Here is a 57155-nt window from a genome sequence, read left to right as displayed (position 1 = left end):
GTGAAAACCCATTCTTATGCGTTGGATAGTCTCGACCTTTCCAGGCCCGGATACGATGGCTTCTTCGAGCGACGCCAAGAAGGTTATGCTGGTCTGGCGGCTGAAGCGATGGACATTATTGAGCGTATGCTTGAAGAGTTTGACCTCACCCTGCCTGCCAAGCCAGAATATTATCGCCGGCGGGAAGGTCTCGTTTCAGCTATCCAAAAGGCTGGAGAAAACAACTCGCGGCACCCAAAGGCTCGCACTCTCGCGCACCCGAGTGGGTCAAATGTGCTGCAACTGTTCCCAAAGGCGAACGATGACGCCGAGTAAAATCAAGCGAAACCTCTGACACGGACTACTTTCGGCCGGATGATCCGCCATCGCATAGCTGCATTGCACAAAAAATGTTTTCCAACTGGTCAAAAAAGGAGCATAGTGTTCACAGCTGATGCAACACGACGGCTTTCCTCCCAGTTCCGTCGTTTCAGCTGTTCCCCTCTGGAGGTTTATACCTTCACAATTAATGGGCCACGGTTCTCCGTCGGCCCTCTTTTTTTTGTCTACGGACGGCCATCCGATGAAAATGTCGATTACGGATCAATACTGGCCAGCCGAATTCTTAGCTACCTGAAATCTTAAATGGGCCATGGTGATAGCTTTAGGGTGTCGACAATCGTCAGCAAGCCTGTCGCATCGTATCCGAGTGATATCTGGACTTTTACGGCACTGGGCCGAAATAGCTAAATATGTTGATTGAGAGCAGTGGGATCCTATCAAAAACTGTAGATCATGCATCTCGCATCCGGGTCGTTGACCTCGAAACAGCCGGGAATGGCCCGAATGATGTTTGCGAGATCGGCTGGCAGGACGTCGTGCTGGGCCATGACGGGGGATGGCGGGTTGATGATGAGCGCGGATCATTGCTTATAAATCCAGGGCGACCGATCTCTCCTGAGACGATGGCAATACATCACATCGTGGACGCGGAGGTCGCGACAGCACCTTTTTGGAAAGAAATCGCCTCCAGCGTCTTACGGCCGGAAGGTGGAGTGATCGCACTGGCTGCACATAGGGCAAGTTTCGAGCAGCGCTACTGCACCCCCAGATTTGCCGGCGGAGCGGCCTGGATATGTACTTGGAAATGCGCACTTCGGCTGTGGCCTGAACTGCCGAGGTTCTCCAACCAGATGCTCCGGTATCTGCGTATGCCCGAGGGACTGGTGCACACGATTGGCCTTCCCGCCCACCGCGCGATGCCCGATGCGTACGTAACCGCACACCATTTGCGGGACATGTTGAATGAATCCACCTTCGAGCAACTGGTGAAATGGAGCAGCGAGCCGGGCCTTTTGCCACGAGTACCTTCAGGCCCCGCGCGTGGCAAAAGCTGGGATCGGCTGGATATTGCGGCATTGCAGGCGTTCGCCTGCGATCGGGATGCCGACGTCCGCTTCAGCGCGGAGACGGAACTTCGCCGTCGTGGCGACGCGGACGTAAAAGTGGCTGACGAAGCTGAGCAGGGAACACTGCTTTAGGAGTTCTTCGGCTCCGGCAGGGGAAGGGACACAGCGGTGAGGGTTTGATGGCAGAACGAATGTCTGAACGCGCCAAGGGTGACATCGACGCCATTTTGGAACGGCTCTATCGGGTTTCCCCGGAGCTGGATAGAATTGCCGCCGATTGCGAGAGAGCTTTGCGGCTCAATGCTGAAGCGAGAGGCGATTACATTTCGCCACGAACCATGCAGGCGTTTGCCGAAATGCGCGATGCCGTAAGCGCGCTGTACGGCTCGGCGCAGAATGCGATGAAGGAAGCCGATAGGTTCTTTAAGCCGAAATAGTAGGTTAGATTTCGCTACGAATGCGCGATAGGGCCATGGAGCTCGACACGGCTGATGATTTCAAGCCATTCGCCAAGTTAACCGTTCATCTACAGGAGCTTAATTGATTCTCTTTAGAGCGGTTTCGTCAACCCTGGTTTTCACGTCGACGTTGGCCGCCTGGCAAAGGGCACTGAGAGCAGGGCGCAGCCGGTCAGCATGGCAATCACCATCCAGGCCTCGTTGATTGCCTGGACGCTTGCCGCGGTCTGGACCAGCGGATCGAGCAGCGCCGTGGTATCCGCATCGAAGCTGCCGCTATGCCCCGATATGGTCTGAAGCGGTGCGCCGACGAATGTCGCAGCCTCGACGTCTCCCGCTTGAAGACGGGTCCAGAGGACTTGTCCCAGCGGTTCCGAGCGCGTGTAGATGATGGTGTCGATCAGCGCGATGCCGATGGCCCCGCCGAGATTGCGCATCAGGTTGAAAAGACCGCTCGCGTCGGGAATGCGGTCTGGCGGCAGAGTGCCGAGCGCCAGCCGCGTCGGCGGCAGCAGGCAAAACATGATGGCGACGCCGCGCACGATCTGTGGCCAGAACATCGCATCGTAATCCGACCGAGGATCCTGAAAGGCGCTCATTCCGACCCCGATCGCAAACAGCGCGAAACCGGCGGCCGACAGCAGGCGCGCATCCATGCGCTTCTCCAGCGCGACCGCGATCGGTGCCGTGACCAGCTGCGCTATGCCGGTGACCAGCATCGTCACGCCGATATCAAGGGCATCGTGTCCCCTGATGAAAGCGAGGAAGACCGGCATGAGATAGACCGAACCGAAGAGGCCGATGCCGAGCACGAAGCTTAGAACCGAGCCGACGAGAAAGTTTCGATCGCCGACATTGCCGAGATCGACGATCGGCCTGTCTCGGCTAAGCGTTCGCCAGACGAAGACGCCGCCCGATGCAAGGCAGACGGTTAGCAGGCTGAGCACATAGGCCGAGATCCAGCCGCTCGTCGGCGCCTCTTTCAGGCTGAGTTCCAGGCTCGTCAGCGCGGTTGCCATCAGCAGGAGCGACAGACCGTCGAGATGCCTGAGTTCGGACGGATCAGTCGCCTGCCGCGGCAAGGACCGTGCCGCCAGGATTGCCGAGACGATACCGGGGATGATGTTGATCAGAAACAGCCAGTGCCAAGAATAGGTCTGCGTCAGCCATCCGCCGACGATCGGCCCGACGGTGGGTGCCAGCACCGCAAGCACGCCGGCGATCGTCGTCGCCAGCGCCTGCCGCTCGTTCGGAAAGAGAATGAACACGGCTGAAAATACCGAGGGGATCAGCGTTCCGCCGGAAAAACCCTGAAGCACCCGCCAGGCCACCAACTCGCCGAAGCTGCCGCTGGCCGCACAGCCGGCGGAGGCTGCGACGAACAGGCTGATGGCGGTAACGAACAGCCATCGCATCGTCAGCAGCCGGGTCAAGAAGCCGGTGAGCGGGATCGCCACCACTTCGGCGATGAGATAGGCCGTCTGTATCCAGCTCATCTGATCCGGATCGATACCGAGCGCCGACTGGATGGTCGGCAGAGATGTTGCCACCACCTGGACGTCGAGGATCGCCATGAACATGCCGACGCACATCGCCATGAAGCCGAGCCAGACGATGGCGGGCGTTTCATCAGGGCGGGCAGATTCAAGTCGTTCCGACATGCGATGATCCCGCGCGCTGCGTTCTCCGCCTCGGGTGCGAAGACTAAGGCCGATCGTGGTTGCGATCGAGACGACGGACAGCATGGCTCGGAAGTGAACCGCGATTTCGCCGATCGCGACACCATAGTTCGGATGAGGACAGGAGGGATAGGGACCCGCCGGCACAAATTTGCACGAGTGAGTTGAACGCGATCGAGCCTGACCGGGTGGGCCAGGCTCGATAGTATCATCAACGGATTTGCTCCGAGCGTCCTATATATCCGGCGCTTAGCTGCGGAAGAGCGACAGGATATTCTGCGACGACGAATTCGCAATCGATAGCGACTGGATCGCAAGCTGCTGTTGTGTTTGCAAGGCAGACAGTTTGCTCGACTCCTCCTCCATATCAGCGTCGACCAGCCGGCCCACACCCGAGTCGATCGAATCGGAAAGCGCACTGACGAAGTCTTCCTGCAGATCGATGCGCGTCGAGATCGAACCTAGTTGCGCACCGGCAGAGGTCATTGCCGACAGTGCGGATTCGATGGTCGACAGCGCCGACTGGATCTGACCGGTGGTGAAGTCGGTGATATCAAGCGAATAGACGGAATCGCCGTTTGCGTCCACGGTTCCGAGGATGCCGGACGCGGTATCGATCGTCCCGCTGCTCATGCCGAACAACACATTGCCCGTGGAGCTGGTATCCAGAGCGTATTCCGTCATTTTAACGGAAACGGCGCCGGAGCCGTCGCGAACGAAGGACGACACGACACTTTTTGTGCCATCCGCGCCCGCGACCCAGTTCTCACCCGAGAACGACGCCGACTGGGCAATGCTCAGCAGTTGTTCCTGAAGCTGACTGATTTCTTCCTGGACCTTGGACTTGTCGACCCCGTCCTCGGTCGCTGCGACAAGCTTGGATTTGATCTCGTCGACAACGTCGATCGCATTGTCCATGGCCGTATAGGCAGTATCGACTTTTGCTGCGCCGAGGCCGAGCGCGTCGGACACGGCGGAGAGCGCCTTGTTGTCGGACCGCATCGTGGTTGCGATCGACCAGTAAGCGGCATTGTCGGATGCAGTGTCGACCCGATAGCCGGTGGAAACACTATTCTGTGTCGTTTCGAGACTGGAGTTGATGTTGCGCAGCGTCTGAAGGGCAGACATCGCTGAATTGTTCGTATTGATGCTCGTCATGGGAAATTCGACCCGTTCATGAAGTGGATGTGTTGCATCCCGGGTGAATCCGGGCCGTGGCGAGCAGCCTCATGCTTATCGACCCGTGTTGCGGAAGATCAATTCGCCATCGTTGGGTTAATTATCGTACTTAAAAGTACCTTAATTGTTAACGCGAAGGGGCGAGGCGATATTTTTTACAGAAATACGATGCGAAGGCTCGGCTGCTTGATTTGCTGGCCATTTTTTCGGTGAAGGCCATGCCCAGTTAATGTGTGATGAGAGCCGACCCGGAGGGCGCTGCAGAAATTTCCTATCGGCAATTGACGTGCCGGCGGGAAACTGACTATCAATCTTAAATCAATTTGATTGACATCAAAAACACAGGGATCGCGGGATGAGGTTGAGCAAGAATGCACCCCGCGCCATATCCATCCGAGCCGGCTTTGCCGCAGCAACCGCTCCGACCAGGCTGGCCTACGCGATCTTCGGCAACGTCACACCCTCGGGCTTCTGCGAAAAGGCCGCTGGCGCCATGCCTACCCCCAATTCCGCTCCCGGTAGTACGCCGGAATACTCATGATCCGATCTTCAAGAGGAAAGAGTGACCATGTCCACACCGCGACCGAAAACCCTGCGGCTTGAAACCCTTTGGAACCCGCCTACAGACGGCAAGGAATTTTCCTACGTCCTGCGCCTCAAGAACCTCGGCGCCGAACCGCTTTCGAATTTCTCCCTCTGCGTGAGCGGCCCGGGCCGTGTCGATCCGGCCGGGCGCGTCGAAGGCGCCACGGTTTCGCAGCGGCTCTCGAATTTCACCGAATTCCAGCCACCGGCCAATTTCGTTCTCGGCGCCGGCGAGACGTGGACGATATCAGTCTACGCGCTGAGCTGGCAGTTCCGCCACTGGACGGACGGCGCGACGAGCGGTTATCTCGCTCTGGCCGATGGCAGCACGATCGTGCTCACCATAGAGCCGACGCGATCTTCGGTCAGCAACGCGCCGTTGAAGCGTGGTGCCGAGATCTATCCGGTTCCTGTCAATGCGCCCGTTCAGGTGTCGATCATCCCCTGGCCGAACCATGTGACCGTCACTTCCCGCCGGCCGCTGCCGGCCGGTTTTGCGCCGCAGGCGCAGAGCGCTGAAGGGGAGGCGGCATCAAGAAGTTTCGCAGCGCTAGTCGAGCATCTCTTCGCCGTCGAAGGCATCGTGCGGAGCGAGGCGGAAGGCGCGGTTCCGGTTGCCCTGAAGGACGCCGCCGGGCTCGGGCCAGAGGCCTATCGGCTGAGCTTCGAGGGTGAGGCGATCACGATCGAGGCAAGCGGCCAGACCGGCTTCCTCTACGGCCTCGTCACACTCGGCCAGATCTGGCGCGGTGCAAGGCTGCATCCCGAGGTCTTCCAGTTTCCGGCCGCAGGCGAGATCGTCGATGAGCCTTCGATGGGCTGGCGCGGCCTGCATCTCGACGTCGCCCGCCAGTTCTATGGCGCGGCCGAGGTCAAGAAGCTGGTGGCGGTGCTCGCTTGGAACAAGCTCAACCGCTTCCACTGGCACCTTTCCGACGACGAAGCATGGCGCGTCGAGATCGACGCCTATCCTGATTTGACCGCGGTCGGTGCCTGGCGCGGCCACGGTCTGGCCGTTCCGCCGCTGCTCGGTTCGAGCCCGGCCCGCACCGGCGGATATTACACCAAGGCGGCCATCCGCGAGATCGTCGCCCATGCCAAGAGCTTCGGCGTGGAGATCGTGCCGGAGATCGATGTCCCCGGCCATTGCTATGCCATGCTGCAGGCGATACCGGAGCTGCGCGATCCGGCCGAGGTCGGCAGCTATTATTCTGTTCAGGGCTTTCCCGACAATTGCATCAATCCGGCCCGCGAGAAGACCTATGAGATCGTCGAGACGATCCTCTTAGAACTCATCGAACTCTTTCCGTTCAAAACCATCCATCTCGGCGCCGACGAGGTTCCGCTTGGCGCATGGTCCGGCTCGCCGGAAGCGCTCGAACGTCTGCGCAGCGTGGCGGGCAACGAGGTTGCCGATGCGCATGCCAAGCGGCTGAACGTCGTGACCAATACCCATGGCGCCGACGACATTCACGGCTCGGGTGCTGCAATCCTGCAGGCGGAGTTCCTGAACCGCGTCCAGCGCTTCCTTGCGAGCAAGGGCTGCATCACCGGCGGCTGGGAAGAGGCGGCCCACGGTGATGTCATCGATAAGTCGAAGAGCTATCTCTGCAGCTGGCGCAATGTCGAGGTCTCGGCCGAACTTGCCGAGCGTGGCTACGAAATAGTCGTCTGCCCCGGACAGGTCTACTACCTCGACATGGCGCTCAGGCCCGACTGGGATGAGCCCGGCGCCAGCTGGGCGGGGACTTCGGATGCCGAGAAGCTCTACAATTTCGATCCCATCGGCGGCTGGACGGCGAGCCAGAAACAGAAACTCCTCGGCATCCAGGCCTGCATCTGGTCCGAGCCGATGACGGATCGTGCCGTTTTCGACCGCCTCGTCTTCCCGCGCCTTTCCGCACTTGCCGAAACGGGCTGGACGAAGCCGTCATCCAAGTCGTGGGAGCGTTTCAGGGCGCTCGCAGGACTGATGCCGCTGCTCTACGGGCTGCAGCAGTCGTAGCGCCCGAATCGGGCCACGGGTTTTGATTTGAGGATCACCCTTGCCATCGCCGGAGGCGGTGATGGCAAGGATACTGACATCGCTTTCAAAGGGCGTTGTCAGGTGCCGCTTCATCTGCCGCGGGCAGCTCGCATTCGGGTGCGGCGATACGAATAGGACGTGTCCCAATCGGCGCGCCGGTTGCGCGGTCGATGGTGACGGGATCGATCTCCGTACCGGTCTCAGCGTCGAAGAAGCGGGTGACTGCACCGCCGCCGCGGTGCTTGCGGCCCCAGGCGCCGATTGCAAACAGCACCGGCAGAAAGTCGCGGCCGGCTTCCGTCAGCACATATTCGTCGCGCGGCGGACGCTCGGAATAGCGACGCTTTTCCAGCAATCCTTCCTCGGTCAGCGATGACAGCCGCCCCGTCAGCATTGTCGGGACGATGCCGAGGCTTTTGCGAAATTCATCGAAGCGGGTCAGCCCCGCATGGGCGTCGCGCATGATCAGCATGCTCCACGCATCGCCGACGAGCGCCAGGCTGCGGGCGATCAGGCAGGGCTGTTCGGAAAGATTCTTCATGTCGATATCTTTTTAGTAGTGACTTGATATCGATTTGATAGTAACAGAATGCGCGTGGATGTTCCACGACAAAAACGAAGGCAGATGTCAATGAGCAAGAGAGAACGCGGCATTGCCCTGGTCACCGGGGCTTCCTCCGGCATCGGGCTGGTAACGGCGCAGGCCTTACTACGCGACGGTTACCAGGTGTTCGGCACCAGCCGAAAACCGATGGCCGACACCGCCGACGGCATCATCATGTTGGTCTGCGACGTCATCGACGATCAATCCGTGCAGAGCGTCGTCGACGAGATTCTGAAACGCACGGGACGGATCGATCTTCTGGTCAACAATGCCGGGATCGGCCTGCTCGGCGGCGCCGAGGAATCGACGACGGCGCAGGCCAAAGCCGTGTTTGACGTCAACGTCTTCGGCACGATGCGCATGACCAATGCCGTGCTGCCGAGTATGCGGCGGCAGCGTAGCGGCCGGATCGTCAACCTGAGCTCGATCCTTGGGCTGATCCCGGCGCCCTTCAACGCGCTCTACGCAGCGACCAAACACGCGATCGAAGGTTATTCGGAATCCCTCGACCATGAAGTGCGCACACAGGGCATCCGCGTCGTGCTCGTCGAACCGGGTGTCACCCGCACCTCCTTCGAGGAGAACATCACGCGCCCGGACCGGCCACTTGCCGTCTATGATGCAGTGCGCGCCGACGCGGAGAAGCTGATGCGCGAGATCGTCTCAAAAGGCGATGCGCCCGAGGTGGTCGCCGCAACTGTCATCCGGGCTGCCAATGCGGCCTCGCCCAAGCGACGCTACACGGCCGGGAAAGCAGCAGGACAAGTGCGTTTCATCCGCCGCTTCCTGCCCGAGTCCTTTGTCGACAAGAGCCTTCGGAAATTCAACAAGCTTCCCGATTGATCCTGGCTTGCCGCATTGTCGGCTCATCACAAAAACGAAAGATCGCCCTCATGAAAGCATTCCTGATCGATCGCTACAAGAAAGGCGGCGCCCTCAGGCTCGGCCAGAGCCCCGAACCGCAGCTGCGCGAGAATGACGTCATGGTCGAGATCCATGCCGCCAGCGTGAATCCGCTGGATGCCAAGATCCGGGACGGAGAGTTCAAGCTGATCCTGCCTTACCGGCTTCCGTTGGTGCTCGGCAATGATGTCGCTGGTGTCGTGGTCCGGGTCGGCGCCAATGTCCGGCAATTCAAACCCGGCGACGAGGTCTATGCGCGTCCCGGCAAGGATCGCATCGGCACCTTCGCCGAGTATATCGCCATCGATGCTGCCGATATCGCGCTGAAGCCCGCCAATCTCGGCATGGAAGAGGCCGCATCCATTCCACTTGTGGCGCTGACCGCATGGCAGGCGCTGGTCGAGCGCGCCAAGCTGCAGAAAGGCCAGAGGGTGCTGATCCATGCGGGTTCCGGCGGCGTCGGCACCATCGCCATCCAGCTTGCCAAGCATCTCGGCGCTCATGTGGCGACGACCGCGAGCACCGCGAACACAGCTCTGGTGAAAAGCCTCGGCGCCGACGTGGTGGTCGATTACAAGAAGGACGACTTCGAAAAGGTGCTGAAGGGCTATGACGTCGTGCTGAACAGCCTCGGCAAGGAGACGCTGGAGAAATCGCTCAGCGTGTTGAAGCCGGGCGGCAAGCTGATCTCGATATCAGGTCCGCCCGATCCCGATTTCGCCAGGGAAAATGGCTTCGGCTGGCTGCTGCAGCAGGTCATGCGCTTCTTGAGCTTCGGCATCAGGCGGAAATCGAAACGCCGGGGGATCGGCTATTCCTTCCTCTTCATGACGGCAAACGGCGCGCAACTCGGCAAGATCACCTCGTTGATCGAGACGGGTGCCATCCGCCCCGTCATCGATCGGGCCTTCCCGTTCGAGAAGACCAACGAGGCGCTGGACTATGTGGAGACAGGCCGCGTCAAGGGCAAAGTCGTCATCGCGGTGAAATGAGGCCTGGGAAGGCCGAAGAGCCCTCGGTTAAACCGAGCGGCTTTTGCAAGACGTCGAAGCGCGGATTGGTTTCGGAAAAGAGAAGTGCGGTCGAGCGAAGGGGCTTTCACTGTCGTTGCCGGTAGGTAGAGGGTGTGACGCCTGTGCCCAACTTAAATGCCCGTGTCATGTGGCTCTGGCTGCTGAAGCCGCAGGCCGAAGCGATCTGCGCTATTGGGTCCATGCCTGATAACATCGATTTGGCGCGCTCGACACGCCGGTGAGCCACCCAGCCATGTGGGGACACACCATAGCTTGCCCGGAACATCCGCTGAAAGTGAAAGGCGCTGAGCTGCCCGATCGCCGCCAGATCCTGCAAGCGGATTGTCTCACCGAGATGGGCCTCGATGTACTCCAGACTCCGGCGCCGCACATGAGGAGCGAGCCCGCCGCTGATCGCGCAGGGACGCATCCCGCCATAACGCGGATCAACGAAGAAATCGTTGATCGCTTGCGTCATCGCTTCTTCAGCCAGCAGATGACCGCCCGCCAACATCGCTTGCGTCATCTGCCGAAGCGTGCGCGCCAAGGCAGGTGCATCTGCGAAGGTCACTTCGGGAAGAGCCATGAGCCGAGCATCGCGGTCAAACGTCTCCGCAAACATCCGGCGCATCTGGTCGTCGGGAACATACAGATGGACGAATTGGGAGAAGTCGGTGATTTCCCATTCGGACGAGTGCTCCTGTGGCATGATGCACAGCACTCCCGGACGGCCGCGAGCGGCGGCGCTGCCATCCAGACGACGCGTTCCGGCGCCGCCCCTGAGATAAAGACTGAACGTATGACCGTTCGGCCGCTGATAGCTCATCCTGTCGTGTGCATTGCTCCAGATGGCAGCTGATCGCCCGAACCCCAAATCGATGGACTGTGACATCCGCGCAGTGGGAGATGCGGACAAAAACCTGAAAACCGAGGGGTGACTATATTTCACCAATTCTTCCCCACACCTGACCATGCCGCGCGAACAATACCGGCGGACGACCCGCAAGGCGAGCCGGAAGTCCGGGCAATTCGATTTCATAGCAAGAATCTGCAAGAGGCCTGCTCACGGTTCGCCTATTGGTCGGGAAACGAGGATCACTCCATGGCAAATGCCGCTCTTTTCATCGCCACCGTGCTCATATGGGGGACGACTTGGATCGCCATCGCGATGCAGGTCGGTCCCGTGCCGGTCCTGGTCTCGGTCTTTTACAGATTTGCGGTGGCAGCAGTGATCCTGGTCACCATCCTGGCCGTCATGCGGCGGCTCAAGCTCCCTGCCTTGCGCGATCAACCTTTCATCCTTGCGCAAGCGCTCTGCCTGTTCAGCCTCAATTTCATCTGCTTCTACAACGCCGCCGCCTCTATCCCGTCCGGGCTAATCTCCGTGATCTTCTCGCTCGCAACGATCTACAATGCCGTCAATGCGCGCCTCTTCTTCGGCGACCGCATTACAGGCCGCACGCTTCTCGCAGCCGCGCTCGGGGCAACTGGGCTCCTCCTCCTTTTCGGACAGGACGTTGTCGTCGATTTCGATATGGGCACGTTGAAAGGGATCGGGCTCGCAGCGCTTGGCACGCTGTTCTTCTCGCTGGGCAACATGGCATCGCGTCGAAACAGCGCGGCCGGAATTTCACCGCTGACCGCCAATGCCTGGGGCATGACCTATGGCGCGATCATTCTTCTCTTCCTGATTGCCGTGACGCAAACGCCGATCGTGGCGCCGCCCAACATCACCTATCTTGCCGCGCTGCTCTATCTCGCGGCAATCGGATCGGTGATCGGCTTCACCACCTACCTCATGCTGGTGTCCCGCATCGGCTCCTCACGCGCTGCCTATGCCACCGTGCTGTTCCCGATCGTCGCCCTGTCATTGTCGACGGTCTTCGAGGGCTACCACTGGACCGGCCTAGGCCTGATCGGCCTGGCGCTGACGCTTCTCGGCAACGTGGTCATCTTTGCGCGACCTCTAGCCCGTCGCCCGCCGCAGTCAGATGCGAGGCTGCCCGCAGGCGGATGAGAGGCTGGCCTCGGCAATCTCCCGGGCGGAGGTAGCTAGCCGAGCGGCTTTTGCAGGACGTCGAAGCGCGGATTGGTTTCGGAAAAGATCGGCAGGGCGGCGGCGCCGAGGATTGCCGTATCCTTGCCGGTCATGCCGATCATCACCCGAGGTACCGCCCGCTTCTGATTGGGGTCGATCGGGGTGTGCAGCGGCTCCAGCCGCTCTGCAAGCCGAAGCATCAGCGATGTCGATATGCTGCCGCCGAGCACGATGGTCTGCGGATCGAAGGCAAGTTCCAGAAAATCGACGGTCTGCCGCAGCGGGTGGACGGCCTGATCCAGCCAGGCGTCGAGACCTTCGCCGCCCTTGGCGATCAGCGCATCGAGATCGTCGGGCGACAGCTCCTCGGCATTGGCAATGCCCATGAATTCGTAGGCGACGGCCGGCGAAACGTAGCGATCCAGACAGCCGCGCTTGCCGCAGCTGCAGAGCTTGCCATGCGGTTCGACGATGACATGCCCGATCTCGCCGGCATTGTTGCGGCTGCCCTTGTAGAGGTGGCCATCGAGGAACATTCCGGCGCCGATGCCACCACCGCCTGCGAGAAACAGATAGACGAAGCTGGCGAAACCGCGGGCAACACCATGAAGACGCTCGCCGATCGCGGCCGCCGTCGCATCGTTCTCGACCAGCACCGGCACCTTTACCCGCTGTTCCAGCTCGTGCCCGACAGGAAAATCCTGCCAGCCGGGCAGGTTCAGCGGGCTGAGAGAGGTGGTGCCGCCATCGGCATAGCGGCCGGGCAGGGCCATCCCGACGCCGAGCAGCCTGTTCCGGTCGAAGGCGAAGGCCTGCTGAAGATCCTCGACAATGGACTGGAGAGCCGGCATCGCCGTTTGCGGATCGGGATGTTCGACGTGGCGCTCGATGCGCGCGCAAACGGCGCCGGAGAGATCCGTCAGGACCCCGCTTGCGCGCTGGCGGCCAAGTTCGAGGCCTATCGAATAGGCGCCGCGCGGATTGATGGTGTAAGGGATGATCGGCTGGCCACGCGCCAGCTTCTGCGCCTCGGACGGAACGAGAAGGTGCGATCTCTCCAGCTCCTCGACGATGTTCGACACGGTCTGGGCGGTCAGCGCCGTCATCCGGGCGATCGCCGCGCGCGACAAGGGACCGTTCGTGCGGACAGCCTCGATCACCACACGCCGGTTGTGAGACTTGGCCTGCTCGAGATTCGTGCCGGATATCGCCTTCATGTCGCCTTCAAAGGAAATGGTGCGTCACCCTTGTCACAAGACGAACACCGATGAAAGCCAGATTCTTCGTCACGTCCTCTTTGCCGATGGCGCCGGCTAGTGGGCTTTGCCTCTATGCAAGAGGCCGATGATCGTAATCCCCGCCAATCCCGTGACAGCGCTTAGGATCGCGGTTCCCGAATAGCCTGCCAAATAGGTGCCGGCGGCAAAGACCAGCGCGCCGATCCCGGCGCTGGCAAAAATATTGACGGAGATCAGCGCACTGCCGAGCCCCGGCCGGTCGGCGATCAGATCCTGCAGATAGGTGATCGGAATGGTGATGATCGCCGACGCTCCGATGCCGGCAAGCAAGGTGAGCGCATAGAGGTGCCACGGCTCGGAGGCAAAGCCGAGAAGGCTGAGGAACACGGCATAGATGATGGTACCGGCGGCAAGCGCCATCATCTGGCCGACCTTCCGCGCGATCCGCGACCAGACGATGATGAAGACGACCTCCAGCAATGCGACGATGCCGACCAGAATGCCGACGTCGCTCAGCCTGCCATGCGCAGCACCAGTGGCGATCAACGGCAGCAGGGCGTCATTGAGATGCAGCGTGCTGGTAATGAGCGCCACTCCGCAGATATGCGCCGAGATGCGCGGCGAAACCACCTGGCGAAGCGCGCCGAGATAGCTGAGATGATGAACTGCTGCCATCTCCGTTCCCGCCCGCTTCGGCAGGGCGAAGACGATGATCCCCTGGCAGAGCAGGCATGAGATGCTGGCAAAGAGGTAGGCCGGCAGCATGCTCGATGCGCCTGAGAGCAGCAGGCCGGTTATCCCTGGGATCAGCACCCAGGACAGCGAGATCATGGCGCGCACGCCCGAGTTGGCCGTCACCATGTCGCTTCGGTTCATGCCGTGCATCGCCGCGCGCGCATTGGCAAACAGCAGCGAGTTCAGCGCCCCGTAGATCGGCAGGGGCAGCAACCCGCTGATGACGAATATGGCCGCAGTCGGAAAGGCGTAGACCATGCCGTAGCCGACGATGCCGAAGAGGCAGGCGCCGATCATCGTCGACCGGTACTCGCCAAGCCGGTCGGCGAGATTGCCGAGGAGAATGCTGATGACGACGTTCACCGCCGCCGAGACGAAACTCAGGAAGGAATAGAGGCCGTCGCTCAAGCCCAATTCGCGGATACCTACGACCGAACGATAGGGTGCGGTCATCGCTCCCGCCATTCCGAAGGTGAAAATGGCGATCATGCTTGCGCGGATCGCCGGATTACGGAAGACGTCGGGGAAAAGGCGGCTCATGCGGTCATCGATCAGAAGTAAGCCGGCTTCACAACCTGCTCCTCTCGTCTTCCTCTAGAGCAATTCCAGGAAAAGTGCGAAGCGGTTTTCGTCCGGAATTGCGTAAAAACAAAAAGTTAGAGCGGTTCTGCGCTTCCATGAAAAAGTTGAACCGCTCTAGGTTTCAGTAATGTTCCGATTGCGAGAAGGTTCGCGCGAGTTCGGCCTGGCCTGCCGTGAGGCCGCAATCGACAGGCAGGCAGACGCCGCTGATGGCTGCGGCCTGGGGACCGGCAAGGAAGGCCACGGCATTGGCAACATCTTTCGGATCGACGACGCGCTGCAGCGGATACCAACGGCGTGCTTCCTCGAAAACATTCGGATTGGCTGCCGCGCGTGCTTCCCAGGCCTGCGTCTTCACCGTGCCGGGCGCGACGGCGTTGGAGCGGATGCCGAACTTGCCGTATTCCACGGCGACCAGTCGGGTGAAATGCAAAAGGCCTGCCTTGGCGACGCTATAGGCCGGGTGCCCGAAGACATGCATGCCGTTGACCGAGGCGATGTTGACGACGGAACCCTTCGAAACCGTCAGCATCGGCTCGAATGCACGGAAACATAAGAATGCCGCTTCGAGATTGAGCGCATTGTCCGCCCGCCAGATCGCTGGCGTCGTGTCGTGCAGGCTGGTCGCGCGGGCAGCACCCGCATTGTTGACCAGGGTGCGCACCACGCCGATGTCGGCGGCGCGTTTTGCCAATTCCGCGATGCTCGTTTCGCTGGTTACATCGCATTCGACGGCGACGAAGCGATTATCCGGCCCGAGCTTCAATGCCACGGCAGCCGCAGCCGCGGCATCGATGTCGGCGAGCAACACGACGTCGTGGTCATCGGCGAGCCGTCCGGCGATCGCCGCGCCGATATCGCCTGCAGCGCCGGTAACGATGGCAATCGACTGCGTCATTTTCTGTCGCTCCCGTTCATGAACCTCAATCTCCAAGCAATTGCCGGTCGTCGCCGTCACGGTGAATGACAAGCTGCTGCTTGATACGCCGAAGCGTGGTCGTCGCCTTTGGTTGAACGGCATAGGCGACCAGGCTCGACAGGATATCGATCGTCGCGATGTAGGCGATGCGCGTCGAGGTCGGGCGATAGATATTGTGGCCCTCGGGAAGATCGATCGGCACGACGATTTCGGCGGCCTTGGCAACCGGGCTGGCCGTCTGGGTGAGCGCGATCGTCTTCACCTTGGTCTGGCGGGCAAGCTCGAAGGCGCGCACCAACTCCATATTGCGCCCCGAGAAGGACGAGCCGATCAACACGTCGCCGGGCCTTGCCGCGGCAGCCATCATCAGCTGCATGCTGTGGTCGGAACTTGCCGTGATGCGAAGCCCGAGACGGAACAGGCGGTTCTGGAGTTCGTCGGCGATCATCGACGAATTGCCGCCCGACCCGAACGCATAAATCATATCGGCCTTGGCGATATGCGAAACGGCGGCTTCGATCGCGGCAAGATCGAGCGACCGATGCAGGAGAAAGAGCGCGTTCTGGGCCTTGGTGATGATATCCTGGGCGACATCGGCCGGATCGGTGCTTTTCGATTCCGGTTTCAGATAGCGAACGCCGATATGGGCGGTGCGGGCAAGCTGCACCTTGAAGTCGGAAAAGCTCTCGCAACCGAGCCGCCGGCAAAAACGCGTGACGGTCGGCGGCGATACCTCGGCTCGTTCCGCGAGCTCGATGATCGAGGCATTCACGGCAAACTCGAAGTCGTTGACGATGATCTCGGCGATGCGGCTCTCGGAGGGAGAGAGCCGGCCCTTGTCTTCCTGCAGCGTTGAAAAGATATCCAAGCCCGTCCCCCCGATAGTTCTCTATCTATCCTTCTTCTTATAGGCCACGCAGTCGATCTCAACCTTGCAATCAACCATCATCGACGATTGCACACAGGCGCGTGCCGGCGGATGTTCGCCGAAATACTCCTCATAGATTTTGTTGAAGGTCCAGAAATCGCGCGGATCATCGAGCCAGACGCCGACGCGCACGACGTCCTCGACGCCATATCCGGCTTCATCGAGGATCGAAAGGACGTTGGCGATCGTCTTGTGGGTCTGGGCGATGATGTTGCCGTCGATGATTTCACCATTTTCCATCGCAACCTGTCCGGAAACATACAGCCATCCGTCGGCTTCGACCGCACGTGCGAAAGGCAGCGCCTTGCCGCCGGCGCCGGTTTGAACAGTGCCATAGCGCTTGATCGGCATGCTGAAGTCCTTGCAAATTATTTTCTTGATAAGTTGACAAGTGACCATAGAAAGCAGAATTTGACCAGTGAAAAACACCGTTTATGAAAAGAATTTCAATCCGGGGCTGATATGCGCGATCCATTCCAGAATCCTTTCCCGTCAGACAGCGCCCGGCATGCCATCTGGGAAATGCTCGTTCCGCGCGATATCGATGCGTTTCTGGCGGCCGATTGGTCGATGGTGGAGCATGACTTCGTCGAAGAGGGCTTTATCGGTATCGATGCCCAGAAGCAGGTCAGCCCCGACAGGTGGCGTCTGGCATTTCCGACGCTGTCGGCCTATCGCCAGGAATGGCTGAGGCAGGCAAAGGATTTCGCCGAGCAGAGTTTCGCAGAAGATGCGCGCACGGCGATCTTCACCACGACGACGCTTGAGGATATCGAAATCGAGGGCGAAATGGCCCTCGTTCGCAAGAAATTCGACGGCGGCATTACCAAGACCGACGATACCCGGGACGTCCTGCAATGGCAGACGCTCTATTACTGCAGGCTTCACCAAGGACGCTGGAAAATCTCAGGTTTCACCGGCTACCTGCCGAACCCGATGGGTTGACGCGGGGTCGACAACACGAAGGCCACTTTCTTGCGCATTTTCACGGCAGCATTGGCGACCGAGACCAACACCTTTTCCCCGATCTGCGTGGATCGTCGCGCATTCGAAGCCTCTCTCTATGCCCCGCCCGGCCAGCATCCCGAAACACCAACGCTCTGCACCGCGCCGATCACCGTCGGAAGGCGCGTCACCCGAGAAAAGGGTTGGGAACTGATTGAGGGAACCGCCACCTGGGCCGATCCCGCAGGCCTCGTCAACCGGGCGACCTACGAGGAATTGCGTGACGAAATCCTCGGGCAACTCCGCGCGGCAATGCCTGTCGACGCCGTCGTCATGGGCCTGCATGGCGCCATGGTGGCCGCCGGATACGAGGATACCGAAGGCGATCTGCTGTCGCGCATCCGCGAGATCGTCGGGCCTGATGTCCTCATCTGCGCCGAACTCGATCCGCACAGCCATCTCACGGCAAAACGCGTCGCCGCTCTCGATTTCGCCGTCTATTTCAAGGAGTTTCCGCATACGGACTTCGTCGACCGCGCCGAGGATCTCTGGCGCATCGCGGTCGAGACGCTTGAGGGCCGGATCAAGCCTGTTATGTCGGTATTCGACTGCAAGATGATCGACGTCTTCCCGACATCGCGCGAGCCCATGCGTTCCTTCGTCGACAAGATCATGCAGATCGAGAAGGATGATCCGGACATCCTGTCGATCTCGGTGATCCACGGCTTCATGGTGGGCGACGTTCCCGAAATGGGAACGAAGCTGCTTGTCGTAACTGATAACAAGCCGGAAAAAGGCGCGGCTTTGGCACGTGAGCTTGGCCTTGAGCTATTTTCGAAGCGCGGCACCTTCATGGTTCCGCAGATCGACGAGAAGAAAGCCGTCTCACGCGCAATGACTGCCACCGCATGGCCGGTTGTCATCGCCGATGTCTGGGACAATCCGGGTGGCGGCACGGCAGGGGATGCGACTGTTATCCTCGGAGAGCTGATCGCTCGCGGCGTCACGAGTGCCGCGATCGGCACCATCTGGGATCCGGTGGCCGTCCAGATTTGTTTTGCGGCGGGCGAGGCGGCGGAAATTCCACTGCGCTTCGGCGCCAAGTCGGCGCCCGGCACCGGCAATCCCGTCGACGGCACCGTCAAGATCGTCAAGCTGGTGAAGAATGCCGAGATGCAGTTCGGCGAGAGCCTCGCACCTTTCGGCGATGCCGCCCATATCGTGCTCAACGGCATCGACATCATCCTCAATTCGACGCGCGCTCAAAGCTTCGATCCGAGCCTCTTTTCAGCGATGGGCATCGATCCCGCCCGGCAGAAGATCCTGGTGATCAAATCCACCAACCATTTCTTCGCATCCTTCTCGAAGATCGCGGCCGAGATCCTTTACTGCTCCGCCGGAACGCCTTATCCCAATAATCCGGCAACGACGCCGTACCGGCGGGCACCGAAGACCATATGGCCGATCGTCGCCGACCCACACGGGCCAGAACGCGGAGCTGCCTAGATGCATGACAACCGGTTTGCCGTCGTCGCCAAGGCAGGCGACAGGATCGCCGATCTCTCGACGCCGCGTCCTGTGATCGACGAAGACAGGCTGGCTGCAAACATAAGCCGCGTTCAATCCTATATGGATCAGCACGGGCTGAACTTCCGCCCGCATATCAAGACGCACAAGATCCCGGCTCTCGCCGTCGCGCAGGTCGCCGCGGGCGCCAAGGGCATCAATTGCCAGAAGGTGACGGAAGCCGAAGTCTTTGCCGAAGCCGGCTTCGAGGACATCCTCATCACCTTCAACATCGTCGGACCGCAAAAGCTCGAGCGGCTGGCCCAGTTGAACGAAAGGATTTCGGCCCTCAAGGTCGTCGCCGACAGCGAAGTGACGGTCGACGGGCTCGCGGCGCATTTCTCCGGCCACAAGCCGCTAAACGTACTGGTCGAATGCGATACCGGCGGCGGCCGCTGCGGCCTGCAGACACCGGGGGAGGCAGCCTCACTCGCCAAGCGCATCGCCGCTGCCGACGGCCTCACCTTCGGTGGCATCGTGACCTATCCGAAGCCGCAATCGGCGGTCGCCGTGGAAGCCTTCATCACAGAGGCGCTCGAGCATCTGACATCGGAAGGCATAACCTGCCCGATCATCAGCAATGGCGGAACGCCAAGCCTCTTCGAGGCGCATCTCGTCACCTCGGCCACGGAACACCGCGCCGGCACCTATATCTACAATGATCGCCAGATGGTGCGCATGGGCCACTGCACCGAGGACGATTGCGCCATGCACGTGCTGGCAACCGTCGTGTCACGGCCAAACGCCGACCGCGCCGTCATCGATGCCGGGTCGAAGGCGCTGACATCGGATCTTCAGGGTTTCAGCGATTACGGGCTGATCGTCGGTTATCCCCAAGCGCGGATTAGCAGCCTCTCGGAAGAACACGGCGTGATCGACCTGTCGAACTGCACCGGCCCCCGGCCGCAGATCGGCGAGAAACTCTTCATCATCCCGAACCACACCTGCGTGGTGTCCAATCTGTTCGACACGATGGTCTTCCATCGGGGCGGCATCGTCACCCGCGTCGAGGATATCGCGGCCCGCGGTCTCGTCTGGTAGGGGTTGGTTCCGGTTGAGGGCGAAATGGCCCTGACCGCCGAAGGCCGCAATTATCGGTGGATTGCTCGCGATCGGTATCAGCACGAATGCAGTCGCTGATATCGCACGACGTGCGCGCTGCGGATGACTTCCTTGCACCAATCGCGGACATAGGCTCTACGGTCAAACGTCCTCTTTTGGGGCCGGTAGCCGGCGGACTGGTTTCGGGGCGCAGGCGCTGAAAGCTGACATTCGTTCATCAGCGGCTCGAAGGCCCGCTTGACCCGCAGCAGACGATTTTTGCTGCCGCCGCGGTATGACTCGAATGACCAGTCTAGGCTGGGACAATTCGGGAAGCTTGCGTTTCCTGCGCGAACAAGATAGACACTGAACTATATGGTTCAGTATGTAACTCTTCCTCTCGATCTCGCGTTCGCGGCGCTGTCCGATGCGACCCGCCGCGGGATCATCGATCAGCTTGGGCGAGGGGACGCGTCGATCACCAGTCTCGCGGATAAGTTCCAGATGACGCTGACCGGCATGAAGAAGCACGTCCAGGTTCTCGAGCGGGCGGGGCTCGTCGTCACGCAGAAGGTCGGACGGGTGAGAACCTGCAAGCTTGGGAAGCGCGGGCTCAAGGCGGAGGCCGAGTGGATCGAGGCGCATCGCAAGCTCTTCGAGGCCCGCTTCGAAGCATTGGACGAAATAATCAGCGAAATGAAACGGGAGGGAAGCGATGAATCGGCAAGTTGACAGTGCAGGTGGTGCGCAGAACCGCACGTCAGTCGAGCGCAAAGGGGATCGCGAACTCGTCGTAACGCGGACATTCAATGCGCCGCCGAGCACGGTTTACAGGGCGTGGAGCCAGCCCGAGCTGTTCCAGCGCTGGTGGGTGCCAAAATCGGCACCCGGCGTTTCGCTCGTATCGTGCGATATGGACGTCCGTACAGGCGGCAAATATCGGCTGGAATTCGGCGCCGGCGGTTCGGACACCATGGCCTTCTACGGCAAGTATCTCGAGGTGGTGCCGAACGAGCGCATCGTCTGGACCAACGACGAGGGCGAAGAGGGCGCGATCACGACCGTGACCTTCGAGGACCAAGGCGGGAGGACACTACTGACTTTCCACGAGGTCTATCCGTCCAAAGAGGCGCTTGAGGAAGCACTGCAGGGCGGGGCGGCCGCATTGCCGGAGCAACTGGAACAGCTCGACGAATTGCTTTCCAGCATAGGCGAGTAGCGCGGGTCGGCGAACTCGCCTCGGGGAACGTCTGCTCTTGGGAAGTGACTCCACCGGCCTTTCCGGCCGGAGCGTTCAGTGCGCTGCTGTTCCGAGCGCTGCGGCTAGTACGTCGGCCAGGCCGCGCCCGGCGCTGCCGTCCTCATCAAGGCGCGGATTGTAGATGGTGATCTCGATACCGACTGCCTTGCCGCTCGCCAAGGCAACCCGAAGCGCGGTCCCTAACTCGTCCCACGACAACCCGCCCGGCATGCGGAAATCGACAGCCGGCATGATGACGTCGTCGAGGCAATCGGCGTCGAGATGGATGAAGAAGCCGTCCAGTTCCTCTCGCGTCAAGTGGTCGACCGCTTCGCGCGCGGCGGCCTCGATGCCCACCCGGCGCACGGCGGGAAGGTCAATCGCCTTGAGCTCTTTGGGAAGCGGCTGGCTTCCGTACTCCTCCTGATCCTTATGATCGCGATATGCGAACGCGACGGCGTCTTCGGGACGGACCAAAGGACCGCGACCTTCGATGTCGGTCAGGAGCGACGGGCCGTGGCCGGTGACGAAGGCAAGATCCATCGAGGCGCCCTCACTATTGGGTTCCGCCTCGGGCTGAAAGAAATCAGCGTTGCCGTCGATGAAGAACAGGCCGTAGCGGCCGCGCCGTCGAAACGCGAGCATCGAGCCCATTAGGATCGTGCAATCGCCGCCGAGTACAACCGGAAATTCGCCCGCGTCAAGCACCGCTTCCACCGCGTCGGCAAGCTTGGGCGACCACGCCGCAATTGCCCTGGCATTCAGGATACCGGTCTCGGGATCGGGCATAGGGTCCTTCGGAGGCACCGCCAGCCGCTCGGTTCGGTGCGCATGGATGCGCTCCGCAAGCCCGAGACCCAAGAGTTGGTCGGGCAAGTGCTCCACACCGTCGGTCGCCAAGCCCAGTGTAGAGGGGGCTTCGAGAATTGCATAGGGAAGGGTCGACATGCGCGCCTCCGTTAGCGAGTCATTTTGCGGAGTAGGTCACGACCTCGATCTTGTGACCGTCCGGATCGCGGACGAACGCTCCATAATAGTTCGCATCATAGTTCGGCCGCAGCCCCGGAGCGCCATCGTCGCTGCCACCATATTTTAGTGCTGCTGCGTAAAATCGATTGACCATCGAACGGTCCTCGACAGCAAAGGCGATATGAGTGCCATTGCCCACGGTCGCTGGTTTTCCATCAATCGGAACCTGGACGCTGAAATGAAACGTACCACTGCCGTAGCCAAGTCCACCCTCGTCCTCGGCCATCGGCACAATGCCGACGATGGGCAAAACGGCATCGTAGAAACGCTTCGAACGCGCAACATCATTCGTCCCAACCGAGACATGGTGGATCACAACTACCTCCGTTAGCTTTGTCCCCCTAACGGCAGCTTTTGAATCATTGTTCCCTCAAAGCCAACCGTTGTTTGTTCGGAAACTAAAGCAGGTGGCACCGACGACCGACACGAGGACGCAATGCTGCCATATCCCCCGGACGAACTCCGACACGGAGGCGGCCGGTTCAAGCCGCCGTCGGGTTGATCACGTTCATATCGATTTCGGTCAGCTCAACCCGCCGCTCGAAAGCTATGCCCGCCTCGTCGAAGAGGTGGCAATCTGCGGCATTGATGCCGGTCGCGACCGGCGCGTCCGCACGGATGCCAACGCTGCCCGGCAGCATGGCGCAGAAATTCTCGGACTCTCCGTTGAGCGAGGCGTAGGCGACCGTATTTGCCCCGAGGCGCTCGATGACTGTCGGGGTCACGGTAAAGACGATATCGCCGCCGCCAAGCTGGATATGCTCCGGCCGGATACCGAGCGTCAAAGCCTTGTCGGCCATGCCGTCGCGCGGCGTCACGGGAAGAACGGCTGTCTGGCCTTGATAATCCACCTCGACGCCATTGGCGCTGACGCCCTTGCAGGTTACGGGAAGAAAATTCATTTTCGGATTGCCGATGAAGCCGGCGACAAACTGGTTTGCGGGCTTGTGATAAAGCTCCAGCGGCGCGCCCGTCTGGGAGATATCGCCGGAATCCAGCACGACGATACGATCGGCCATGGTCATCGCCTCGACCTGGTCGTGCGTCACATAGATCATCGTCGCCTTCAACTGCCTGTGCAGCTTGGCAAGCTCGATGCGCATGTCGGCGCGCAGTGCTGCGTCGAGGTTGGAAAGTGGCTCGTCGAACAGGAATATCTTCGGTTCGCGCACGATGGCGCGGCCGATCGCGACGCGCTGGCGCTGGCCGCCGGATAACATGCCGGGTTTCTGCTGCAGCCGCTGTTCGAGGTGAAGGATGCGCGCCGCGTTTTCCACCTTGGCCTTGAGCTTTTCCTCTTCCATCCTTTCGACCCGAAGCGGGAAGGCGATGTTCTCGAAAACAGTCATGTGCGGATAAAGCGCGTAAGACTGGAACACCATGGCGATGCCGCGCTTGACCGGCGGCAGATCATTGACCCTGACACCATCGATGACGATGTCGCCCGCCGTCGTCGCGTCGAGACCGGCAATCATGCGCAGCAGGGTGGATTTGCCGCAGCCTGAAGGCCCGACGAAGACGACGAATTCGCCGTTCTTCACATCGAGCTGCACGCCCTTCAGAACTTCGTAGTCGCCATAGAACTTCTGAACTTTGTTGAGAAGGAGCTGTCCCAAAAATCTGTCTCCGCCGGCGGCCTTCGTCGCACATTCGATCATCGTGACTGCATAGTTCCTTAAATCGGATTCGATCTAAGGAATCATGCGGCAATTCAAGGTGTTACAGCGCCGCACTGCGAAAAGACATGCGGCGCTACAGGAGGGATCGCGGGCTGTTGCCTTCCGCGATCCCAAAGGTTCCAAGAGGCTTACTTGAACGCCTCGACTTCGCCGGCGGCCTTCTTGAGTGCGGCCTCCGGCTCGGCCTTGCCCGTCACCACGGACTGGATCATCTCGATCATCGAGTTCTGGAAGCCCTTGTAGTCGGTGAAGAGCGGCTCGGGACCGCCGTAGCTGATGCCGTCGATGAGCGGCTTCCAGTAAGGATCCTTAGCGACGAATTCATCGACCTTTGCAGACGGACGCAGCGGGGTGAGGCCGGCGCCGCCCTGCAATTCGTATTCGGACTGCACATCCGGCGAGGTGATGAACTTGGCAAATTCCGTCGCCTTGTCCTCGACACCCGAACCCTTGAAGATCGCCAGGCTGTCGGTGATCAGCAGCGTGCCGGGACCCTTGGCGTCGGGGCCAAGCGGCAGCGTCGTGATACCCCAGCTGATCTTCGTCGCCTTCAAGCGGTCGGCTGCACCCGAGCCTGCCTGGATCATCGCCACCTTGCCGTCGAGGAAGATGGCGCGGACTTCGTTCTGCTCGTAGGCGGTCGGGCCTTCTTCGGAGTAGGGGACGATATCCTTATAGGCCTTCAGCGCGGCGAGAATCTGCGGGCTGTCGAGCGTAACTTTGCCGTCGGCATCGATCACCGTGCCGTTGTTGGTGTAAACCCAATGCATGAACTGGTGCATCGTGTTGTCGAAGGTCTTGGCGGAGAGACCGAAGCCCGGAATGCCGGTCTTTTCCTTGATGGTCTTTGCCATCTCGATTTCTTCAGCCCAGGTCTTCGGCGGCGTTTCGGGATCGAGGCCGGCCTGCTTGAAAAGATCCTTGTTCCAGTAGAGCGCCTTGGTGGAGAACGCGATCGGAACGCCCCACTGAGTGCCCTCGAAGGTCACAGTGTTGACGATGTTCGGATAGTAGGTCTTCTTCTCGTCATCCGTCATCGGCACCGGAACGATAAGGTCGTTCTGCGCGAATTCCTTCAGCGTGCGCGAGCCGACATAGGCCATCGCCACCGGCGTGCCGGCGGCAGCGAGCGTCGTTGCCTTGTCCTGGCACTGTGCCCATCCGACGACCTCAGGGGCGACCTTCCAGCCCGTGTTCTTTTCTTCCCACTGCTTGATGTATTTGGTGTGGACCGGGTCGATCGTGTCGCCGCAATAGATCCAGCTGATTTCCTTGTCGGCCGCCTGGGCAGTGACGGCGGTCAGTGCCGTCGAACCGAGCAGAGCGAGCGCCATAAGGCCTGTCTTGATTGATATGCTCACGTCGTGACTCCCATTCTTGTGTTAGCTGTTCACTCGTTTTTTGATCTTATTGTTTCACCGCACCGGCGGTCAGTCCGCCGACAAGGTAGCGCTGAAGGAAGAAGATGACGACCATTGCCGGCGCGATACCGACGAAGGAAGCCGCCATCAGTTCGTTCCAGATGACCTCCTGCTTGCCGAAGTAAGCAAAGAGCCCCACCGGCAAGGGCATGTATTCGGTCTTCGAGTTGAACGTCAGCGCGAAGATGAATTGCTGGGCGTAAGCGCCGATGAAGGTGGTGATGGCGACGACGATAATCCCCGGCATCGCAATGGGCAGGATGACCCGGCGCAGCGTGTAGAAATGGCTGGCGCCATCCATATAGGCCGCTTCGTTGAGTTCCTGCGGAATACGGATCATGTAGGTGCGCAGCAGCCAGATCGCCGAGGGGATCAGGAAGGCAACGCCCGGCACGATCATGGCGAGATAGGTGTTGAGCACGCCGATGCTGCGCATCAGCCGGAAGAGCGGGATCAAAAGCACGGCGCCGGAAAACATGTTCACCGTCAGGAACGCGCCGAGCAGGATGCCCATGCCCCTGAATTCGAACTTCGCGAAGGCATAAGCCGCCGGAATGACGAGGCAGAGCACGATCAGCGTGACGATGATCGAGATGAAGAACGAGTTGAAGATATAGCGCCCGAAGCCAGGCACGCTGATCCACATCGTCCGGTAGGCTTCAAAGGAGCCGTTCTCCGGCCAGAAGCGATAGGGTGAGGAGAAGAGCTGGCTGAGCGGCTTCAGCGACACCAGGAAACCTTCGACGAAGGGCGACAGCACGAAGAAAAGAAACAGCGCGATGCCGCAATAGATCAGGATGATTTCCCACCAGCGGTAACGGTCGATCATGGCTGCATTGCTCATGCGCGTTTCTCCGGATTGAGGCGGCGGGTGACGCGGAAATAGGCGAAGCAGAAGAGCGACAGGAAGATGCAGATCAAAACGGCGCGCGCTGCACCTTCACCGTATTTCTTCGAGCCGATCGCGGTCTGATAGGTATCGATGATCATCGTCGTCGTCTCGCCGCTCGGTCCGCCCTGCGTCAGGATCCAGATGATGTCGAACGAGTTGAAGGTGGCGATCAGCGAGAGCATCGACATGGTGATGATCGCCGGCACCATCAGCGGCAGCGTGATGCGGCGGAAGCGGTACCAGCGGCCGGCGCCGTCGGTCCAGGCGGCCTCGTAGAGATCCTTCGGAATGGATTGGATCGCGGCCAGGAAGTAGATCGTCACCAGCGGCACGCCGATCCACACGTCGGTGATGATCGTTGCCCAGAAGGCGGTGTTTCCATAGGCGAGGAAGGCGACAGGGCCGTCGACGAGACCGAAGCGCTGCAGCATGCCTGATATCATCCCGAACTGGCCATTATACATCCAGCCCCACATGAAGATGCCGATCGCCATCGGCACGATCCATGGCGGCATGGTCAGCAGCCGGAACAGCGAGCGGCCGGGGACCGCGGCATTCAGCATCGTCGCACCGAAGGTGCCGATCACCATTTTCAGGGCGACCGAGAAGAACGTCCAGATGAAGGTGCGGATGATGACCTCGGCAAACCGCTCATTGAAGATCTTCTCGTAATTGGCCCAGCCGACCCAATTGGTGGTCTTCCTGAGGGACGCGTCGGTGAAGGACAGAATGAACGTATCGACCAGCGGATAGGCGACGATCGCCAGAACATAGAGCACAGCCGGAAGAAGAAGGATGCAAGCGAAGATGAAGGTGCTTCTTTGAACACTCATCTTGCCGTCCTCCTCAAGCCGCTCTTGCGTGAAGGGCTTCGTCGAAGCGGTCCCAGACGGGCCTGAGATCGACGACCGCTTTCTTCATCCTCGCTTCGTCCATCGCCAAGGCGAGGATGCCGGCCTCTAGCGCATTCAGGGTGGAAACAGGAAGTTCGAGCCCGGTGCGCACGCTTTCAAGCAGGTCGCTCGCCATCTGTTCATCGGCGCCGTAATGCTGGGAGAGCTCGGTGGCGGCATATTTGTTTTCGACAATCTTGTTGCCGGTCAGCTGTTCGTGAACGTCGAGATAGCCGCGCACGAAATCGCCTTCAGCCATGCCGCGCGAACCCATGATGGCGAAACGGCGGAACTGGTCGGGCACGTTCAGATTGGTGTGGAAGTTCATGCCGACGCCATTGGCATATTCGACGATCGCGACCTGATAGTCGATGATATCGGCATCGCTGTCGAAGACCTTGTCCGATCCCATCCATCCGCTCGGCTTGCGGTGGAAGAGCTCGAGGTCGTTGATGCCCTCGCGCGCCGGGTCGTTGGCCGGAATGAAGCTTTTGCGGCCGCCGAAACTTGCGACGCGCTCCGGCCGTGCGCCGGCGACTCCATTATAAAGATCGAGGTCGTGGCAGCATTTCTCCAGCATGAAGCTGCCGGAATAGCGCTCATAGCGGCGCCAGTCGCGCATGAAGAAGGCGCCGTGATAGGGCTCGATATGTTCGGAAGCCTCGATCGACACGATCTGACCAAGCTTGCCCGCGGTCTGGATGGCGCGGAGATCCTTATAAAGAGGAGAATAGCGCAACACGAGACCGACCATCAGTCGCTCATGGCCGAATTTTGCCATCAGATGGGCAAGTTCGATGCTTTCGGCGATCGTCGTGACGATCGGCTTTTCGCAGAAGACCTTGAGACCGGCTTGAAGCCCGAGCCGGATATGGTCGAGATGCAGGTGATTGGGGGAGCCGATCATCAGCAGATCGAGTTTTTCGGAGGCAAGGAGCTCTTCCGGCGAACCATAGGCCTTGCCGACTGAAATTCCCTTTTCCGTCAATCCGGGAAGTCCGGCGGGTTCCGGATCCACATAGCCGACAATGTCGAAGCTGCTATCGATTGCCTTGAAAACATAGCCGAGATAGCCGAGCCGGAATCCTAGCCCGATGATTCCCACTTTCATGCCGATCAGGTTCCCATTTAGTAATTTATTTTCTTTAAGTTGGGACAAAAATCGGGAGGCGTCAATAGAAAACGGGCATCGAAGCGCAAGCATGAAATTAATTTTCATAGATCGGTAGCCGGCGGTCGATTGCTGGCTGCGACCGGCCGGACGCCGATTGCCAATGGCAATAGTGCGCATCTCTTGAAGCCAGGGCGGCGAATTCGGCGCCTGTTGGCGCAGCCAGCAATCGCCATGGCAAACACACGCGGGACTCGCGAAATGTTGAAAAGACTCGTGAGTTTACGTGTGTAGGATGATGCGAGACCCGAAGGCACGGAGGAGCCATCATGACCCGTATGACAGCCAAGGATTTCCCTCAGGAACTTCTCGAACTCTACGATTATTACGCGCACGGGAAAATTACCAAGCGCGAGTTTCTCGACCGGGCCGGCAAATTCGCCGTCGGCGGGCTTACGGCAGCCGCCATTCTTTCATCGCTGAGCCCTGACTATGCGCTGGCGACCCAGGTCGAGTTCACCGATCCCGATATATCAGCTGAATACATCACCTATCCTTCGCCGAAAGGAAATGGAGATGTCCGCGGCTATCTCGTCCGCCCCAAAAACGCGACCGGCAAAATCGCCGCCGTGGTGGTCGTTCACGAGAATAGAGGCCTGAACCCCTATATCGAAGATGTGGCGCGGCGCGTGGCAAAGGCGGGTTTCATCGCACTTGCACCGGATGGCCTGACCTCGGTCGGAGGCTATCCCGGCAACGATGAAAAGGGGCGGGAGCTCCAGCAGAAGGTCGACCCGGAAAAGCTGATGAACGATTTCTTCGCGGCGGTCGAATTTTTGATGCACAGCGATCTCACCACCGGCAAGGTCGGCATCACCGGCTTCTGCTATGGCGGCGGCGTTGCCAACGCTGCGGCGGTCGCCTATCCGGAACTTGCCGCAGCCGTGCCCTTTTACGGCCGGCAGCCGCGTGCCGAAGACGTGCCGAAGATCAAGGCGCCATTGCTTCTCCATTATGCCGGGCTGGACAAGGGGATCAACGAAGGCTGGCCGGCCTATGAAGCGGCGCTGAAGTCATCGGGAAAAACATTCGAGGCCTACATCTATCCTGACGTCAATCACGGCTTCCACAATGATTCCACACCCCGCTACGACGAAGCGGCAGCCAAGCTCGCCTGGCAGCGAACAATCGATTGGTTTACGAAATACCTCGCCTGAGAAGGCCATGCTTAAACGATGATGCGGGCGGGGAGGCTTTCCCCGCCGTTTATCCATCTCCGTGGCTTGTCAAGGCGACTGACGGTCTGCAATCAGGCTCCAGAAGGGATCGTCGCCGGACAGGTTTTCCAAATCGGCAAGCCTGCGAAGCTGCAGGAAAGAGGCGCCGGACACATTCCGATTTCCCCAGCGCAAGCAGTCCATGAACTTAACTTCACGTTCATGAACGCTCATCGGCGCTTCCAGCGATCCCTTCGCATGCAAGCGGGACTTGTTCAAAATGCGCCCGTCGCGCATCGTGACCGTGACGACATGCGGCAGGCGCTCCACGCCTTTTTCCTCATCAGCCGAATAGGACTGCATTTCGATGCGCGGCATGAACTCCCGGATTTCCGGCCGCCCAATCTCCTGCCCTGTAAAATCCGAAAGGCTAAGAGATCCCTTGAGGAAAGCTGTCGCCAGGCAATATTGCATTGAGAAGCGGGCCTGCATCTCGTCGGTGGGCTCGGGATAAGCGAGGTTGCGGGCAGCGGATATGCCGACTTTCGTCTCGATCCTGGCAATGTCGCCCGCCAAAAGCCCATGCTCCTGCTTCAGATCCAGAAGCGCGTCGATTGCACGATGGGTGGAGGCGCAGCAGGGATGGCGCTTGGTCACCACACCCCGGCTTTCGATGATATGCTCCTCGTCGAATGTCAGGTCTTCCCAGCCCTTGGCATCATCGCCTCCGAAAAGATCGAGGAAGCCTTGCGGCCGTTCGAGGATATCCGCCCGCCCGCTCATGCCCGTAAGCGCCATGCGCGCCGCATCCACGGCATTGCGCGCGGCAATGCCGGCATGAAGCGGTTTGGCGGTCGTGCCGAACTGCCCTTTCGGGCCGCAGGCGAAGCTCGTCGCGAGGCTCATCGCTGCGACTAGGCTCTCTTCGTCGGCGCCGAGAAGCCTTGCCACGCCAGCCGCGGCCCCGATGCTGCCGACCGTCGCCGTTGCGTGCCAGCCCCTGTTGTAGTGAGAGGGATTGACGCCGAAGCCGACCGCCGCCTGCGCTTCCAGCCCGGCCAGATAGGCCTCGAGAAACCGTCTTCCGCTTGTCACCTTGCCGCTCGTCAGAACCGCCAGCAGCGCCGGCACCAGCACTGCGGAAGCATGCGCCCTTGCCGGATGGAAATTGTCATCGAAATCGAGCGCATGAGCCGCCGTTGCATTGATGAGTGCGGCGAAAGAGGGCGAGGCGGAGCCGCCGGTGACGAGCCACGCTTCGCCGCCTCCGGCGATTTCCCCATCGAAGGCGCGGGTGAGCGCGGCAACGCTTTCATCGCCGCTGCCTGCAATCATGCAGCCGATGGTGTCCACCGCAGCATCTCTTGCCCGATCCATCGCGAGGTTTGAGAACGTCGTTCGCGACAGGACCTGTTGCGCGATCTTCCGGAGAATGGTGGCCATTGACGAAAGTCTTTCCGTAAGTTTGGTTCTCAGCGGAAAATGTTCAACTTTCCGCAGGTCCGCAATCTTATGCGGTTTGCGGGTAGGGCTATCGACATTGGAGATAGAATGGCGCGCGACACGAGTGCGGCGATCAGCCTGAAGCATATCGAAGCCTATGACGCCATCGCCGCGACGGGCTCGACGATCGCCGCTTCCGTCGAGCTTGGGATCTCGCAATCGAATGCCAGTCGCTTGTTGCAGCAACTGGAAGACTATCTCGGCGTCCGGCTTTTCGACCGGGAAAAGAACCGGCTTCAACCGACCCGCGAGGGGCTGCAGCTCGGCCCGGAAATCCGTGCCATTTCCGACCGGCTGCGCGCCTTGAAAACGGCGGCGATGGAGCTCGAGAGCGGTCGATCGCGCGAGATCATGCTGCGGCTCGCCTTTCCCTCCAGTCTTTCCTCGACGCGCATTCCGAAGCTGCTGAAGAACTTTCTCGCGGCGAATGGTCCAATGCGCGTCGAAGTCGCATCCGGCAGCTATCTGGCAATTGAACGGATGGTGGCCGACGGCGAGGCCGATCTCGGCTTCGCGCGTCTGCCGCTGATGAGCCCGGGATTGAAACAGGAGAAGATCCTGTCGTCGCGGGTCATTTGCGCCCTGCACAAGGATCATCCCAAGGCCGGCAGCCGCCAATTGTCGGTCGCCGACCTGAAGGGGCAGGATCTGATCATGCTGAACAGGGAGCGACCGGTTCGCCACGAGTTGGAGGCGTTGTTCTACAAGGCCGGCATCCGTCAACGCCCCTTGCTCGAGGCACATTCGGTGGCGAGTGCCTGCGCGCTAGCCGCGCAGGGGCTCGGCATTGCGCTGGTCGGCGAAATCATCGCCCGCGAATATGCGACGCTGCCGCTGCAGTTCATTCCGCTCGAACCAGAACTGCCGGTTGCCTACGCGCTGATCAGCGGAGAGAAATTTCCGATGCCCAAGGCCGCCAGCCTTTTCCTTCAAAGCATTTCGGACTGGGCATGATGACGGTGCTTGAACTGTCCCGGGGGATCGCGAACGCATGAATATCAAGCAACTGGAAGTCCTGCGCACGCTTCTGGCGACGGGGTCGACGATTGCCACGGCAAAGACGATGGGGCTCAGTCAGTCGGGCGTCAGCCGCCTGCTCCAGCAGCTCGAGGCGGATCTTTCGATGTCGCTTTTCGCGCGCGACAAAGGCCGTCTCGTTCCGACCCCCGAGGCCCTGCTTCTTGCCCGCGATGCCGAGAACATCTTGCTGGCGGTCGATCGGATGTCGGGTCATGCGGAGGACTTAAGAAGTGGCGCCGCCGGCCCTGAGATCGTCCGCATCGGCCTGCCGAGCAGCATGTGGGAGCATTTCGCGCCGGCAATGCTGGTCGATTACATCAGCGATTTCCCCGGTGTGCGGATCGAAACCTTCTTCGAGACGACGACCGCGATCAACAAGCTCGTCGAGCAGAGGGTGATCGATTTCGGCTTTCTGCGCATGGAGGGCGAGAGCGGACCGGGCATCGAGGTCGAGCGCGTCGCCACCGGCGAAAGCGTCTGCGTCGTTCCAAAAGACCATCCTCTTGCGAAACTGGAGGAAATCACGGTCAAGAATTTGCGCGACGTTCCTCTCATTCTGATTGGCCGCCAACGGCCGAACCGCATGGCGCTCGACCAGACCTTCCGGCGCGCCGGCATCAAGCAGATCGTCAAAATCGAGACGCATACCAACAGTTCCGCCTGTTCCTATGTCGCGCATGGCCTTGGGGTCACGATCATCAGCAGCTTTTATGCCAATCTCTATCGCCACCTGCCGGTGGTTCACCGTCCTTTCGTGCCACGCGCGACCCAGGAATTCGGATTGGCAAGGGCGGTCGGGACGCCACTCTCGATTGCCGCCCACGCTCTGAGCGATGCCTTGAAGCGACAGATCCAGCTTTCGCAAAAAGACATTTAAAATCAAATTTTTAGCCTGAACTCTTACGCCAAGGCAGCCGCTTTGGTTGCGGTCGTATTCCGCATAGACTTATGACAGAATCGCATAATATTGCGGATATTTCTTCATTCGATCATAGTCTGCAGCAACGAAACCGATGGCGCCGGGCACTGTCCGTCGCCCATCGCGGGGAACAAAAATGCTGAAATTCGTTCTGAACCGCCTGTTGATGGCATTGCCGACGATCGTCCTCGTTTCGGTGACCGTCTTCACCCTGATCCGCTTCATACCCGGCGATCCGGCGGCACTGATGCTGGGTGATATGGCTGAGCCGGCCCAGATCGCGGCGATGCGCTCGGAACTCGGCCTCGACAAATCGCTGCCGGAACAGTTCCTGATCTGGACCGCCAATGTCGTCCAGGGTGACTTCGGCCGCTCGATCGTCAATGACGAGCCGGTTCTGCCGCTCGTCGCATCGCGCTTTCTGGTCAGCGCCGAAGTCGTCGTCGTCGCCGTGCTTCTGGCGAGCCTCATCGCCGTGCCGGCGGGTGTCATCGCCGCCTGGCGGCAAAACAGTCTGACGGACCTGGCGCTGGTCGGCACGGCCACGATCCTGCTGTCGATCCCGACATTCTGGCTCGGCCTCCTGCTTCTGCTTTTCTTCGGCTTGAAACTCAGCTGGCTACCGGTCCTCGGCTATGTCTCGATCGGCAGCAACGTCACCGGCGGCCTGCTCTACCTCGTGCTGCCGATCATGACCCTGGTCATTCATGAGATGGGTGTGTTGATCCGCATGGCACGCGCCTCGACGCTGGAAGTGCTGCGTCTCGACTATATCACCCACGCCCGGGCCAAGGGGCTTTCCGAGAGCGCCGTCCTCTGGCGGCACGCCTTCAAGAATGCCTTCGGCCCGACCTGGACAGTCATCGGTCTGATCCTCGGCAATCTGCTCGGCGGCATTGCCGTCATCGAGACGGTCTTCACCATTCCGGGGCTCGGGCGACTGATGGTCGACAGTATTTTTGCCCGCGATTACCCCGTGATCCAGGGTTGCCTCCTGTTCGTCTCGCTTTCCTATGTGCTGGTCAATTTGGTCGTCGACCTGCTCTATCCCTTGTTCGATCCGCGGGTAGTCGCCGAATGAAAAACGTCACCTTCAACGGTTTCATCGGCAGCACTCTGATTGCCGCATTGCTCATCTCCGCTGCGATCGGCCTTTTCTGGACCCCTTATGATCCGATGAAGCTCGGCTTCACGGCACGGCTGGCGGCACCAAGCGGCGCCCACTGGCTCGGAACCGACGAATTCGGCCGCGACGTGCTCAGCCGCCTGATCGTCGGCGCCCGGGCGAGCGTCTGGATCGGCACCTTGACGGTCACATTCGCGACGGTCTGCGGCACGTTGATCGGTCTCATCAGCGGTTACGCCCGCGGTTGGATCGATGCCGTCATCATGGCCGTCAACAATGCGCTTCTCGCCTTTCCGGGCATCCTTCTGGCGTTGGGATTGCTCGCCGTTTTCGGCGCCAACCAATATGGCATCATCTTCGCGCTGGGCATTGCCTATTCTCCCTCGATGGCCCGCGTTGTCCGGGGTGCCGTCCTGTCGCTGCGCGAGCGGGAATTCATCGAGGCCTCCAAGGTGATGGGCAATAGCGAGCTCTACACCATGTTCCGGCATATCCTTCCCAATTGCGTCGCCCCGATCACCGTGCTTGCGACCTCGATGTTCGGTTGGGCGATCCTTTCGGAAAGCGCGCTCAGCTTTCTCGGTCTCGGCGTTCCGCCACCGGCGCCGACTTGGGGCAACATGCTGGCTGCCGGCCGACCATTCATCGAACAGGCTGTCTGGCTGGGTCTGTTCCCGGGGCTGGCGATCGCCCTGACGCTCCTCGGCATCAATCTTCTGGGCGACGCTCTTCGGGACAAGCTTGATCCGCGGATGAGGGGGCTGAAATGACCAATAGAACGCTTTTGAATGTCCGCAACCTGTCGCTTCAGGTCACAGGGACCGGTGTGCAGGTCGTCAAGGACGTCAGTTTTGACATCGCCCCAGGCGAGATCTTCGGCATCGTCGGAGAAAGCGGATCGGGCAAGACGCTGGCAACACGCGCCCTGATCTCGCTGCTGCCGGCACCCATCAAGGTGATCGGCGGCTCCGTTGCCTACAAGGGACGCGACGTGCTTTCCATGAACGGCGCGCAATTGCGCCAATTGCGTGGTGCGGAAATCGGGGTCGTCTTCCAGGAGCCGATGACCTCGCTCAATCCCTCGATGACCGTCGGCCGCCAACTCGAAGAAGGGTTGCAGCTGCATACGAAACTTTCGCAGGAAGAGCGGCGCAGCCGGATCCTCGACATGCTGAACCGGGTCGGCATCCGCGACCCCGCCGGGGCGCTCGCTTCCTATCCGCATGAATTCTCGGGCGGCATGCGCCAGCGCATCATGCTGGCATCGGTCATGCTGCTGAAACCGGCGCTCTTGATCGCCGACGAGCCGACGACTGCGCTCGATGCCGTGATCCAGCGCGATGTCATGGAATTGATGGTGGAGTTGACGCAGGCGGAAGGCACCGCCGTGCTGCTGATCAGTCACGACCTGCCGATGGTTGCCCGTTACACGAACCGCATCGTCGTCATGGAAAAGGGCGTGATCGTCGAAGAAGGACGCACCGCCGATCTGCTCGACGCACCGCAGCGTGCCTATACGAAGAAACTGCTTTCCTCCCTGCCGTTCCGCGGAGAGACGCGGACGATCGACAAGACCAGGGCGCCGATGGTTTCGGCGCGGGATATCGTCGTCGATTATGCGGGCCGGCGGTCGCTGATGAAGAAGGCAACGCCGAAACGGGCGCTGCATGGCGTCAGCATCGATATCCACGAGGGCGAAGTCGTGGCACTGGTCGGCGGTTCGGGTTCCGGCAAGACCACGCTCGGCCGCACCATTGCCGGACTGGTCCGGGAGAGTGAAGGCGATATCCGGTTCAAGGGACGCAGCCGCGACGACGACTGGATGGACTATCGGCTGAATTGCCAGATGGTGTTTCAGGATCCTTATTCCTCGCTCGATCCGCGCATGACCATCCTCGCGCTCGTGGAAGAAGCGCTGCGGCTCGTTCCCGATCTCGACGCTGCGGCAAAGCGCAAGCGCGCCCTGGAGACGCTGGAGGAAGTCGGGCTTGGGTCCGACTATGCCGGGCGCTACCCGCATGAGCTTTCGGGCGGCCAGCGGCAGCGCGTGGCGATTGCCCGCGCCATTGCGCGCCGGCCGAAATTCCTGATCGCCGACGAACCGGTATCGGCCCTCGACGTGACGGTCAGAGCGCAGGTGCTCGAACTCCTGTCCGATCTGCAAAAACGCTACGGCTTTTCCTGCCTGTTCATCAGCCATGATCTCGGCGTGGTCGAACAGGTGGCCGATCGCGTCGTCGTCATGCAGGACGGCCGGATCATCGAGGAGGGCGACCGCGATACGGTTTTCGACAGCCCGAAGGAGGCCTATACGCAAAGGCTTCTCTCGGCCATCCCCGCTCTGGACCACAATGCTCAGGGCGGCGTGATCCTCAAATGGCGCCTGGAGAACTGACATGACGACGATGATTGAATCCGGAAAGCTCGCGGAGCGATTGAACGCGATCTGCGATGCGCAGCCGTTCGTGACGCGCTTCATGGTGCGTGCACTTGGCAGCGGCGAAACGATCGGCAGAGGCGCGGACGAGGAAACCCCTTCCGCCAGCACCCGAAAGACCTCGATCATGATGGCGGCCCTGAAGGCCGCGCATGAAGGCCGCCTGGACCTGGACGAACCGATCACCTACGAAAAACGTTTCGCCGAGGAAGTGGCGAGCGGGATGTTCCGCTATCTGACGCCTGGTATCGTCATATCGCTGCGCGATGCCATCACCGGCATGATGGTGCTGAGCGACAATGTCTGCACCAAAATGGTCTTCGAAAGGCTGACGCTCGAAGAGGTCGACAGCTATTGCAAGTCGATTGGCATGACGGGCACCAACCATCGCTTCCTCATCCCTCCCTTGGCGTTGTCGCCCGATCATTCCTTGAAGGCCGTCACCACGACGACGGCGCGGGATCAGGTCTATCTGCTGCAGACCATCCTGGATGCGCAGGATTCGCGGGAAGCCGCGGACCGGCTCGGCTGCTCGCAGGCGCTTTGCGCCTATGCGCTTCAAACCCTGAAGAACCAGATCCTGCGTTATGCCATTCCCTCCCGGCTGCCCTTCGGTGTGCTCGTCGCCCACAAGGGCGGCACGGGAAAGCGCGGCCGCATGAATGCCGGTATCGTCTATCGCGACGGGTCCCCTTTCTACATCATCGCCGCCTATACCGACGACGTGCCGCAGGAGATGCCGGACGGCACCCCCGGCTACACGGTCGCGCTTGAAACCATCGGCAGGCTTTCACGCGCCTGCTGGGATGAATTCCAATCCTAACGATCATAAAAAGAGGGTAGAACAAATGCACAAGCTTCTTCTTGCAGGCACCATGTTGATGGCGATGACCGGCGTGGTCGACGCCCGCGACATCGTCGTGGCTCAAAGTTCCGATCTGCGCAGCAACAATCCGGGCGTCAATCGCGACGGCAATACCGATGGCGTCATCCTGCATATCGTCGAAGGGCTCGTCGGCTATGCCAACAACGGCGAGGTCAAGCCGCTGCTGGCAAAGAGCTTCGAAGTCTCGGCGGACGGGCTGAGCTACAGCTTCAAACTGCGTGACGACGTCAAATTTCACAATGGTAAGACATTGACTGCCGATGACGTCGTGTGGAACTGGAACCGTTATCTCAAGCCCGAAACGAAATGGACCTGCCTTCCTGATTTCGACGGCAGCGGCAGCGTCCATGTTACCGGGATCAAGGCAGTCGATGCTTCGACCGTCACCATCACGCTGGAAAAGCCATCCGCGGTTTTCCTTGGCCTGATGTCGCGCCCCGAATGCGGTTACACCGGGATCATTTCCCCGGAATCGGTCGGCGCGGACGGAAATTTCGTCAAGCCGATCGGCACCGGTCCCTTCAAATGGGATGAATGGAAGAAGGGCGAGTATATCCATCTCGCCAAGTTCGACGATTATGTCTCGCCTCAGAACGACGGCAAGCCCGACGGCATGGTCGGCTCCAAACGCCCTCTCGTCGATGGCATCAAGTTCATGGTCATTCCCGATGCTTCGACCGTAAAGGCCGGCCTTCAGTCCGGTGTGCTCGATACCGCGGAGATTTCGCCGGATCTCATTCCCGAATTCAAGACGAGCGGCACGATGCAACTGATCGTGGCTCGCAACAACGGCAAAAACCTCTTCTACATCCAGACGCGCGACAAGGTTCTGAGCAATCCCGGCGTGCGCCGCGCCATGGCGATGGCGCTCGATCTCGACCAGCTCGTCGAGGCAGCCTCCAATGGCACCGGCGCAGCCAACGGTTCCATGGTTTCGCAAGACTCGCTCTATTTCGACGATGTCCAGAAGAAGCGTCTGCCCTACGACATCGACGCCGCGAAGAAAGAGCTTGCGGAGGCCGGCTATAAGGGCGAGCCGATTACCATCATCGCCAACAAGCGCAGCAACGTGCCAAGCTTCCCGGCCGCGGTGATGGCGCAGGCCATGATGCAGCAGGCAGGTCTCAATGTGCAGATCGAGGTGCTCGACTATGCGACGCAGGTCGATCGCCGCCGGTCCGGCAACTACCAGATCATCTCGCAATCGGTCGCGCCGCGGCTCGATCCGGCGCTGATGTACGGCTTCTATGTCGGCAACAAGGACAAGAACGCTTCCTTGATGTGGGATGACCCGAAGGCAGTCGAGTTGATGAAGGCCGCCTATGCGGAACCCGACCAGACGAAGCGTCAGGCGATCTTCGACGAGTTTCACACGCTGATGCTCAAGCAAATGCCAGGCATCTTCCTCTATGACATGGTCGATGTCTGGGGCGCGACCAAGAAGCTGAAGGGTCAGCCCGTCTGGCAATCGAATGCCCGTCTTTGGGAAGTTTCGCTCGACAATTGAGCCTGAACTGCCGCGCCCGGATGGTTCGGGCGCCGCCATCCTACTTCGACAATCAACAGGAGATCCGGCAGGCAGTCCTGCCGGGTCCGGTGCAACACGTCCCTGTGGCGGCAGGACAGCCAGCGAGGAATACCATGAATCTTGACGCGATCAGCTCCATTGCCGCGACGATCGAAAAGATGAAGCCGGATTATATCGCCCTCAGCGACAGTATCTGGGATTTCGCGGAGCTGAAATTCGAGGAGCGGCGCTCGTCGCAATTGCTGGCAAGGACGCTCGAGGAAAACGGCTTTGCCGTGCGCCGCGGCGTCGCAGGCATGGAAACGGCCTTCATCGGCGAATCCGGCAGCGGCAGGCCGGTGATTGCTTTCCTCGGCGAATTCGATGCCCTGGCCGGAATGAGCCAGACCGCCGATGTGGCCGAGCCTCTTCCCGAGGCGGCGGGAGCAACCGGTCACGGCTGCGGGCACAATCTGCTTGGTGTCGGATCGCTGATGGCGGCGGTTGCGCTTGCCCGCCACCTGAAGGAGAACAACCTGCCCGGAACGGTGCGCTATTACGGCTGCCCGGGAGAGGAGGGCGGTTCCGGCAAGACCTTCATGGTTCGTGCCGGCGCATTCGATGACGTCGATGCCGCCCTGACCTGGCATCCGGCTCCTTTCAACGGTGTTCGTTCAACGAACAATCTTGCCGTTCTCGAATATTATTATCGCTTCAGGGGTGTCGCCGCACATGCGGCCAACAGCGCCCATCTCGGCCGTTCGGCGCTCGATGCGGTCGAACTCATGAATGTCGGCGTCAATTTCCTGCGCGAACACATGCCGCAGGATTGTCGCGTTCACTACGCGATCACCGACACCGGCGGCAGGGCCGCCAATGTTGTGCAGGCCAGCGCCGAGGTTCTCTATCTGATCAGGGCGCCTGACATGCCGCAGGCGCTTGAGCTTGCCGGGCGCGTCGAGAAAGTCGCGCGAGGCGCCGCGATGATGACCGAAACCGCGGTCGAGATCGTGTTCGACACCGCTTCGACCAACCTTCTTCCCAACATCACGCTGGAAACGGCAATGCACGAGAACATGGTCGCGCTCGGGCCGATAGCCTTCGACGAGGGCGACATCGCCTTCGCCCGGAAGATCCAGGAAACCTTCACTGAGGAAGCGATCAGGAGCAGCATCCGCCTCTATCAGATCAAGGGCGATGTGTTCTCCAATGCCAAGGTCGATGGCTCGACGCCCTTGCACACCGGTCTGCGCGATTTCGAGGGACAATCGCATTTCCGGGCCGGATCGACCGATGTCGGCGACGTCAGCTGGGTGACGCCGACGGCGCAATGCTGGGCGCCGGCCTGGGCGATCGGCACCAATCCCCATACCTGGCAGGTCGTCGCGCAGGGAAAAAGCCCGGCCGCGCACAAAGCCATGGCGCATGCGGCCAAGACGCTTGCGACAACGGGGCTCGCATTGATGTCGTCATCCGACCTTCTGGCAGCCGCGACGGCCGAGTGGCGGGAAAAGACCAGCGGCAAAGCCTATGTGTGCCCGATACCTGACGATGTGATGCCTGCAACGGTTCACAGCCGGTAGTTCCCGTCTCGGTCTACTGTGACAGCGACCTGCATCGCACCCGCTTGCAGTATCCCATGAAAAAGCACTAAGGGTATGGAAGTCGAAAGCGCGGAACTGAGGCATTCACCGCTTTCGAACCTCCAACACGTCGGAAAAGGCAAAGATGACAAGCTCCGAATGGCGGGTGGGAGTGCTGTTTTCCAGAAGCGGAATTAGCGAAATTACGGAAACCGAGCACTTTCTTGGCACCGCACTTGCGATCGAGGAAGTCAATGCGGCGGGGGGCGTGCTTGGCAAGCCCATCGTTCCGATCGCCTATGATCCGGGCGGGGATCAAACCGCCTATCGCAATCTGGCACGGCGCCTGCTGGCCGATGACGACGTCAACATCATTTTCGGTGCCTCGATGTCAGCCAGCAGAAAGGCGGTACTGCCGATCGTCGAGCGGCACAACGGACTGCTGTTTTATCCGTCGATGTATGAAGGCTTCGAATATTCGGAGAATGTGGTCTATACCGGCGCCACCCTCAATCAGAACACCTTCGCGCTCGCGGAATACCTTCTCCGCCACCACGGACGCCGCATCCTCTTCGTCGGCGCGGATTATATTTATCCGCGCGAATCCAATCGGGTCATGCGGGATGTGGTAGAGGCAAAGGGCGGTGAAGTCGTCAGCGAGCGATATCTTCCTCTTCATGCCGACGAACAAACCTTGCGTTCGGTTATTTCCGATATCGTCCGTCTCAAGCCCGATGCCATCTTCTCGACGATCATCGGCCGACCGGCGCAGCGTTTTTACCGCATGTATGCCGAGACCGGAATCGATCGAAGGCGAGTTCCGATTGCCAGTCTGACCATGGCCGAGAGCGAGATTCGCGAGATCGGAGCCGAGGCCTGCACCGGCCATATTCTCTCGGCGACCTATTTCCAGACGGTCGAAAACGAGGCGAATGAGCGCTTCGTAGGGGCATTCAAAGCCCGCTTCGGCCAGGACTTCACCACCAGCGTCTGGTCGCAGCCGGCCTATGCGCAGGTTCACCTTTTCGCCCGCGCGCTTGCTCGGGCCGGCTCGCTCGAAACCCATCGCATTTCCGAGGAAATTCTCCTGGAAGACTTTCTTGCTCCGGAAGGCCGGATCAATTTCGACGCCGATACCCGCCACCTCTGGCTGCATCCCCGCATTGGCGTGGCGCGCGCCGATGGACTGTTTGATATTGCCTGGCAGGCGCCTGGCCCGATCCGGCCGGATCCCTACCTGACGGCTTCGCGGTTCGAAGACGTTTGGCTGGAGGCCTGAGATGGCGGGACCGAGCAGGATCGTTCAGGATCTGCGGCGCGCACGCGTTCTAGTCGTCCATCCTCGCGACGAGGACGGCGACGTGCTGATCGCCCACCTCAAGCGCCTTGGCTGTGAGGTCCGGGCCACCTGGCCGCTTCCGCCAGCCTTGCCTCCTGACGTAGACACCGTCTTTCTGCACGTCGAGGATGTGCATGTCGAGCACGCGCTGCAGATTATCGACCTCCAGCAGACGGCGATCATCGCCATCGTAACTTATGAGAGCCCGACCGCCCTCCAGGCGATCATCGATCTCAACGCTCACGGCGTTATCAGCAAACCGTTGCGGCCGCTCGGCATTCTGACGCAATTTGCGCTTGCACGTTATCGGCATAGCTACGAAAAACGGCTCGCCGGCAAGGTGCAGAAACTCGAGGAAACCTTGAAAAGTCGCCGGCTGGTCGAAAAAGCCGTTTCGGCGTTGCGGGTGATGAATGGTCTCGACGAGGAGGCGGCCTATAAGCTCTTGCGCGATCAGGCGACGTCAAAGCGCGTTCCGATGGCGACGATCGCCGAATCCATCATTGCCGCGCAAGACACCATGAAAAGCCTCGGACTTTCCATCGGCGCAAAAACTCAACCTTAGGTCGCCGAACCTGTGCCCCCTGAAGATGCCCGCTAAAGCCGCTTGACGGTCACATTCTTTCGTGCAAGCCTAAAGACAACGAGCAGGTTTGCTCGGCGGCAGGGCTGCCGCATTCACATCATGGCTATGTAGCCTCTGGTTCACGGATTGAATTCCGTGCCAGAGGTTTTTTGCGTTTGGAGACAAGATTGACCGTCAAGACCTCAGCCGCACGGACGGTAACCGTCGCAACCGTCCAATTCGAACCGATCGTCGGTGATCGCGCCGGTAATCTTGCGGCTATCGATCGGCTGGTGAGGTCGGCAAAGACCAGGGGCGCGGAGATCGTCGTTCTGCCGGAACTGGCCGATAGCGGCTACACCTTCCGTGACGGCGACGAGGTTGCGGCATTGGCCGGCCCGGTACCCGGCGGCCCGAGTGCCGAGACGCTCTGCCGTCTTGCCGAGGAGCTTCGCCTTTACATCGTCAGCGGCGTTGCCGAGCAGGATGGCGACCGGTTTTACAACAGCGCTCTTCTCTGCGGTCCCGAGGGATATATCGGCAAATACCGCAAGCTTCATCTATGGAACAACGAAAACCGTCTTTTCAGAAAAGGCGATCTCGGACTGCCGGTATTCGATCTGCCCTTCGGCCGTATCGGCATCGCTATCTGCTACGACGGCTGGTTTCCGGAAACATTTCGTCAGTTGGCGCTGGCCGGCGCCGAACTGGTCTGCGTACCTACCAACTGGGTACCGATGGCCGGTGCGGAAAGCGTTCCCGAGCCGATGGCCAATATTCTGCACAAGGCGGCCGCCCACACCAATGGTCTTTACATTGCCTGCGCTGACCGGATCGGCATCGAGCGTGGCCAGTCCTTCATCGGCCGCAGCCTAATCGTCGGCCCGCAAGGCTGGCCGATATCCGGTCCGGCCAGCGCCGATCGCGAGGAAATCCTCCTTGCGCAAATCGATCTGTCGAGCGTGACGGAAACCCGCACGCTCAACAGCTTCAATCATCTGCTCGGCGATCGCCGAGCCGATGTCTACGGGTAACATCGACCCACTCAAGAAAGGGGAACAAAATGCAAATGAAAACCATAATGCTGACGCTGGCATCTGCGGCATTCGCCACCGCAGCTTTCGCCGAGGATCCGATCAAGATCGGCGTGCCGGTCGGGCTGTCTGGCGCAAACAGCGTGGTCGCGCCGTCCGTCGTCCAAGCTGCGGAGCTTGCCGTCGAAGAAATCAATGCCAAAGGCGGCGTGCTCGGGCGGCCTCTGCAGCTTGAGATCGCCGACGACGCGTCAGGTGCGGCCGGCGCGCAAAAGGCCTTCGATTCCCTGATTTTCCAGAAGGAGGTGAACGTCGTCATCGCGATGGAGACGAGCGCTGCGCGCAATGCCGGCCTGCCGATCATTTCCAAGGGTGACGTGCCGTACATCTACACGTCTTTTTACGAAGGCAAATCCTGCAACGCCCATCTTTTCGTCGATGCCTGGGTTCCGGAACAGCAGGTCCCGCCTGTCGTCGACAATTTCATCAGCAAACAGGGCGCAAAGAAGTTCTTCCTGATCGGTTCGGATTATGCCTTCGGACGCGGCATGCTGACCTTCGCCAAGGGCTATATCGAAAAAGCCGGCGCTCAGATCGTCGGCGAGGAATATCTGCCGATGGACGGCAGCGACTGGACGGCGATCATCTCCAAGGTCCGCTCCTCGGGCGCCGACGCCATCATAACCTCGACAGCCGGTGGCGCACCGAACGTGACCTTGACCAAGCAGTTGCGCTCGTCTGGCGTCACCCTGCCTTACGGCAATCTCGCCGTTGACGAAGGCACCGCCAAGAGCATGGGCGCGGATGCCAAGGATATCTTCCTCTCCGCATCCTACGTCACCGGCATCGACAGCCCGGAAAACAAGGCTTTTCTCTCGGCCATGGACAAGAAGTTCGGCAAGGAACTGCGCACGCCGAACGATCTTTCCGTGCCGCAATATGAAGCGATCTACCTTTACAAGGCAGCCGTCGAAAAGGCCGGCAGCACGGATACGGCGGACGTGCTCAAAGCCCTCCCTGACGTATCCTTCACCGGTCCGCGCGGCAAGATCTCCATGAACAAACAGCACCACGCGCCGCTGACGATGTATCTTGGCCAGGTAAAGGACGATGGCAGCGTTGCAGTCGTCGATAGCTTCAAGGACGTCGATCCCGGCGATCAGTGCCCGAATCTCTGAAACCAGCGTGGCGGGGCAGGGTGCCCCGCCTCCAGCATCGGAGTTCTAGAAATGACGCTCTTTCTCGATATTGTCAGCACTGCGGCCATTCTCTTCATCGTTGCCGCCGGGCTGCTTGCGATCTTCGGCGTGCTGAAGATCATCAATTTCGCGCATGGCGCATGGCTGACCATCGGGGCCTACTGCGCTGTCGTCGTCAGCGGGTTCGGCCTCAATCCGTGGCTTGCCATTCCCTTCGCGTTTCTAGTCGGAGCGATCCTCGGCGGTGTTGCCGAACGGTTCATCGTGCGGCCTCTCTATCGCCGGCCGCTCGATGCCATTCTTGCAACCTGGGGCCTTGGCATCGTCATCGGCCAGCTGATCACGCTCTGGTTTGGCCGCGACGTGCAATTCACGCCGGCGCTGCTGCCCGGCACTTTCGATCTCTTTGGTACCGGCTACTCGGCCTACCGTCTTTTCGCCATTGTCGCGGCTGTCGGTCTGGGGCTCGGCTTCACCTTGCTGCTCGATGGGACAAGGCTTGGTCTTTCCGCCCGGGCGGTCATCATGAATGAAACGCTGGCGCGCGGACTCGGTATCGATACCGAAAAGGTGCGGCTCGCGACCTTCATGATCGGCACCGGCCTGGCGGCCCTTGCCGGCGTGCTGCTCGCGCCGCTGACCAGCGTCGATCCCAATATGGGTGTCGCCTGGCTGACGGGCGCCTTCATGCTGGTGATGGTCGCAGGCTCTTCTTTCGGTGCGCTTGCTGCCGCCTGCCTCATCTTCGGGGCCGCTCAGGTGCTTGTCAGCATCTATTTCAGTCCAATCCTCGGCGGCATCACCGTCGCCGTCCTCTGCGCAATCACACTGCGCATACGTCCGAAGGGATTTGCCCGTGCCTAACAGACAAAAACTTCGGCTTATCCTTCTTTTGGCGCTGGCGCTGACCGCTCTCCTGTTGATCATCTTCGGACCGATGTTTCTCGGCCGCTTCAGCCTCAACGTGCTGACGCGCTCGATGATCTACGCCATGCTGGCGATCACCGTCGACTTGCTCTGGGGCTATACGGGCGTTCTCACCTTCGGGCAGGCGGCATTCTTCGGCGTGGGCGCCTATGCCACCGCCATGGTCCTCACCCATATCGGCGCAAGCCCGGCGCTTTTCGTCGTCGCCCTTGTCGCCGCCGTGCTCGTTCCGCTCGTGCTTGGCCTCGCCGTTGGCTGGCTGTCGTTCTATCACGGATCGACACCGCTCTATGCCACCGTGATCTCGCTCGTGGTACCGATCGTCGTCACACAGCTCGTCTTTTCGGGCGGCACCTGGACTGGTTCCTCGAGTGGCCTCGTCGGTTACGAAACCCTCCCGCTCGGGCTTCCCGGCTATTTCCGCCTGTCGGGCGCGTGCCTGCTGGCCTTGGCCGTTCTTGCAATAGTCTTCGTCCGGTCGGACGCCGGCCGCCTGCTCGTCGCAATCCGCGACAATGAAGCCCGCGTTGCCTATCTGGGCATGAATCCCGCCCGGCTGAAGGTCGTCCTGACGGGCGTTCTGGCTGGCGTATGCGGCCTGGCTGGCTTCCTTTTTGCCAACGCATCCGGTGTCGTCGCGCCTGAGAACACCGGCTTCGTATTCGGAACCGAACTCGTCGTCTGGACGGCGCTCGGTGGCCGGGGAACGATTATCGGACCGTTGTTCGGCGCAATCGGCATCGATTATCTCAGCGCCAGTCTTTCGGGCGATCTGCCCTTCCTGTGGCAACTGATCGTCGGCGCGCTCTTCGTCGTGATGATCATCCTTTTGCCGGGCGGCCTCGCCTCCCTGGTGACGCGGTTCCTGCAGTCGGCGAACTCCAGCAGCATTCTCAAATCCTTGCCGACGCGCATCGTCGCCAAGGATGGTGCGTTGGCAGGCAAAAGCCTTCTGTCGATTCGCGGTCTCGGCAAGTCCTATGGCAGCTTCTCCGTCCTCAAGGGCATCGACCTTGAAATCGGCGCTGGAGAACTCGTCAGCCTGGTCGGCCCCAACGGCGCCGGCAAGACCACGCTGATGCGTTGTCTGTCGGACGGTACCCAGCAGATCGAAGGTCAGGTGGACATCATCGGTACGAATATCGCCGGTCGTGCACCCGAACGGATCGTCGCCCTCGGCGTCGGCCGAAAATTTCAGGTTGCCAGCATCTTCGACAGCATGACCATCGGCGAATGCCTCAAGATGGCGCGTTTCAGCCGCGAGAGACCCAACGCGATGCGATCGCTTGGCGAGATCATGCTGCCGGCAGCGGCAGCCGAGATCCTGACGCTCACCGGCATGGTTGATATGCTGGACAAGCCGGTGTCGCTGCTGTCGCATGGTCAAAGACAGGCTCTCGAACTGGCGATGGTCGTCGCTCTGGAACCACGCATCATTCTTCTCGACGAGCCGACGGCGGGTCTTACCAAGACCGAGCGCATGACCATCGGCACCATCCTCAAGAAACTGACGGACGAAATGGGTTTCGCCGCCATCCTGGTCGAACACGATCTGGATTTCGTGCGCGACATATCGAGCCGCATCGTGGTTCTCCACCAGGGTAAGCTCGTTCTCGACGGCACGGTGAATGACGTGGTCAATTCCGAAACGGTTCGCACCATCTACGCAGGAGGCGCCCGTGGCTGATACGTTCAAACTCAAGCTCAGCGGCGTATCGAGCGGATATGGCGCGGTCGATGTCGTCAATGGCGTGTCGCTCGCCATCCGGCCGGGCGAGATCTTCGCTCTCATGGGCAAGAATGGCATGGGCAAGACGACGCTGCTGAAGACGATCCTTGGCTTCCTGCGTGTCGGCAAAGGCAAGATCGAGGTGGACGGTGCTGTTATCACCGACAGGAAACCCGCGGAGCTGATCGCTTCCGGCATCGGCTACGCTCCTCAGGAATTGCCGTTGTTTCAGGATCTCTCCATCCGCGACAATCTGCGCCTGGCGCTCAAGGGTGATCGGGATCTGGCGTCCGCCCTGGAACGGGTCTACGGTTATTTCCCGTTCCTGAAGGACCGGTTGGCGCAGAAGGCAGGCACTCTGTCGGGAGGGGAGCAGAAAATGCTGATCCTCGCGCGGACGCTGATGCTGCGGCCAAAACTGCTGCTGATCGACGAAATCTCCGAAGGCCTGCAGCCCTCCGTCGTCCAGAACATCGCCAAGGCATTGAGGGACGACCGCGAAACGCGCGGCACGACCATCCTGCTCGTCGAACAGAACCTGGATTTTGCCCTTTCGGTGGCCGACCGTTGGGCCATTCTCAAACTCGGGGCGATCGAAGATGAAAGTCTCAATGGTCCAGATAGCCGCAGCCGTGTGCTGCAACATCTGAAGATCTAGGGAGCGAGGCAAGTGCAGGACCGATGGAATGCATTCATGCCCTATCCGGATGCAGAGGTCGGGCACGCGGCCATCGGTCCGCTTTCCGGCCTTCGACTGGCGGTAAAGGATCTTTTCGACGTTGCCGGCTATCCGACCGCGGCCGGCAATGCCACGGTACTCGCTGCCTCCGGCATCAAGACATCGACGGCGCCGCTGGTCCAGACGCTGCTCGATGCCGGCGCCTGTTTCGTCGGCAAAACCAATACGGATGAACTTGCCTATTCCCTGATCGGCGGCAACATCCATTTCGGCATGCCGATCAATCCGCGCGCTCCCCACCTCATCCCCGGCGGATCGTCGTCGGGTTCAGCCGTTGCGGTTGCCGCAGGCTTCGCCGATATCGGCCTTGGAACAGACACGTCCGGCTCCATCCGTCTGCCCGCCGCCGTCAACGGCCTCATCGGCTGGCGGCCGACACATGGAAGCCTCGACAACAGGGCGCTGCGTCCGCTGGCGCCAAGCTTCGACGTGCCGGGCTTCATAACGAGAAGCCTGGAACCAATGGCCGCGGTGATGAGCGCCATCGGCATTCCGGCGGCAAATGACCAACCATCATCTATTCTCATTGCCGAGGATATCTTCGCAACCATTGACGACGCGGTCGCCGACGAGATGATCGCCAGCCTTCGATCAGCGGGCATGCCTATTCGCATGACTAAAGATATCGCCTCGTTCAGCCTCGCCGATCTTGCTTTGGCGTTCATCACCATCCTGCAAAGGGAAGCCTGGGAAAGCAACAGAGCGCTCTTCGAGCGGAGCCCTGAAGCCATTGCGCCCGATATTGCGGCGCGTCTTCTGTCAGGATCTCGCCTGGACGAAGAGGAAGTGCGCGAGGCAGGCAGGATCCGCAAGCTGTTTTCCGCGGAGATCGACCGATTGCTCCGCGAAAATGTGGTTGTCGTTCTTCCGACATTGGCCATGAGCCCGCCAACCCGCGATGCCGAACCGGAACGCTTCGCCGCATTTCGTTCCGCCTGCATCAAGCTTCTGTGTCTTTCAGGCCTTAGCGGCTGCCCGCAACTGGCTTTTCCCATTATCAATTGTGCGGGAAATGTTTCGCTTTCCTTGTTCGGTGCAAGGAGCGCCGACAGGATGCTGATGAATATGGCCCGGCGACTAAAAGCTGAGTGAAAGAGCAAATGCGACGGGGAGGCTTTCCCCACCGTTCATCCGTCCCCATGGCTTACGACCGGCCCGGTCAGCAATGGCACCTGAATCGCAGCGCAACGCATGGCTATTGCGAACCGCCGGCTTTGCGTCGTCCCCGACTGACCATCATTCCGCCGATTATGAGAACAATTCCGGTCGCGTTCGCCCAAAACGACGCTGGAACGTCGCGCGCATAATCAAGCACCACCCCTGTTACCATCTGACCACCGATGATCAGCAGAGCCGAATTCACCGCGCCTATTCGAGCAATCGCCCAACTGCCCGCCGCCACGAAGATGACGCCGATGGGACCACCCAGATAGGCATACCAAGGCGCCTCGGCAGCACCCGCAGGAAGCAGACCTCCGACAAAGAGACCAAGGCAGGTGAGGGCAGCAAAGCCTATGGCATGGTTCCAGAAGGATGCGATCAGCGGCGTGGTCGATATGCTCAACCGCCCATTGAGCTGACGACTGAGGCCGACGAGCACACCACCCAGGCAGGCCAGGAGAATGAACACTGTCACGCCGCACCTCGCCCAAACAGTATAATGAGTGCTGCCCCGGTGACGACCAAGCCGAGCGCGGCGATGTCTCGTCTATCTGGGCGCCGCTTTGGCAGACCGAACAGTCCCCAGCTGTCGGCCGCGACGCTGAAGGCGACCTGGCCTGCCAAACCCAAAGCCAAGGTGCCGGAGAGCCCGAGCGGCGAGTTGACCGCCGTCGAGGTCAGAATGACCGTTGCCGCGCCGGATATCCCGCCGAAGTAGGCCCACCACGGCGCGTTGGGGGCTTTTCCTACCGTCGGCCTGCGCCGGCGGTGGACCACCAAAAGAAGAATGACGGCTGCGATGATGCCCGTGCCGTGGGCGGTCCAAGATGAGAACAGGGGATTGCCATAACGGGCCAATTCCCCATTGAGGTGCACCATGAAAGTCAGGAGCCCACCCGTGGCAAAAGCTCCGATGAAGTAGATGGGATGCGAATTACGTGCTTCGGTGGTCATTGCAGATCTCTGTCAAAGAATCGATTGCGCCCGATATTTTTCAAATTGCCACTACCACGCCGCGTCTTTTAGACGCGCAAAGGACGCTGCAGCACTCGCCTGGACGAATGCGTCGACCATATTCCTGATTAGGACGGTACGTCTCAGCGGATTTCCTGCCTGGCGTCAATCGTGGTCCGACAAACATCCTTTCCATTGACGAGCCCTTCCGGCAGATGGCTAATGGCCGGGTGTCGTCACTGCCTTGCAAGCACGGAGGATGCGATGCTGCTCAAGGGCGCACGAACGTTCGTGGTGCGGGATGCGGGAGGCTTCGTCGCACATGTCAACATGCCGGGCTGGTTGAAGCCGAAGCCGACCGATCACGGCCACGGCCCTCTCGCCATGGTCGTTGAATCCATCCTCGATCCTGGCCGCCTGATCGCCATGCACGAGCACAGAAACGATGAGATCATTTCCTGGGTGCCCGAAGGCGTCATGCGTCACGACGACAAGGCCGCGGGCCGGTTGGTGATCGACCGCGATCATCTGATGGTGATGAATGCCGGGGTCGGCTTCTGGCACTCCGAAGAGACGCTGGCATCCGATCCGCCTCTGCGAATGCTGCAGATCCTCGTTCGCCCTTATGCGGTCGATCTCGAGCCGAAGATCCAGCACGGGCCGATGCCAGCTGCCGCGGCAAACGTCTGGCGACACCTGGTCGGGCCGGAAGGGGAGGGCGCCGCCCCCTTCTATGTCCGCAGCGCGATCGACTTCTTCGACATGCGGCTGGACGCGGGCCTACGGGTGGAATTCCCGCAGAAACAAGGCCGAGACCTCTACTTCTATGTCTTCAGCGGTTCCGTTGTCGTCGATAGGCAGACGTTCGCCGAAGGCGAGCAGGGGCTGCATTTATCGGATGACAAGCTCGAAGTAGAGGCGCAGAGTGCAAGCACGTTGGTCGCGTTTCTGCTCGACCCGAACGCATCTATCACCAGGCAGGGGACTGTCGGCGACCACAAGAAGATCCCGCCGGCAATCATCATTCGCGCGTTCCTGCGATGGAGGAAATTTCGCCATATGTGGCGTCGTCATCTTTCGCATCGCCGCTCGAAGACCGAAAAGGCGATATGAATGGAACAAGGATGCCCCTAACGGGTTTCGAACCTTAGCGTTCAATAGGAGGAGCATTTCATGCCTACGGTTGCCGCCACACCCATCACCCCACCAGACCAGCACGTTGTAACAGCCCGCGAAGCCATCGAGCCGCTTTATGAGAAGCTCGAGCTTCAAACGGAATCGCTGGTCCTGTCTGCGGCGCTGGAAGCGGGATGGTCTTCGGATGAGGCAACCGAGGCGCTGGCGGCGCTTAGACTGCAGGATGCACTTTCCACCCTTGGACGAACGGCCTGACCGAAAAACTCCGAGAATAATCGACGTCTCCTGTCGGAGCACCGGGTATCAGTCACCGAACGGTCTCGCGCGGCGTGCTGACTAGCACGGCGGCTGCATGATTAGCGGCGTGGAGCGCGCCCTCCAGTCCGGTCCCACCTGCAATTTCAGCGGCCAACACGCCGGTGAATTCGTCACCGGCGCCATGGGTGCTGACAAGCTTTACCTTGATGGCTTCGATCAAGAATTCCTGGCCTGGCTTCGTCGCGCAGGCAAGGCCTTCGCCGCCCGCTGTGACGACTGCGGCGGGATACGTCTTGGCAAGCAGACGCGCGGCGTCGAGAGCGCCCGCGAGTGAGTCAAATACGGCGACGTCGGTCAGCTGTTCAGCTTCGATCGCGTTGACGACGATGACGTCGACCAGTTCGGAGAGTGCGGGAGGCAGATCGCGCGCCGGTGCCGCGTTGAGGATGACCCGCCCTCCGGCCGACTTCATCGCTTTGGCGGCGGCGACATTGGCGGCGTCGGGGACTTCGTTCTGCAGAACAAGGACACTTTGCTCGCCGAAGAGTTCCGCTGCTCGATCCACATCCGATTGTCCGAGGGTGAGATTGCTTCCGGACACAATTACGGCCCCATAGTCGCCCTCGCGGTCGAAGATCGCCACGCTCATGCCGCTCCCGCCACTGTCCCCTACCTTGACAAATTGGTGATCGACACCTTGCCGATCGAGATTTTCCACCAGCGCTCGGCCGAAGGCATCATCGGCAACCGCGCCGATCATCGCGGTCCGGATGCCGGTCTTTGCAGACGAAACCGCTTGGTTGCCGCCCTTGCCGCCGCACTTCGGATGCCAACTCTCCCCCGTCACTGTTTCGCCCTTTCGCGGTCGCGCCGGGCCATGCACCATGATGTCGTAGTGCAGGCTTCCAAAGACGATAACGGAGGGGGAGGCGGTCGTCATATGATCTTGTCCTTGCGTTTCGATGCTACCGCGGACATCGTTTTTTCGAGGTTCTTTTCCGCCGCGTCGTAGTTGCGTTGAGCGACCGCGACGAAGAGCGCGTCGAGAATGTTGAGCTGGGCGATCCGGGCAGCGGCGTTTTCGCCCATCAGAGGCGAACCCTGGGCCGTCGAGCAAAGAACGATATCGGCGATCTGGGCGAGCGGCGAACCACCGTAATTGGTGATGGCGACTGTCCGCGCGCCGCTCTTTCTGGCCAGCTGCAATGCGTCGATCACCGCCGTGGTATTGCCGGAATGAGAGAAGGCAACCGCCACGTCATCCGCTCCGAGCAACGACGCCGACATCAGCATCATGTGAGAATCGTCCTGCACATTCGCTCTCACCCCGATCCGCAGGAACTTATGGGCGACATCGCGCGCGATTTGGGCAGACCCGCCGACGCCGTAGAAATCCCTCTGGCCAGCCTTCGTAAGGAGGTCCGCCGCCCGGTCGAAAGCATCGACGTCCAAAATTGCCAGCGTTTCCTCAAGCGCATGGATCGAGGTTCGGAATACCTTCAGGATGATCTCCCGCGAGCTATCTTCGACGGAAAGCTCCTGATGCATCTCCGCCGTCGGAAGCTTGTTGTAGCTCGACACCGCCGAACGAAAATCCCGGTAGCCATTGAAACCGAGCTTCTTGGTGATCTTCACCACCATGGCTTCGGAGACCCCGGCCTCAGCGGCGATGTCCTTGAGCGCGGTGTCCTCCGAGAAATCGCGCAATCCAAACACCGTTTCCACGACCCGTGCTTCCAAAGGGGTGAGCTGCGGCATCATCATCCGGATGCGCGGACCCACCGCCTTGAGATCATTTGAAGAATTCATCCTCTACCCCTTGTGACGCGATCAATCATCATCGCGACAAGGATGATAAGACCAGTGGCCAGAAGTTGATAGAAGGCCTGAACGTTCATCAACGTCAGTCCGTTACGCATCGCGCCGAGGATGATCGCACCGAGGATCGTGCCGACGATGCTTCCTTTACCGCCCATGAGAGAGGCACCGCCGATCGCAGCCGCCGCAATCGCGTCGAGCTCCCAGAGATTGCCAAGGATCGGTTCTGCGGCACCAAGGCGACCGATCAGGATCATGGAGGCCAGGGCGGCGAGGACACCTGAGATCACATAGGCGGTGATCTTGGTGACAGCGATCGGCACGCCTGCGACGTAGGCCGCCTCTTCGTTTCCGCCGACGGCAAGCAGATATTCACCGAGAGGCGTCTTCTTGAGCAGGACCCAGGCGAGGAAGGCTACGACGGCGACCATGATAACGGGATTGGGGACGCCCATCAGGGAGCCGTTGAACAGCGCGCGAAAACCCTGGGGAACGCCAAGCACCGGATTTCCGCCGGTATAGATCAGCGCAATGGCCCGGTAAGTGCTCAGCGTACCGAGGGTGACGATGAAGGGTTGCAGGCCCGCATAGGCTACGAGGACGCCATTGACGAGTCCGCAAAGGACGCCAATCCCGAGACCGGCCAGGATCGCGAGCGGAACGGGTATTCCCGCAACAAGCAGCGTCGCCGTAATCACCGCCGCTATTGCCGCGGTCGGTCCGACCGAGAGATCGATGCCGCCGGAAATGATCACCAGCGTCATCCCGAGGGCGAGACAGGCATTGATGCTCGACTGCTGCAGGATGTTGAACAGGTTTCGCTGGGAGAGGAAGTCAGGAGCCAGCAATCCAAAAATGACCACGATGGCGATCAGTCCGATCAAGGTGCCGGCGTCTCGCACCGAGAACGATCCGAAGAGTCTGGAGGAGGGCACCGCGGCATTCTGGGTTATGTCAGACATGGAATTGTTCCTGTGGGTCATGCCGCGCCAAGGCGACTGTCGGCCTTCCCAACGGCATGGGAGACGATGGTTTCTTCGGAGAGCTTGTCGCGGCTAAGCTCGGCGACGACCGTGCCGTCGCGCATGACAAGCACTCGGTCCGAGACACGCATCACCTCCGGAAGCTCGGAGGAGACGACGATCACCGAATGACCTTCTGCAGCGAGGGCCTCGATCAGGTGGTAGATTTCGGATTTCGCACCGACGTCGATACCTCGCGTCGGCTCGTCGAACAGCAGAATGCGCGAACCCGCCGCCAGCCACCGTGCGATGATCGCCTTCTGCTGATTGCCGCCGCTGAATAACCTGATCTGCCGATCGAGCTGGAATGGCCGGAGGTTGACGCGCCTGAGTAGGTCTTCTGCAGTCCGCTTGAGCCTCCGATGGTTGATGATCCCGCCTTTCGAGAAGCGGCTCATGGAGGGCAGCGCCATGTTGATGGTGACGGACCGGCCTGGAATGATGCCTTCGCGCTTGCGCTCCTCGGGAAGGAGACCGATGCCCGCGGCAATGGCCGCGCGCGGATTGGAGAGCGTCAGCAGCTTCCCGTCGACCTTCACGGTTCCCGACGTCACCCTGTCGGCACCTGAGAGCGCGCGCAAGAGTTCGGTCCGGCCCGAACCGACAAGTCCTGCCACGCCCAGAACCTCACCGCTGTGAAGATCGAAGGATATGTCACGGACGCGCGGCGAATTGAGGTTCCGCACCTCGACGCTGACTTTTGTCGTTACGTGCGAGTGGTGTTCCTCGGCCAGGAGCTCGCGGCCAACCATCATCGCAATGACCTCGGCCGGTGCGGTCTTCTTCAGGTCGACCATCCCGACGACCTTGCCGTCGCGCATGACCGTGGCGCGCTGGCAGACCCGGAATACTTCGTCCATCTTGTGGGACACATAGATGATGGAAACGCCGCTCGCCGCCAGCCGCTCGATGATCTCGGCCAGTCGGTCGAATTCGCTGGGCGTCAGGCTGGACGTGGGTTCGTCCATGGCGATGATCTTCGCCTTGTCCAAGAGCGCGCGGGCGATCTCGACGACCTGCCGCTGCGCGACCTTCAGCGAGGAAATGGGGGCGGCGGGATTGATGGAGGGATCGATCATCGCGAGCGCCTCGGCTGCGCGCCGTTCCTGCTCCCGGCGATTGACCACGATGCCGCGGAAACGGGTCAGCGAGTGACCGAGGAACATGTTCTGTGCCACAGTGAGATGCGGCACCTGTTGAAGCTCCTGGTGAATCATGGCGATCCCGGCCAGACGAGCACTTTCGGGACGCTTGAAGTGATGGGCGGCACCGTCGACCCTGACTTCCCCTTCCGTTGGGCGAAAGACACCCGACAGGATGCGAAGCAGCGTGGACTTGCCGGCACCGTTCTCGCCGAGCAGTGCATGGATCTCACCGGGCGCGACGTCGAAGGAGACGTCCGAGAGCGCTTTGACGCCGGGAAAGACCTTGGAGATATTCTCGAACGCTAATCTGGGAGTAGCCATGAAAATCCAACCGTTTGAGAATTTGGACGGCCGGCCATGCCGGCCGTCCCGCGTGGAGGTCTTTAATTTCCAGCCGCTTTCATCAGCACCGAGCGCACATCGACACCTTCGCCTTGGAAGTCGTTGATGTTGTCTTTGGTAATGAGAGCCTGTGGTGTTGCGACCACGCGCGGCAGCTTCTGACCTGCGACGAGGCGGAGTGCGACCTCCATCGCTACCTCACCCGTCAAAACCGGGAAGCTGTCGACCGTACCCGTCAGTTCGCCCGCTGCGATCGACTTGTAGGCATCGGAGATACCGTCCGTGCCAAAGACGACGACCTTGTCCTGCAGGCTCGCAGCCTTCACAGCCTCGACAACGCCTAGCGCCATGCCATCATTGTTGCAGTAGAAGCCGACGAGGTCGGGATGCTGCTGGAGAATATTGGTCGCTGCGTCATAGGACATCTGGCGATCCCAATTGCCCGGCACGCTCGCGACGACGGTGAACTTGCCACCGTCCTCAATTGTGCTCTTGAAACCGTCGGTGCGCTGGACGGCGGCGTAGACCCCCGCCTGGCCTTCGATGATGGCGACTTTGCCACCATTGGCACGGTTGTCGATGAACCACTTTGCGACGCGGACACCGTTGTCGCGCTGAACGTTGCCGACATAATGTTCCGCCTGCGGGATCACTGCGTCATTGACGTTGACAACAGGGACGTTGGCGGCCTTGGCCTGCTCGATCACCGGCTGGAGATTGGCGTCGGTCTGCGGAGAGACCAGCAGGACATTGTAGCCCTGGGTGACCATGCCCTCGGCGATCGTCAACTGGCCGAGCTGGTCGCCTTCGCTCTGGGCCGCCTGATAGGCCACTGTCACGCCGAGCTTGTCGGCGAGCTTCTGGTACCCTTGGCCGAGCGAACGCCAATATTCATTGGTCAGCGTCTTGGAAACACCGCCGACCTTGAGGCCGTCGGGCAGCTTTGGCAGCACGCCGAGTTTGGCTTCCAACGCCGACCAGTCCATGCGGTCCGGCTCGGAATCCGAGTTCAGCGGCTTGAGTTCCTGTGCCGTCGCGATGCCAGCACAAAGGGTTGCGGCGAAAGCCACAGCGAAAAATCTCTTCATGTATTCCTCCCGGAGGGTTTGGTGGTTTAGTGCTCCGCGCCGAACATCAGCTCCTGTATGATGGCCTGCGTGGAAACGGCGTCCTGTCGGTCAATCGCGTTTGAGAGGCGATTGTCCTGCTCGAGGCGGTCGACGACCTTCAACATCCGCTGAACGGTCTTGATGTTGACCTCGCATTCATGAACCGGATCGAGCCCGGTCATATCGGGGAACGTATCGAAATAAATCGCGCCGTCATAACCATCGCGGCGAATCTGGCGGAGCAACTCGATAGTCTGAAGCGTGTGGACGGCACCAACCATCAGGCCGTCGTCACGCTTCGCATAGCCGTCATTGAGATGGACGCCGAGCACGCGGCTGTGGCGGGCGATCAAGGCGGCCGCATGTGCAGGTTGCTCGTCGGCATAG

At 60.4% G+C, this 57155-nt stretch carries 56 protein-coding genes (2 of these 56 running past the window's edge); 31 read left to right on the top strand and 25 right to left on the bottom strand.

Annotated features, from left to right (window positions below; genetic code table 11):
- The 3 genes from B5P46_RS14255 to B5P46_RS14245 form a co-directional block, all read left to right on the top strand.
- Positions 1-315 carry the 3' end of a hypothetical protein gene (locus B5P46_RS14255; protein ID WP_129419221.1) on the top strand. Its footprint begins 354 nt before the window's first position, so 315 of the gene's 669 nt are visible here — the last part of the coding sequence; its start codon lies beyond the left edge, outside the window; it ends in the stop codon at positions 313-315.
- A 416-nt stretch (positions 316-731) separates the two neighbouring features.
- Positions 732-1520: a DNA polymerase III subunit epsilon gene (locus tag B5P46_RS14250; RefSeq protein WP_129419220.1), complete on the top strand. Its 789-nt coding sequence runs from the start codon at positions 732-734 to the stop codon at positions 1518-1520.
- 47 nt (positions 1521-1567) lie between these two features.
- Complete coding sequence (locus B5P46_RS14245; protein ID WP_129419219.1) at positions 1568-1825, top strand: hypothetical protein; 258 nt, start codon at positions 1568-1570, stop codon at positions 1823-1825.
- Positions 1826-1965: 140 nt separating this feature from the next.
- On the opposite strand, the gene B5P46_RS14240 is transcribed toward B5P46_RS14245, so the two are convergent.
- Positions 1966-3507, bottom strand: coding sequence for a DHA2 family efflux MFS transporter permease subunit (locus tag B5P46_RS14240; RefSeq protein WP_129419218.1), 1542 nt, complete (start codon positions 3505-3507; stop codon positions 1966-1968).
- 267 nt (positions 3508-3774) lie between these two features.
- Complete coding sequence (locus B5P46_RS14235) at positions 3775-4683, bottom strand: flagellin (RefSeq protein WP_105009554.1); 909 nt, start codon at positions 4681-4683, stop codon at positions 3775-3777.
- A gap of 589 nt (positions 4684-5272) precedes the next feature.
- Here B5P46_RS14235 and B5P46_RS14225 point away from each other — a divergent pair.
- Positions 5273-7294 (top strand): beta-N-acetylhexosaminidase, encoded by a 2022-nt coding sequence (locus tag B5P46_RS14225; protein WP_129419216.1) that lies wholly within the window; start codon positions 5273-5275, stop codon positions 7292-7294.
- 85 nt (positions 7295-7379) lie between these two features.
- Here B5P46_RS14225 and B5P46_RS14220 read toward each other — a convergent pair whose 3' ends face one another.
- Positions 7380-7856, bottom strand: coding sequence for a winged helix-turn-helix transcriptional regulator (locus B5P46_RS14220; RefSeq protein ID WP_028741853.1), 477 nt, complete (start codon positions 7854-7856; stop codon positions 7380-7382).
- 90 nt (positions 7857-7946) lie between these two features.
- Between B5P46_RS14220 and B5P46_RS14215 the strand changes: the two genes are divergently transcribed.
- On the top strand, positions 7947-8762 hold the full coding sequence (locus tag B5P46_RS14215; protein ID WP_129419215.1) for an oxidoreductase: 816 nt from the start codon (positions 7947-7949) through the stop codon (positions 8760-8762).
- 50 nt (positions 8763-8812) lie between these two features.
- Positions 8813-9814, top strand: a complete 1002-nt coding sequence (locus tag B5P46_RS14210; RefSeq protein ID WP_129419214.1) for an NADP-dependent oxidoreductase — start codon at positions 8813-8815, stop codon at positions 9812-9814.
- A 106-nt stretch (positions 9815-9920) separates the two neighbouring features.
- Here B5P46_RS14210 and B5P46_RS14205 read toward each other — a convergent pair whose 3' ends face one another.
- Positions 9921-10661: a helix-turn-helix domain-containing protein gene (locus B5P46_RS14205; RefSeq protein WP_129419213.1), complete on the bottom strand. Its 741-nt coding sequence runs from the start codon at positions 10659-10661 to the stop codon at positions 9921-9923.
- Positions 10662-10937: 276 nt separating this feature from the next.
- On the opposite strand from B5P46_RS14205, the gene B5P46_RS14200 reads away from it, so the two are divergent.
- Positions 10938-11852 (top strand): DMT family transporter, encoded by a 915-nt coding sequence (locus B5P46_RS14200; RefSeq protein WP_129419212.1) that lies wholly within the window; start codon positions 10938-10940, stop codon positions 11850-11852.
- Positions 11853-11887: 35 nt separating this feature from the next.
- Here the strand turns inward: B5P46_RS14200 and B5P46_RS14195 are convergent, their stop codons facing one another.
- The 5 genes from B5P46_RS14195 to B5P46_RS14175 all read right to left on the bottom strand — a co-directional run bounded on the left by B5P46_RS14195 (position 11888) and on the right by B5P46_RS14175 (position 16626).
- Positions 11888-13090 carry an ROK family transcriptional regulator gene (locus B5P46_RS14195; RefSeq protein WP_129419211.1) on the bottom strand — a complete coding sequence of 401 codons (1203 nt, stop codon included), beginning with the start codon at positions 13088-13090 and terminating at the stop codon, positions 11888-11890.
- 96 nt (positions 13091-13186) lie between these two features.
- Complete coding sequence (locus B5P46_RS14190) at positions 13187-14386, bottom strand: MFS transporter (RefSeq protein WP_129419210.1); 1200 nt, start codon at positions 14384-14386, stop codon at positions 13187-13189.
- 163 nt (positions 14387-14549) lie between these two features.
- Positions 14550-15326: an SDR family oxidoreductase gene (locus B5P46_RS14185; RefSeq protein ID WP_129419209.1), complete on the bottom strand. Its 777-nt coding sequence runs from the start codon at positions 15324-15326 to the stop codon at positions 14550-14552.
- Positions 15327-15351: 25 nt separating this feature from the next.
- Entirely contained in the window at positions 15352-16215 is an 864-nt protein-coding gene (locus B5P46_RS14180; RefSeq protein ID WP_113547747.1) for a MurR/RpiR family transcriptional regulator, read from the bottom strand.
- A gap of 21 nt (positions 16216-16236) precedes the next feature.
- Positions 16237-16626 carry a RidA family protein gene (locus tag B5P46_RS14175; protein WP_129419208.1) on the bottom strand — a complete coding sequence of 130 codons (390 nt, stop codon included), beginning with the start codon at positions 16624-16626 and terminating at the stop codon, positions 16237-16239.
- Between the two features lie 111 nt (positions 16627-16737).
- Here B5P46_RS14175 and B5P46_RS14170 point away from each other — a divergent pair, with 111 nt between their 5' ends.
- The 5 genes from B5P46_RS14170 (at position 16738) to B5P46_RS14150 (ending at position 21046) form a co-directional block, all read left to right on the top strand.
- Positions 16738-17220, top strand: a complete 483-nt coding sequence (locus B5P46_RS14170; RefSeq protein WP_129419207.1) for a hypothetical protein — start codon at positions 16738-16740, stop codon at positions 17218-17220.
- Between the two features lie 30 nt (positions 17221-17250).
- Entirely contained in the window at positions 17251-18726 is a 1476-nt protein-coding gene (locus B5P46_RS14165; RefSeq protein WP_129419206.1) for a M81 family metallopeptidase, read from the top strand.
- Complete coding sequence (locus B5P46_RS14160; protein WP_129419205.1) at positions 18727-19827, top strand: D-TA family PLP-dependent enzyme; 1101 nt, start codon at positions 18727-18729, stop codon at positions 19825-19827.
- 375 nt (positions 19828-20202) lie between these two features.
- Entirely contained in the window at positions 20203-20559 is a 357-nt protein-coding gene (locus B5P46_RS14155) for an ArsR/SmtB family transcription factor (protein ID WP_129419204.1), read from the top strand.
- Positions 20543-21046 (top strand): SRPBCC family protein, encoded by a 504-nt coding sequence (locus B5P46_RS14150; protein ID WP_129419203.1) that lies wholly within the window; start codon positions 20543-20545, stop codon positions 21044-21046. Before B5P46_RS14155 ends, B5P46_RS14150 begins: the two co-directional genes overlap by 17 nt.
- Before the next feature lie 75 nt (positions 21047-21121).
- Here B5P46_RS14150 and B5P46_RS14145 read toward each other — a convergent pair whose 3' ends face one another.
- The 7 genes from B5P46_RS14145 to B5P46_RS14115 all read right to left on the bottom strand — a co-directional run bounded on the left by B5P46_RS14145 (position 21122) and on the right by B5P46_RS14115 (position 28092).
- Positions 21122-22015: an arginase family protein gene (locus B5P46_RS14145; protein WP_129419202.1), complete on the bottom strand. Its 894-nt coding sequence runs from the start codon at positions 22013-22015 to the stop codon at positions 21122-21124.
- A gap of 19 nt (positions 22016-22034) precedes the next feature.
- Positions 22035-22412: a VOC family protein gene (locus tag B5P46_RS14140; protein ID WP_129419201.1), complete on the bottom strand. Its 378-nt coding sequence runs from the start codon at positions 22410-22412 to the stop codon at positions 22035-22037.
- A 166-nt stretch (positions 22413-22578) separates the two neighbouring features.
- Positions 22579-23712: an ABC transporter ATP-binding protein gene (locus tag B5P46_RS14135; protein ID WP_164986491.1), complete on the bottom strand. Its 1134-nt coding sequence runs from the start codon at positions 23710-23712 to the stop codon at positions 22579-22581.
- Positions 23713-23903: 191 nt separating this feature from the next.
- Positions 23904-25109: an ABC transporter substrate-binding protein gene (locus B5P46_RS14130; RefSeq protein WP_129419460.1), complete on the bottom strand. Its 1206-nt coding sequence runs from the start codon at positions 25107-25109 to the stop codon at positions 23904-23906.
- A gap of 73 nt (positions 25110-25182) precedes the next feature.
- The gene (locus tag B5P46_RS14125; protein WP_003553169.1) at positions 25183-26040 is read right to left on the bottom strand and encodes a carbohydrate ABC transporter permease; all 858 of its coding nucleotides are present in this window, start codon (positions 26038-26040) and stop codon (positions 25183-25185) included.
- The gene (locus B5P46_RS14120; protein ID WP_029874853.1) at positions 26037-26921 is read right to left on the bottom strand and encodes a carbohydrate ABC transporter permease; all 885 of its coding nucleotides are present in this window, start codon (positions 26919-26921) and stop codon (positions 26037-26039) included. Before B5P46_RS14120 ends, B5P46_RS14125 begins: the two co-directional genes overlap by 4 nt.
- Before the next feature lie 13 nt (positions 26922-26934).
- On the bottom strand, positions 26935-28092 hold the full coding sequence (locus B5P46_RS14115; RefSeq protein ID WP_129419199.1) for a Gfo/Idh/MocA family protein: 1158 nt from the start codon (positions 28090-28092) through the stop codon (positions 26935-26937).
- A gap of 329 nt (positions 28093-28421) precedes the next feature.
- Between B5P46_RS14115 and yghX the strand changes: the two genes are divergently transcribed.
- The gene (gene yghX, locus B5P46_RS14110) at positions 28422-29309 is read left to right on the top strand and encodes a YghX family hydrolase (RefSeq protein WP_129419198.1); all 888 of its coding nucleotides are present in this window, start codon (positions 28422-28424) and stop codon (positions 29307-29309) included.
- 69 nt (positions 29310-29378) lie between these two features.
- Here yghX and B5P46_RS14105 read toward each other — a convergent pair whose 3' ends face one another.
- The gene (locus B5P46_RS14105) at positions 29379-30752 is read right to left on the bottom strand and encodes an MmgE/PrpD family protein (RefSeq protein ID WP_129419197.1); all 1374 of its coding nucleotides are present in this window, start codon (positions 30750-30752) and stop codon (positions 29379-29381) included.
- 39 nt (positions 30753-30791) lie between these two features.
- On the opposite strand from B5P46_RS14105, the gene B5P46_RS14100 reads away from it, so the two are divergent.
- From B5P46_RS14100 to B5P46_RS14025, 16 genes are all read left to right on the top strand, one after another.
- Positions 30792-31766 carry a LysR family transcriptional regulator gene (locus tag B5P46_RS14100; RefSeq protein WP_206735349.1) on the top strand — a complete coding sequence of 325 codons (975 nt, stop codon included), beginning with the start codon at positions 30792-30794 and terminating at the stop codon, positions 31764-31766.
- 37 nt (positions 31767-31803) lie between these two features.
- The gene (locus B5P46_RS14095; RefSeq protein WP_129419195.1) at positions 31804-32709 is read left to right on the top strand and encodes a LysR family transcriptional regulator; all 906 of its coding nucleotides are present in this window, start codon (positions 31804-31806) and stop codon (positions 32707-32709) included.
- A gap of 178 nt (positions 32710-32887) precedes the next feature.
- Entirely contained in the window at positions 32888-33832 is a 945-nt protein-coding gene (locus tag B5P46_RS14090) for an ABC transporter permease (RefSeq protein WP_097629054.1), read from the top strand.
- Entirely contained in the window at positions 33829-34647 is an 819-nt protein-coding gene (locus B5P46_RS14085; RefSeq protein WP_129419194.1) for an ABC transporter permease, read from the top strand. Before B5P46_RS14090 ends, B5P46_RS14085 begins: the two co-directional genes overlap by 4 nt.
- A complete protein-coding gene (locus tag B5P46_RS14080; RefSeq protein WP_129419193.1) occupies positions 34644-36272 on the top strand; it encodes an ABC transporter ATP-binding protein in 1629 nt (542 codons plus the stop codon). The genes B5P46_RS14085 and B5P46_RS14080 overlap by 4 nt, the downstream gene beginning before the upstream one ends.
- A gap of 1 nt (position 36273) precedes the next feature.
- On the top strand, positions 36274-37137 hold the full coding sequence (locus B5P46_RS14075; RefSeq protein WP_129419192.1) for a serine hydrolase: 864 nt from the start codon (positions 36274-36276) through the stop codon (positions 37135-37137).
- Between the two features lie 25 nt (positions 37138-37162).
- A complete protein-coding gene (locus B5P46_RS14070) occupies positions 37163-38707 on the top strand; it encodes an ABC transporter substrate-binding protein (RefSeq protein WP_129419191.1) in 1545 nt (514 codons plus the stop codon).
- A gap of 134 nt (positions 38708-38841) precedes the next feature.
- On the top strand, positions 38842-40290 hold the full coding sequence (locus B5P46_RS14065; protein ID WP_129419190.1) for a M20 family metallopeptidase: 1449 nt from the start codon (positions 38842-38844) through the stop codon (positions 40288-40290).
- A 145-nt stretch (positions 40291-40435) separates the two neighbouring features.
- On the top strand, positions 40436-41569 hold the full coding sequence (locus tag B5P46_RS14060) for a transporter substrate-binding domain-containing protein (RefSeq protein ID WP_129419189.1): 1134 nt from the start codon (positions 40436-40438) through the stop codon (positions 41567-41569).
- A gap of 1 nt (position 41570) precedes the next feature.
- Positions 41571-42194, top strand: coding sequence for an ANTAR domain-containing response regulator (locus B5P46_RS14055; RefSeq protein WP_027665527.1), 624 nt, complete (start codon positions 41571-41573; stop codon positions 42192-42194).
- Positions 42195-42382: 188 nt separating this feature from the next.
- Positions 42383-43228 (top strand): nitrilase family protein, encoded by an 846-nt coding sequence (locus B5P46_RS14050; protein ID WP_129419188.1) that lies wholly within the window; start codon positions 42383-42385, stop codon positions 43226-43228.
- Positions 43229-43257: 29 nt separating this feature from the next.
- Complete coding sequence (locus tag B5P46_RS14045) at positions 43258-44406, top strand: substrate-binding protein (RefSeq protein WP_129419187.1); 1149 nt, start codon at positions 43258-43260, stop codon at positions 44404-44406.
- Positions 44407-44457: 51 nt separating this feature from the next.
- The gene (locus B5P46_RS14040; protein WP_129419186.1) at positions 44458-45291 is read left to right on the top strand and encodes a branched-chain amino acid ABC transporter permease; all 834 of its coding nucleotides are present in this window, start codon (positions 44458-44460) and stop codon (positions 45289-45291) included.
- The gene (locus B5P46_RS14035) at positions 45278-47041 is read left to right on the top strand and encodes a branched-chain amino acid ABC transporter ATP-binding protein/permease (RefSeq protein WP_129419185.1); all 1764 of its coding nucleotides are present in this window, start codon (positions 45278-45280) and stop codon (positions 47039-47041) included. The genes B5P46_RS14040 and B5P46_RS14035 overlap by 14 nt, the downstream gene beginning before the upstream one ends.
- Entirely contained in the window at positions 47034-47741 is a 708-nt protein-coding gene (locus tag B5P46_RS14030) for an ABC transporter ATP-binding protein (protein ID WP_129419184.1), read from the top strand. Before B5P46_RS14035 ends, B5P46_RS14030 begins: the two co-directional genes overlap by 8 nt.
- A gap of 12 nt (positions 47742-47753) precedes the next feature.
- Positions 47754-48914, top strand: coding sequence for an amidase family protein (locus tag B5P46_RS14025; protein ID WP_129419183.1), 1161 nt, complete (start codon positions 47754-47756; stop codon positions 48912-48914).
- 103 nt (positions 48915-49017) lie between these two features.
- On the opposite strand, the gene B5P46_RS14020 is transcribed toward B5P46_RS14025, so the two are convergent.
- Positions 49018-49458 (bottom strand): DMT family transporter, encoded by a 441-nt coding sequence (locus B5P46_RS14020; RefSeq protein WP_129419182.1) that lies wholly within the window; start codon positions 49456-49458, stop codon positions 49018-49020.
- Entirely contained in the window at positions 49455-49937 is a 483-nt protein-coding gene (locus B5P46_RS14015; protein WP_129419181.1) for a DMT family transporter, read from the bottom strand. Before B5P46_RS14015 ends, B5P46_RS14020 begins: the two co-directional genes overlap by 4 nt.
- Positions 49938-50201: 264 nt before the next feature.
- Between B5P46_RS14015 and B5P46_RS14010 the strand changes: the two genes are divergently transcribed.
- Together B5P46_RS14010 and B5P46_RS14005 are read left to right on the top strand one after the other, a co-directional pair.
- Entirely contained in the window at positions 50202-51050 is an 849-nt protein-coding gene (locus tag B5P46_RS14010) for a pirin family protein (protein WP_129419180.1), read from the top strand.
- A 60-nt stretch (positions 51051-51110) separates the two neighbouring features.
- The gene (locus B5P46_RS14005) at positions 51111-51329 is read left to right on the top strand and encodes a hypothetical protein (RefSeq protein WP_003547964.1); all 219 of its coding nucleotides are present in this window, start codon (positions 51111-51113) and stop codon (positions 51327-51329) included.
- A gap of 52 nt (positions 51330-51381) precedes the next feature.
- On the opposite strand, the gene B5P46_RS14000 is transcribed toward B5P46_RS14005, so the two are convergent.
- From B5P46_RS14000 to B5P46_RS13975, 6 genes are all read right to left on the bottom strand, one after another.
- Complete coding sequence (locus B5P46_RS14000) at positions 51382-52272, bottom strand: ribokinase (protein ID WP_129419179.1); 891 nt, start codon at positions 52270-52272, stop codon at positions 51382-51384.
- Entirely contained in the window at positions 52269-53141 is an 873-nt protein-coding gene (locus tag B5P46_RS13995; RefSeq protein WP_129419178.1) for a MurR/RpiR family transcriptional regulator, read from the bottom strand. The genes B5P46_RS14000 and B5P46_RS13995 overlap by 4 nt, the downstream gene beginning before the upstream one ends.
- Positions 53138-54112 carry an ABC transporter permease gene (locus B5P46_RS13990; RefSeq protein ID WP_129419177.1) on the bottom strand — a complete coding sequence of 325 codons (975 nt, stop codon included), beginning with the start codon at positions 54110-54112 and terminating at the stop codon, positions 53138-53140. The genes B5P46_RS13995 and B5P46_RS13990 overlap by 4 nt, the downstream gene beginning before the upstream one ends.
- Before the next feature lie 17 nt (positions 54113-54129).
- Entirely contained in the window at positions 54130-55638 is a 1509-nt protein-coding gene (locus B5P46_RS13985) for a sugar ABC transporter ATP-binding protein (RefSeq protein WP_129419176.1), read from the bottom strand.
- A gap of 62 nt (positions 55639-55700) precedes the next feature.
- The gene (locus tag B5P46_RS13980; protein WP_129419175.1) at positions 55701-56747 is read right to left on the bottom strand and encodes a sugar ABC transporter substrate-binding protein; all 1047 of its coding nucleotides are present in this window, start codon (positions 56745-56747) and stop codon (positions 55701-55703) included.
- Between the two features lie 26 nt (positions 56748-56773).
- Positions 56774-57155: the 3' portion of a sugar phosphate isomerase/epimerase family protein gene (locus B5P46_RS13975; RefSeq protein ID WP_129419174.1), read on the bottom strand. It continues 608 nt past the right edge of the window; only the last 382 of its 990 coding nucleotides appear in the window; the start codon falls outside the window, past its right edge; the stop codon is at positions 56774-56776.

Origin of the sequence: Rhizobium leguminosarum (assembly GCF_004123835.1) — a bacterium.
Classification (GTDB): domain Bacteria; phylum Pseudomonadota; class Alphaproteobacteria; order Rhizobiales; family Rhizobiaceae; genus Rhizobium; species Rhizobium leguminosarum_M.
The sequence above is the reverse complement of the archived record's forward strand: the minus strand, read 5'-3'. Positions and strand labels throughout refer to the sequence as shown.

What these genes read in the sequence shown, in the direction of transcription:
- B5P46_RS14250 (WP_129419220.1), top strand. Translation starts at nt 732, where the DNA reads ATGTTGATTGAGAGCAGTGGGATCCTATCAAAAACTGTAGATCATGCA.
- B5P46_RS14245 (WP_129419219.1), top strand. Translation starts at nt 1,568, where the DNA reads ATGGCAGAACGAATGTCTGAACGCGCCAAGGGTGACATCGACGCCATT.
- B5P46_RS14240 (WP_129419218.1), bottom strand. Translation starts at nt 3,507, where the DNA reads ATGTCGGAACGACTTGAATCTGCCCGCCCTGATGAAACGCCCGCCATC.
- B5P46_RS14235 (WP_105009554.1), bottom strand. Translation starts at nt 4,683, where the DNA reads ATGACGAGCATCAATACGAACAATTCAGCGATGTCTGCCCTTCAGACG.
- B5P46_RS14225 (WP_129419216.1), top strand. Translation starts at nt 5,273, where the DNA reads ATGTCCACACCGCGACCGAAAACCCTGCGGCTTGAAACCCTTTGGAAC.
- B5P46_RS14220 (WP_028741853.1), bottom strand. Translation starts at nt 7,856, where the DNA reads ATGAAGAATCTTTCCGAACAGCCCTGCCTGATCGCCCGCAGCCTGGCG.
- B5P46_RS14215 (WP_129419215.1), top strand. Translation starts at nt 7,947, where the DNA reads ATGAGCAAGAGAGAACGCGGCATTGCCCTGGTCACCGGGGCTTCCTCC.
- B5P46_RS14210 (WP_129419214.1), top strand. Translation starts at nt 8,813, where the DNA reads ATGAAAGCATTCCTGATCGATCGCTACAAGAAAGGCGGCGCCCTCAGG.
- B5P46_RS14205 (WP_129419213.1), bottom strand. Translation starts at nt 10,661, where the DNA reads ATGAGCTATCAGCGGCCGAACGGTCATACGTTCAGTCTTTATCTCAGG.
- B5P46_RS14200 (WP_129419212.1), top strand. Translation starts at nt 10,938, where the DNA reads ATGGCAAATGCCGCTCTTTTCATCGCCACCGTGCTCATATGGGGGACG.
- B5P46_RS14195 (WP_129419211.1), bottom strand. Translation starts at nt 13,090, where the DNA reads ATGAAGGCGATATCCGGCACGAATCTCGAGCAGGCCAAGTCTCACAAC.
- B5P46_RS14190 (WP_129419210.1), bottom strand. Translation starts at nt 14,386, where the DNA reads ATGAGCCGCCTTTTCCCCGACGTCTTCCGTAATCCGGCGATCCGCGCA.
- B5P46_RS14185 (WP_129419209.1), bottom strand. Translation starts at nt 15,326, where the DNA reads ATGACGCAGTCGATTGCCATCGTTACCGGCGCTGCAGGCGATATCGGC.
- B5P46_RS14175 (WP_129419208.1), bottom strand. Translation starts at nt 16,626, where the DNA reads ATGCCGATCAAGCGCTATGGCACTGTTCAAACCGGCGCCGGCGGCAAG.
- B5P46_RS14170 (WP_129419207.1), top strand. Translation starts at nt 16,738, where the DNA reads ATGCGCGATCCATTCCAGAATCCTTTCCCGTCAGACAGCGCCCGGCAT.
- B5P46_RS14160 (WP_129419205.1), top strand. Translation starts at nt 18,727, where the DNA reads ATGCATGACAACCGGTTTGCCGTCGTCGCCAAGGCAGGCGACAGGATC.
- B5P46_RS14155 (WP_129419204.1), top strand. Translation starts at nt 20,203, where the DNA reads ATGGTTCAGTATGTAACTCTTCCTCTCGATCTCGCGTTCGCGGCGCTG.
- B5P46_RS14150 (WP_129419203.1), top strand. Translation starts at nt 20,543, where the DNA reads ATGAATCGGCAAGTTGACAGTGCAGGTGGTGCGCAGAACCGCACGTCA.
- B5P46_RS14145 (WP_129419202.1), bottom strand. Translation starts at nt 22,015, where the DNA reads ATGTCGACCCTTCCCTATGCAATTCTCGAAGCCCCCTCTACACTGGGC.
- B5P46_RS14130 (WP_129419460.1), bottom strand. Translation starts at nt 25,109, where the DNA reads ATGGCGCTCGCTCTGCTCGGTTCGACGGCACTGACCGCCGTCACTGCC.
- B5P46_RS14125 (WP_003553169.1), bottom strand. Translation starts at nt 26,040, where the DNA reads ATGAGCAATGCAGCCATGATCGACCGTTACCGCTGGTGGGAAATCATC.
- B5P46_RS14120 (WP_029874853.1), bottom strand. Translation starts at nt 26,921, where the DNA reads ATGAGTGTTCAAAGAAGCACCTTCATCTTCGCTTGCATCCTTCTTCTT.
- B5P46_RS14115 (WP_129419199.1), bottom strand. Translation starts at nt 28,092, where the DNA reads ATGAAAGTGGGAATCATCGGGCTAGGATTCCGGCTCGGCTATCTCGGC.
- yghX (WP_129419198.1), top strand. Translation starts at nt 28,422, where the DNA reads ATGACCCGTATGACAGCCAAGGATTTCCCTCAGGAACTTCTCGAACTC.
- B5P46_RS14105 (WP_129419197.1), bottom strand. Translation starts at nt 30,752, where the DNA reads ATGGCCACCATTCTCCGGAAGATCGCGCAACAGGTCCTGTCGCGAACG.
- B5P46_RS14100 (WP_206735349.1), top strand. Translation starts at nt 30,792, where the DNA reads ATGTTCAACTTTCCGCAGGTCCGCAATCTTATGCGGTTTGCGGGTAGG.
- B5P46_RS14095 (WP_129419195.1), top strand. Translation starts at nt 31,804, where the DNA reads ATGAATATCAAGCAACTGGAAGTCCTGCGCACGCTTCTGGCGACGGGG.
- B5P46_RS14090 (WP_097629054.1), top strand. Translation starts at nt 32,888, where the DNA reads ATGCTGAAATTCGTTCTGAACCGCCTGTTGATGGCATTGCCGACGATC.
- B5P46_RS14085 (WP_129419194.1), top strand. Translation starts at nt 33,829, where the DNA reads ATGAAAAACGTCACCTTCAACGGTTTCATCGGCAGCACTCTGATTGCC.
- B5P46_RS14080 (WP_129419193.1), top strand. Translation starts at nt 34,644, where the DNA reads ATGACCAATAGAACGCTTTTGAATGTCCGCAACCTGTCGCTTCAGGTC.
- B5P46_RS14075 (WP_129419192.1), top strand. Translation starts at nt 36,274, where the DNA reads ATGACGACGATGATTGAATCCGGAAAGCTCGCGGAGCGATTGAACGCG.
- B5P46_RS14070 (WP_129419191.1), top strand. Translation starts at nt 37,163, where the DNA reads ATGCACAAGCTTCTTCTTGCAGGCACCATGTTGATGGCGATGACCGGC.
- B5P46_RS14065 (WP_129419190.1), top strand. Translation starts at nt 38,842, where the DNA reads ATGAATCTTGACGCGATCAGCTCCATTGCCGCGACGATCGAAAAGATG.
- B5P46_RS14060 (WP_129419189.1), top strand. Translation starts at nt 40,436, where the DNA reads ATGACAAGCTCCGAATGGCGGGTGGGAGTGCTGTTTTCCAGAAGCGGA.
- B5P46_RS14055 (WP_027665527.1), top strand. Translation starts at nt 41,571, where the DNA reads ATGGCGGGACCGAGCAGGATCGTTCAGGATCTGCGGCGCGCACGCGTT.
- B5P46_RS14045 (WP_129419187.1), top strand. Translation starts at nt 43,258, where the DNA reads ATGCAAATGAAAACCATAATGCTGACGCTGGCATCTGCGGCATTCGCC.
- B5P46_RS14040 (WP_129419186.1), top strand. Translation starts at nt 44,458, where the DNA reads ATGACGCTCTTTCTCGATATTGTCAGCACTGCGGCCATTCTCTTCATC.
- B5P46_RS14015 (WP_129419181.1), bottom strand. Translation starts at nt 49,937, where the DNA reads ATGACCACCGAAGCACGTAATTCGCATCCCATCTACTTCATCGGAGCT.
- B5P46_RS14010 (WP_129419180.1), top strand. Translation starts at nt 50,202, where the DNA reads ATGCTGCTCAAGGGCGCACGAACGTTCGTGGTGCGGGATGCGGGAGGC.
- B5P46_RS14005 (WP_003547964.1), top strand. Translation starts at nt 51,111, where the DNA reads ATGCCTACGGTTGCCGCCACACCCATCACCCCACCAGACCAGCACGTT.
- B5P46_RS14000 (WP_129419179.1), bottom strand. Translation starts at nt 52,272, where the DNA reads ATGACGACCGCCTCCCCCTCCGTTATCGTCTTTGGAAGCCTGCACTAC.
- B5P46_RS13995 (WP_129419178.1), bottom strand. Translation starts at nt 53,141, where the DNA reads ATGAATTCTTCAAATGATCTCAAGGCGGTGGGTCCGCGCATCCGGATG.
- B5P46_RS13990 (WP_129419177.1), bottom strand. Translation starts at nt 54,112, where the DNA reads ATGTCTGACATAACCCAGAATGCCGCGGTGCCCTCCTCCAGACTCTTC.
- B5P46_RS13985 (WP_129419176.1), bottom strand. Translation starts at nt 55,638, where the DNA reads ATGGCTACTCCCAGATTAGCGTTCGAGAATATCTCCAAGGTCTTTCCC.
- B5P46_RS13980 (WP_129419175.1), bottom strand. Translation starts at nt 56,747, where the DNA reads ATGAAGAGATTTTTCGCTGTGGCTTTCGCCGCAACCCTTTGTGCTGGC.